Annotated in this window: 54 protein-coding genes (2 of these 54 only partly in view); 37 read left to right on the top strand and 17 right to left on the bottom strand. The window is 69.2% G+C overall.

The window, feature by feature from the left end:
- Positions 1–711 carry the 5' portion of a 1-aminocyclopropane-1-carboxylate deaminase gene (locus AC07O4_RS08325; RefSeq protein WP_062478293.1) on the bottom strand. Its footprint begins 306 nt before the window's first position, so 711 of the gene's 1,017 nt are visible here — the first part of the coding sequence; it begins with the start codon at positions 709–711; its stop codon lies beyond the left edge, outside the window.
- A 145-nt stretch (positions 712–856) separates the two neighbouring features.
- Here AC07O4_RS08325 and AC07O4_RS08320 point away from each other — a divergent pair, with 145 nt between their 5' ends.
- The 3 genes from AC07O4_RS08320 to AC07O4_RS08310 all read left to right on the top strand — a co-directional run bounded on the left by AC07O4_RS08320 (position 857) and on the right by AC07O4_RS08310 (position 3,570).
- Positions 857–1,342, top strand: a complete 486-nt coding sequence (locus AC07O4_RS08320) for an Lrp/AsnC family transcriptional regulator (protein WP_307695200.1) — start codon at positions 857–859, stop codon at positions 1,340–1,342.
- 154 nt (positions 1,343–1,496) lie between these two features.
- Positions 1,497–2,561 carry a class II fructose-bisphosphate aldolase gene (gene fba / locus AC07O4_RS08315; RefSeq protein WP_062478296.1) on the top strand — a complete coding sequence of 355 codons (1,065 nt, stop codon included), beginning with the start codon at positions 1,497–1,499 and terminating at the stop codon, positions 2,559–2,561.
- 100 nt (positions 2,562–2,661) lie between these two features.
- Complete coding sequence (locus AC07O4_RS08310) at positions 2,662–3,570, top strand: phosphoribosylaminoimidazolesuccinocarboxamide synthase (protein ID WP_062478299.1); 909 nt, start codon at positions 2,662–2,664, stop codon at positions 3,568–3,570.
- 15 nt (positions 3,571–3,585) lie between these two features.
- Here AC07O4_RS08310 and AC07O4_RS08305 read toward each other — a convergent pair whose 3' ends face one another.
- From AC07O4_RS08305 to AC07O4_RS08290, 4 genes are all read right to left on the bottom strand, one after another.
- On the bottom strand, positions 3,586–4,032 hold the full coding sequence (locus AC07O4_RS08305) for an META domain-containing protein (RefSeq protein ID WP_095950501.1): 447 nt from the start codon (positions 4,030–4,032) through the stop codon (positions 3,586–3,588).
- 102 nt (positions 4,033–4,134) lie between these two features.
- A complete protein-coding gene (locus tag AC07O4_RS08300; protein ID WP_495304466.1) occupies positions 4,135–5,424 on the bottom strand; it encodes a type II toxin-antitoxin system HipA family toxin in 1,290 nt (429 codons plus the stop codon).
- 49 nt (positions 5,425–5,473) lie between these two features.
- Positions 5,474–5,782, bottom strand: coding sequence for a helix-turn-helix domain-containing protein (locus AC07O4_RS08295; protein ID WP_495272719.1), 309 nt, complete (start codon positions 5,780–5,782; stop codon positions 5,474–5,476).
- A gap of 132 nt (positions 5,783–5,914) precedes the next feature.
- A complete protein-coding gene (locus AC07O4_RS08290) occupies positions 5,915–6,835 on the bottom strand; it encodes a tetratricopeptide repeat protein (protein WP_495265387.1) in 921 nt (306 codons plus the stop codon).
- Between the two features lie 36 nt (positions 6,836–6,871).
- Between AC07O4_RS08290 and purE the strand changes: the two genes are divergently transcribed.
- Genes purE through AC07O4_RS08275 form a run of 3 tightly spaced genes read left to right on the top strand, consistent with a single transcriptional unit; the run spans position 6,872 to position 9,605 of the window.
- Positions 6,872–7,417: a 5-(carboxyamino)imidazole ribonucleotide mutase gene (purE, locus tag AC07O4_RS08285; RefSeq protein ID WP_369645591.1), complete on the top strand. Its 546-nt coding sequence runs from the start codon at positions 6,872–6,874 to the stop codon at positions 7,415–7,417.
- Positions 7,414–8,607, top strand: a complete 1,194-nt coding sequence (locus tag AC07O4_RS08280) for a 5-(carboxyamino)imidazole ribonucleotide synthase (RefSeq protein ID WP_062481925.1) — start codon at positions 7,414–7,416, stop codon at positions 8,605–8,607. The genes purE and AC07O4_RS08280 overlap by 4 nt, the downstream gene beginning before the upstream one ends.
- Positions 8,604–9,605, top strand: a complete 1,002-nt coding sequence (locus tag AC07O4_RS08275; protein WP_495304270.1) for an L-threonylcarbamoyladenylate synthase — start codon at positions 8,604–8,606, stop codon at positions 9,603–9,605. Before AC07O4_RS08280 ends, AC07O4_RS08275 begins: the two co-directional genes overlap by 4 nt.
- 24 nt (positions 9,606–9,629) lie before the next feature.
- On the opposite strand, the gene AC07O4_RS08270 is transcribed toward AC07O4_RS08275, so the two are convergent.
- The 3 genes from AC07O4_RS08270 to AC07O4_RS08260 form a co-directional block, all read right to left on the bottom strand.
- On the bottom strand, positions 9,630–11,231 hold the full coding sequence (locus tag AC07O4_RS08270) for an alpha/beta hydrolase family protein (protein ID WP_495304465.1): 1,602 nt from the start codon (positions 11,229–11,231) through the stop codon (positions 9,630–9,632).
- Between the two features lie 133 nt (positions 11,232–11,364).
- Entirely contained in the window at positions 11,365–12,789 is a 1,425-nt protein-coding gene (dacB, locus tag AC07O4_RS08265; RefSeq protein WP_070063212.1) for a D-alanyl-D-alanine carboxypeptidase/D-alanyl-D-alanine endopeptidase, read from the bottom strand.
- Positions 12,790–12,796: 7 nt separating this feature from the next.
- Complete coding sequence (locus AC07O4_RS08260; RefSeq protein WP_495304269.1) at positions 12,797–13,384, bottom strand: GDP-mannose pyrophosphatase; 588 nt, start codon at positions 13,382–13,384, stop codon at positions 12,797–12,799.
- Positions 13,385–13,462: 78 nt separating this feature from the next.
- Between AC07O4_RS08260 and AC07O4_RS08255 the strand changes: the two genes are divergently transcribed.
- The 6 genes from AC07O4_RS08255 to pyrF are packed head-to-tail and all read left to right on the top strand — an operon-like array spanning position 13,463 to position 18,227.
- The gene (locus tag AC07O4_RS08255; protein WP_390347890.1) at positions 13,463–14,230 is read left to right on the top strand and encodes a DeoR/GlpR family DNA-binding transcription regulator; all 768 of its coding nucleotides are present in this window, start codon (positions 13,463–13,465) and stop codon (positions 14,228–14,230) included.
- 47 nt (positions 14,231–14,277) lie between these two features.
- Entirely contained in the window at positions 14,278–15,297 is a 1,020-nt protein-coding gene (locus tag AC07O4_RS08250; RefSeq protein ID WP_495304268.1) for a DMT family transporter, read from the top strand.
- Entirely contained in the window at positions 15,290–16,000 is a 711-nt protein-coding gene (gene tsaB, locus AC07O4_RS08245) for a tRNA (adenosine(37)-N6)-threonylcarbamoyltransferase complex dimerization subunit type 1 TsaB (RefSeq protein WP_495304267.1), read from the top strand. Before AC07O4_RS08250 ends, tsaB begins: the two co-directional genes overlap by 8 nt.
- On the top strand, positions 15,997–16,539 hold the full coding sequence (gene rimI / locus AC07O4_RS08240) for a ribosomal protein S18-alanine N-acetyltransferase (protein WP_062483095.1): 543 nt from the start codon (positions 15,997–15,999) through the stop codon (positions 16,537–16,539). The genes tsaB and rimI overlap by 4 nt, the downstream gene beginning before the upstream one ends.
- Positions 16,536–17,369 (top strand): uracil-DNA glycosylase family protein, encoded by an 834-nt coding sequence (locus AC07O4_RS08235; protein WP_495304266.1) that lies wholly within the window; start codon positions 16,536–16,538, stop codon positions 17,367–17,369. The genes rimI and AC07O4_RS08235 overlap by 4 nt, the downstream gene beginning before the upstream one ends.
- Before the next feature lie 33 nt (positions 17,370–17,402).
- Complete coding sequence (gene pyrF, locus AC07O4_RS08230) at positions 17,403–18,227, top strand: orotidine-5'-phosphate decarboxylase (protein WP_062477481.1); 825 nt, start codon at positions 17,403–17,405, stop codon at positions 18,225–18,227.
- A gap of 7 nt (positions 18,228–18,234) precedes the next feature.
- On the opposite strand, the gene AC07O4_RS08225 is transcribed toward pyrF, so the two are convergent.
- Complete coding sequence (locus AC07O4_RS08225) at positions 18,235–18,969, bottom strand: helix-turn-helix domain-containing protein (protein ID WP_070063207.1); 735 nt, start codon at positions 18,967–18,969, stop codon at positions 18,235–18,237.
- 138 nt (positions 18,970–19,107) lie between these two features.
- Between AC07O4_RS08225 and AC07O4_RS08220 the strand changes: the two genes are divergently transcribed.
- The 6 genes from AC07O4_RS08220 to AC07O4_RS08195 all read left to right on the top strand — a co-directional run bounded on the left by AC07O4_RS08220 (position 19,108) and on the right by AC07O4_RS08195 (position 25,060).
- On the top strand, positions 19,108–19,965 hold the full coding sequence (locus AC07O4_RS08220) for a hypothetical protein (RefSeq protein ID WP_062477475.1): 858 nt from the start codon (positions 19,108–19,110) through the stop codon (positions 19,963–19,965).
- A gap of 63 nt (positions 19,966–20,028) precedes the next feature.
- A complete protein-coding gene (locus tag AC07O4_RS08215; RefSeq protein WP_495304265.1) occupies positions 20,029–21,984 on the top strand; it encodes an MFS transporter in 1,956 nt (651 codons plus the stop codon).
- Between the two features lie 210 nt (positions 21,985–22,194).
- Positions 22,195–22,641 carry a hypothetical protein gene (locus tag AC07O4_RS08210; protein WP_062477469.1) on the top strand — a complete coding sequence of 149 codons (447 nt, stop codon included), beginning with the start codon at positions 22,195–22,197 and terminating at the stop codon, positions 22,639–22,641.
- Positions 22,638–23,438: a DUF2145 domain-containing protein gene (locus tag AC07O4_RS08205; RefSeq protein WP_495304263.1), complete on the top strand. Its 801-nt coding sequence runs from the start codon at positions 22,638–22,640 to the stop codon at positions 23,436–23,438. The genes AC07O4_RS08210 and AC07O4_RS08205 overlap by 4 nt, the downstream gene beginning before the upstream one ends.
- Positions 23,439–23,481: 43 nt before the next feature.
- Positions 23,482–24,591, top strand: a complete 1,110-nt coding sequence (locus AC07O4_RS08200; protein ID WP_095950346.1) for a serine endopeptidase — start codon at positions 23,482–23,484, stop codon at positions 24,589–24,591.
- Between the two features lie 91 nt (positions 24,592–24,682).
- Positions 24,683–25,060: a DUF3597 domain-containing protein gene (locus AC07O4_RS08195; RefSeq protein WP_070063202.1), complete on the top strand. Its 378-nt coding sequence runs from the start codon at positions 24,683–24,685 to the stop codon at positions 25,058–25,060.
- A 71-nt stretch (positions 25,061–25,131) separates the two neighbouring features.
- On the opposite strand, the gene AC07O4_RS08190 is transcribed toward AC07O4_RS08195, so the two are convergent.
- Complete coding sequence (locus tag AC07O4_RS08190) at positions 25,132–25,914, bottom strand: SDR family NAD(P)-dependent oxidoreductase (protein WP_495304261.1); 783 nt, start codon at positions 25,912–25,914, stop codon at positions 25,132–25,134.
- 135 nt (positions 25,915–26,049) lie between these two features.
- Here AC07O4_RS08190 and AC07O4_RS08185 point away from each other — a divergent pair, with 135 nt between their 5' ends.
- The gene (locus AC07O4_RS08185) at positions 26,050–26,430 is read left to right on the top strand and encodes a hypothetical protein (RefSeq protein WP_495304259.1); all 381 of its coding nucleotides are present in this window, start codon (positions 26,050–26,052) and stop codon (positions 26,428–26,430) included.
- Here the strand turns inward: AC07O4_RS08185 and tgt are convergent.
- Together tgt and queA are read right to left on the bottom strand one after the other, a co-directional pair.
- On the bottom strand, positions 26,427–27,599 hold the full coding sequence (gene tgt, locus AC07O4_RS08180) for a tRNA guanosine(34) transglycosylase Tgt (RefSeq protein ID WP_159274089.1): 1,173 nt from the start codon (positions 27,597–27,599) through the stop codon (positions 26,427–26,429). The genes AC07O4_RS08185 and tgt overlap by 4 nt on opposite strands.
- An 8-nt stretch (positions 27,600–27,607) precedes the next feature.
- Positions 27,608–28,651, bottom strand: a complete 1,044-nt coding sequence (gene queA / locus AC07O4_RS08175; protein WP_495304258.1) for a tRNA preQ1(34) S-adenosylmethionine ribosyltransferase-isomerase QueA — start codon at positions 28,649–28,651, stop codon at positions 27,608–27,610.
- A gap of 126 nt (positions 28,652–28,777) precedes the next feature.
- Here queA and AC07O4_RS08170 point away from each other — a divergent pair, with 126 nt between their 5' ends.
- The 3 genes from AC07O4_RS08170 to recG are packed head-to-tail and all read left to right on the top strand — an operon-like array spanning position 28,778 to position 33,068.
- Positions 28,778–29,461 (top strand): DUF4166 domain-containing protein, encoded by a 684-nt coding sequence (locus AC07O4_RS08170; protein ID WP_495304257.1) that lies wholly within the window; start codon positions 28,778–28,780, stop codon positions 29,459–29,461.
- Positions 29,458–30,948, top strand: coding sequence for a TIGR01777 family oxidoreductase (locus AC07O4_RS08165; RefSeq protein WP_495304256.1), 1,491 nt, complete (start codon positions 29,458–29,460; stop codon positions 30,946–30,948). Before AC07O4_RS08170 ends, AC07O4_RS08165 begins: the two co-directional genes overlap by 4 nt.
- 11 nt (positions 30,949–30,959) lie before the next feature.
- The gene (gene recG / locus AC07O4_RS08160; protein WP_495304254.1) at positions 30,960–33,068 is read left to right on the top strand and encodes an ATP-dependent DNA helicase RecG; all 2,109 of its coding nucleotides are present in this window, start codon (positions 30,960–30,962) and stop codon (positions 33,066–33,068) included.
- Here recG and serB read toward each other — a convergent pair.
- On the bottom strand, positions 33,058–33,744 hold the full coding sequence (gene serB / locus AC07O4_RS08155) for a phosphoserine phosphatase SerB (protein ID WP_495304253.1): 687 nt from the start codon (positions 33,742–33,744) through the stop codon (positions 33,058–33,060). The two genes, recG and serB, sit on opposite strands and share 11 nt — an antisense overlap.
- A complete protein-coding gene (locus AC07O4_RS08150) occupies positions 33,741–34,649 on the bottom strand; it encodes a LysR substrate-binding domain-containing protein (protein ID WP_223301447.1) in 909 nt (302 codons plus the stop codon). Before AC07O4_RS08150 ends, serB begins: the two co-directional genes overlap by 4 nt.
- 198 nt (positions 34,650–34,847) lie before the next feature.
- Between AC07O4_RS08150 and AC07O4_RS08145 the strand changes: the two genes are divergently transcribed.
- The 4 genes from AC07O4_RS08145 to AC07O4_RS08130 are packed head-to-tail and all read left to right on the top strand — an operon-like array spanning position 34,848 to position 40,008.
- Positions 34,848–35,918: an ABC transporter ATP-binding protein gene (locus tag AC07O4_RS08145; RefSeq protein ID WP_062477439.1), complete on the top strand. Its 1,071-nt coding sequence runs from the start codon at positions 34,848–34,850 to the stop codon at positions 35,916–35,918.
- Positions 35,919–35,933: 15 nt separating this feature from the next.
- A complete protein-coding gene (locus tag AC07O4_RS08140; protein ID WP_062477436.1) occupies positions 35,934–37,580 on the top strand; it encodes an ABC transporter permease in 1,647 nt (548 codons plus the stop codon).
- 32 nt (positions 37,581–37,612) lie between these two features.
- Positions 37,613–38,593, top strand: coding sequence for an ABC transporter substrate-binding protein (locus AC07O4_RS08135; RefSeq protein ID WP_095950356.1), 981 nt, complete (start codon positions 37,613–37,615; stop codon positions 38,591–38,593).
- Positions 38,590–40,008 carry an L-serine ammonia-lyase gene (locus tag AC07O4_RS08130; RefSeq protein ID WP_495304251.1) on the top strand — a complete coding sequence of 473 codons (1,419 nt, stop codon included), beginning with the start codon at positions 38,590–38,592 and terminating at the stop codon, positions 40,006–40,008. Before AC07O4_RS08135 ends, AC07O4_RS08130 begins: the two co-directional genes overlap by 4 nt.
- Positions 40,009–40,026: 18 nt before the next feature.
- Here the strand turns inward: AC07O4_RS08130 and AC07O4_RS08125 are convergent, their stop codons facing one another.
- Positions 40,027–40,656 carry a LysE family translocator gene (locus AC07O4_RS08125; protein ID WP_159274083.1) on the bottom strand — a complete coding sequence of 210 codons (630 nt, stop codon included), beginning with the start codon at positions 40,654–40,656 and terminating at the stop codon, positions 40,027–40,029.
- Positions 40,657–41,299: 643 nt separating this feature from the next.
- Here AC07O4_RS08125 and AC07O4_RS08120 point away from each other — a divergent pair.
- The 5 genes from AC07O4_RS08120 to AC07O4_RS08100 all read left to right on the top strand — a co-directional run bounded on the left by AC07O4_RS08120 (position 41,300) and on the right by AC07O4_RS08100 (position 45,866).
- Entirely contained in the window at positions 41,300–42,625 is a 1,326-nt protein-coding gene (locus AC07O4_RS08120) for a PA0049 C-terminal domain-containing protein (RefSeq protein WP_495304250.1), read from the top strand.
- Between the two features lie 28 nt (positions 42,626–42,653).
- Positions 42,654–42,914 carry a hypothetical protein gene (locus AC07O4_RS08115; protein ID WP_225616844.1) on the top strand — a complete coding sequence of 87 codons (261 nt, stop codon included), beginning with the start codon at positions 42,654–42,656 and terminating at the stop codon, positions 42,912–42,914.
- Between the two features lie 111 nt (positions 42,915–43,025).
- Positions 43,026–44,006 (top strand): TRAP transporter substrate-binding protein, encoded by a 981-nt coding sequence (locus AC07O4_RS08110; protein ID WP_495304249.1) that lies wholly within the window; start codon positions 43,026–43,028, stop codon positions 44,004–44,006.
- 3 nt (positions 44,007–44,009) lie between these two features.
- The gene (locus tag AC07O4_RS08105) at positions 44,010–44,543 is read left to right on the top strand and encodes a TRAP transporter small permease (RefSeq protein ID WP_095747225.1); all 534 of its coding nucleotides are present in this window, start codon (positions 44,010–44,012) and stop codon (positions 44,541–44,543) included.
- 9 nt (positions 44,544–44,552) lie between these two features.
- Positions 44,553–45,866, top strand: a complete 1,314-nt coding sequence (locus AC07O4_RS08100) for a TRAP transporter large permease (protein WP_495304247.1) — start codon at positions 44,553–44,555, stop codon at positions 45,864–45,866.
- A 32-nt stretch (positions 45,867–45,898) separates the two neighbouring features.
- On the opposite strand, the gene AC07O4_RS08095 is transcribed toward AC07O4_RS08100, so the two are convergent.
- Entirely contained in the window at positions 45,899–46,603 is a 705-nt protein-coding gene (locus AC07O4_RS08095; RefSeq protein ID WP_492683833.1) for a GntR family transcriptional regulator, read from the bottom strand.
- Positions 46,604–46,887: 284 nt separating this feature from the next.
- On the opposite strand from AC07O4_RS08095, the gene AC07O4_RS08090 reads away from it, so the two are divergent.
- Genes AC07O4_RS08090 through AC07O4_RS08065 form a run of 6 tightly spaced genes read left to right on the top strand, consistent with a single transcriptional unit; the run spans position 46,888 to position 53,435 of the window.
- Positions 46,888–47,628: a DUF969 domain-containing protein gene (locus AC07O4_RS08090; protein WP_062477421.1), complete on the top strand. Its 741-nt coding sequence runs from the start codon at positions 46,888–46,890 to the stop codon at positions 47,626–47,628.
- 5 nt (positions 47,629–47,633) lie between these two features.
- A complete protein-coding gene (locus AC07O4_RS08085; RefSeq protein ID WP_095950363.1) occupies positions 47,634–48,590 on the top strand; it encodes a DUF979 domain-containing protein in 957 nt (318 codons plus the stop codon).
- A 10-nt stretch (positions 48,591–48,600) separates the two neighbouring features.
- Positions 48,601–49,278, top strand: a complete 678-nt coding sequence (gene pcp, locus AC07O4_RS08080) for a pyroglutamyl-peptidase I (RefSeq protein ID WP_495304245.1) — start codon at positions 48,601–48,603, stop codon at positions 49,276–49,278.
- 35 nt (positions 49,279–49,313) lie between these two features.
- Positions 49,314–50,084: a LamB/YcsF family protein gene (locus AC07O4_RS08075; protein ID WP_495304244.1), complete on the top strand. Its 771-nt coding sequence runs from the start codon at positions 49,314–49,316 to the stop codon at positions 50,082–50,084.
- An 8-nt stretch (positions 50,085–50,092) separates the two neighbouring features.
- Positions 50,093–51,679: a 5-oxoprolinase subunit B/C family protein gene (locus AC07O4_RS08070; RefSeq protein WP_495304464.1), complete on the top strand. Its 1,587-nt coding sequence runs from the start codon at positions 50,093–50,095 to the stop codon at positions 51,677–51,679.
- A 16-nt stretch (positions 51,680–51,695) separates the two neighbouring features.
- Positions 51,696–53,435, top strand: a complete 1,740-nt coding sequence (locus AC07O4_RS08065) for an acetyl/propionyl/methylcrotonyl-CoA carboxylase subunit alpha (protein WP_495304243.1) — start codon at positions 51,696–51,698, stop codon at positions 53,433–53,435.
- A gap of 134 nt (positions 53,436–53,569) precedes the next feature.
- Here AC07O4_RS08065 and AC07O4_RS08060 read toward each other — a convergent pair whose 3' ends face one another.
- Positions 53,570–55,074, bottom strand: partial view of a T6SS phospholipase effector Tle1-like catalytic domain-containing protein gene (locus AC07O4_RS08060; RefSeq protein ID WP_495304242.1) — the 3' portion only. The gene runs 607 nt beyond the window's last position; only the last 1,505 of its 2,112 coding nucleotides appear in the window; the start codon falls outside the window, past its right edge — the gene reads right to left on this strand; it ends in the stop codon at positions 53,570–53,572.

Raw genomic sequence — 55,074 nt, 5'->3', positions numbered from 1 at the left:
GCGCAGGATCTGCTCGTAGGTCTGCTGCGGCTTGGCCGACGCGTCGATGCCGATCACGCGGTCGGCCCGGCCGTCGGCCGCGAAGCCCACCACCATGCCGGCCTGCGTGCTGCCCGTGACCGAGCAGACCACGATGTAATCGAACTTGAACCCGAGTTCGGCCTCCTGCTGGCGCACTTCCTCGGCAAAGCCCACGAAGCCCAGGCCGCCGCGCGGGTGCTCCGAGCAGCCCGCCGGGATCGGGAAGGGCTTGCCGCCGGCCGCGCGCACGTCGGCCATCGCCTGTTCCCAGCTCTGGCGGATGCCGATGTCGAAGCCAGCCGCGTCCAGCCGCACGTCGGCGCCGAGGATGCGCGACATCTCGATGTTGCCGACCCGGTCGTACACCGCGTCGGAGTAGTTGACCCAGTTCTCCTGCACCAGCACGCACTTCAGGCCCAGGTGCGCGGCCACGGCGGCCACCTGGCGTGTCTGGTTCGACTGGATGCCGCCGATCGACACCAGCGTGTCGTAGCCGCCTTCGAGCGCCTCGGGGATCAGGTACTCCAGCTTGCGCGTCTTGTTGCCGCCGAAGGCCAGGCCGCTGTTGCAGTCCTCGCGCTTGGCGTAGAGATCGACCTTGCCGCCCAGGTGGGCGCTCAGGCGCTTCAGCGGCTGGATCGGCGTGGGGCCGAAGGTCAGGGCGTGGCGGGGGAATTTCTTCAGGTTCATCGACGCAGCTCCAAAAGCGGTGAGGGGTTGAAGCTGTCGATCGTAGGAAGAAGGCTTTGCAATGTGCTTGCGAAGTTGGCTGGCTTCGTCGTTCAAAAGAAGGCAGGATGGCCATACAGAAGGCTTTTCATCCGGAAAGGAAGCCATGAGCACAACAAAGTTGCGCGTCCCGACGGAGCTCGACCGCACCGACCGCGCGATCCTGCGCGCCCTGCAGCGCGACGCCTCGGTGTCGAACGTGGCGCTGGCCGCCAAGGTGAACCTCAGCGCGCCGGCCTGCCTGCGGCGGGTCGAGCGGCTACGGGCCGCGGGCTTCATCAAGGGCGTGGTCGCCCTGCTGGACCCCGACGCGCTCGAGGTCGGCATGCTCGTGATGATCGGCGTGGTGCTCGACCGCTCCACGCCCGACTCCTTCGCTGATTTCGAGAAGGCGGCGCAGAAGGTGTCGGGCTGCCTCGAATGCCACGTCGTCACGGGCGAATTCGACTACTTCATGCTCGTGCGCACCCGCGACAACGACAGCTTCAACCGCCTGCATGCCGAGCAGCTGCTGTACCTGCCGGGCGTGCGGCAGATCCGGACTTTCGTGGTGCTCAAGCAGGTGCTGTCGACCACGCAGTTGCCGATCTGAAAAAGTTGAAAAAGAGCTGCGCGCCAGTACCCGTGGCGCCCGGGGTGGCGTCGGCCCTGTCCCACAAGGGGGCTCGGTAGAATCGGGGTAGTTTTCTCCCGACTTTCCGCCTTCTCTTTTTCCCGTCTTTTTCTATTCCCACGAGGTATTTCCCATGGCACTCGTCTCGATGCGCGAACTGCTGGACCACGCCGCCGCCAACGGCTACGGCATTCCGGCCTTCAACGTCAACAACCTCGAACAGGTCCAGGCCGTCATGGAGGCCGCCAAGGAAACCGGCGCGCCCGTCATTCTGCAGGCCAGCGCCGGCGCCCGCAAATACGCGGGTGAAGCCTTCATCAAGCACCTGATCCAGGCCGCCATCGAGCAGTACCCGAACATCCCGCTGGTGATGCACCAGGACCACGGCCAGAGCCCGGCCATCTGCCAGGGCGCGATCGACCTGGGCTTCTCGTCCGTGATGATGGACGGCTCGCTGCACGAAGACGGCAAGACGCCCGCCTCGTTCGACTACAACGTCGACGTGACACGCAAGGTGGTCGAACTGGCCCACAAGGTCGGCGTCACGGTCGAAGGCGAGCTGGGCTGCCTGGGCTCGCTCGAAACCGGCATGGCCGGTGAAGAAGACGGCATCGGCGCCGAAGGCGTGCTCGACCACGCGTCGCTGCTCACCGACCCCGAAGAAGCCGCCCAGTTCGTGAAGGCCACGCAGCTCGACGCACTGGCCATCGCCATCGGCACCAGCCACGGCGCCTACAAGTTCACGCGCAAGCCCACGGGCGACATCCTGTCGATCCAGCGCGTGAAGGAAATCCACGCCCGCCTGCCCAACACCCACCTGGTGATGCACGGCTCGTCGTCGGTGCCGCAGGACCTGCTGGAAATCATCCGCAAATACGGCGGCAACATGAAGGAAACCTACGGCGTGCCCGTCGAGGAAATCCAGGAAGCCATCAAGTACGGCGTGCGCAAGATCAACATCGACACCGACATCCGCCTGGCGATGACCGGCGCGGTGCGCAAGTTCCTGGCCGAGAACCCCGAGAAGTTCGACGCCCGCGAGTGGCTCAAGCCCGCGCGCGAAGCCGCCAAGCAGATCTGCAAGCAGCGCTACATCGAGTTCGGCTGCGAAGGCCAGGGCGCCAAGATCAAGGGCGACACGCTGCAGGTCGTCGCTGCCAAGTACGCCAAGGGCGACTTGGCGCAGCAAGTCATCTAACGAAGACAGACTGCGCGCCGCAGGCCACCGCTCGCGGTGGCTTTTTTCTGCGCGCACAATCCGCTTTTCCCGTCACCGTTTCCCAGCCGAGCATCCGTCCATGACCACCGTTCACACCTCTTCCATCCAGAGCCTGCCCCTGCTTGCGCGCGGCAAGGTGCGCGACAACTACGCCGTCGGCGAAGACCGCATCCTGATGGTCGCGAGCGACCGGCTCAGCGCCTTCGACGTGATCATGGGCGAGCCGATCCCCGGCAAGGGCGAGATCCTCACCAAGATGGCGCTGTGGTGGTTCGACCGCCTGGGCGCGCTGTGCCCCAACCACCTGACGGGCGAAGCGCCCGAGAGCGTGGTGCAGCCCGACGAGGTGGCGCAGGTCACGGGCCGCTCGATGCTGGTCAAGCGCCTGCGTCCGATCCCGGTCGAGGCCGTGGTGCGCGGCTACCTGGCCGGCAGCGGCTGGAAGGAGTACCAGGACAACCGCGCGGTCTGCGGCGTGCCGCTGCCCGAGGGCCTGACCAACGCGAGCAAGCTGCCGCGCCCGATCTTCACGCCCGCCGCCAAGGCCGCGGCCGGCGAGCACGACGAGAACATCAGCTACGAGCGCGTGGTCGAGGTCGTCGGCCCCAAGCTGGCCCAGCAGATCCGCGAGGTCAGCATCGCCATCTACGAGGCGGCGGCCCAGATCGCGCTCGCCAAGGGGATGATCATTGCCGACACCAAGTTCGAGTTCGGCCTGGACGAGAACGACACGCTGGTGCTGATGGACGAGGTGCTCACGCCCGACAGCTCGCGCTACTGGCCGGTCGAGGGCTACGAGGCCGCGCTGGCCGCCGGCACCAACCCGCCGAGCTACGACAAGCAGTTCGTGCGCGACTGGCTCGAAGCCACCAAGATCAACGGCAAGCCCTGGGACAAGACGCCCCCGGCGCCGCGCCTGCCGGCCGAAGTCATCGAGAAGACGGCCGCCAAGTACCGCGAGGCGCTGGACCGCCTCACCCACGGCTGATCCGGCTTTTCGTTTTTAGCGTGTCGTGCCGTTGCTGAGCAGCGCCACGGTGCGGCCGCTCGCATCGAGCAGCGCGAGCCGCCCCGGCGCCAGCCGGTAGCTGGCCGTGTTCTGCAGCGCCGACAGGAACTGCGCCTCGTTGGCGCCGCGCACCGGGTCGGCGCAGGCCATGCGCGTCGCGGCCATCTGGCCGAGCTTGAGCGACACGCCCGCGCGCGTGAACGATCCCGTGACGCGGTTGCAGCCGCCCGACCCGCTCACCCGTCCGCTGTTGCGATCGAACTGCAGCTGCGCATCGCCGCCCGGCGCGATGGGCTCGTCGCCCAGCTGCACCAGGCGCCACACCGGCCCTTCGATCGGCTCGTCGAGGCTGATGCCGCTGCCGCAACCGGTCAGGGCGGTCAGCAGCAGCGCGGCCGAGGCAATGGCGGGGAGCGCGGTACGGCGGGCGAAGGAACGCATGGCCAATTTTCCTTTTCAATCTGCAACAAGTTAAAACCGGCGCCATCGTATGCGACGCCGTGGCCGGTGCGAAGACAGGCCCGATGGCGCATCCGGGCTTCTTCAGGCCGCGAGGCTGGCGAGGGCCACGCCGCCCGCGAGGCGCGCCTCGACGCAGCGGCGCACGCTGGCCGGCGTGCCGTCCTGCGCCAGCAGCGCGGGCCACTCGGCCTGGGCCTGGCGCACGGTGTCGCGCGCGATGGCCATCAAGCGCGCCGGCCGAAGCAGCCCGGCCGCGCGCAGCAGCGCCTCCAGCGCCGCCCCGTCGAAGGCGCGCAGCGTGGCGTCGATGGCGCGGTTGACGCCGTAGTCGCGCGCCGGCACGTCCTCGAAGAAGGCGGCCACGCAGACCGGGTCGTACAGCGGCGCGAGCACCGGTGCCACGCCGTCGGGGTAGCGCAGCGCCCAGTTCTTCAGGTGCGCGTCGCTGTTGCCCAGCAGGATGAAGGCGACCAGGCGGCGCACGCACTCGCGCACGTCGGCCACTGGGTTCGGCGACAGGCGGTCGAGCACGCGCAGCATGGCGGGCCAGTCGGTGGCCAGGCCGCGGCCGTACTTCTGGCGCGGCTCGTACTGCAGCACCTGCGCGAACTCTTCCATGTGGATGCGCCCGCCCTCGGGCGTGCGGTCGAAGCGGCGCACCGCCAGGATCTGCGCGAAGGGCACCTGCTCGGGCAGGTCGGCGTCGGCACGGTCGATCACGTGGGCCTGCGCGCAGTCGAGGCCGAGCGCGCCGCACAGGCGGTAGCCGGTGTATTCGTTGGCGACCAGGTCGGGGTGGCGCGTGCTCGGCAGCTTGAGGATGAACGAGCCCGCCGCGCCGTGGCGCTTGACCACGTAGCGCCGCCCGTCCTGCACCGCCGAGAACTTGGTGACCACGCCGGGGATGGCGGCGGCGTCTTCCACCGGCATCTCGACGAAGCCGGGTTCGAGCACGTCGAGCCCCAGCGCCGTGTGCCAGTGGCGCACGGTGTCGGGAATGCCCTCGGACGTGGGCACGGGCTCGACCTCGAGCGCGCCCATGAGGTCGTGGCCGGCGGCGGCCAGCAGCTCGAACTCGTCGTCGGCTGTGCAACCGCGCTGCTGCGCCAGGCGCTCGCGGTTGTGGCCCTCGGGCAGCAGGTTCTGGAAGTAGCTGGGCCAGCGGCCGTCGCTGCGCGAGACGCGAGCGTCGCGCGCCGAGGCCAGGATCGCCCGCGTGGCCGCCTCGTCAGCGCCGCGGTAGGCCAGCGAGAGCGTGGGCCGGCCCGCATCGGCGATGTACGCCTCGTCGAAGGACACGCGCAGGATGTCGCCGTACTGCGAGAGGTACCCGATGGCGCGCCGCCTGCCACCGGGCAGGTGCAGCTGCATCCGCAGGTAGCGGATGCCCGTGTTGAAGGCGGCGCGCGTGCTCACCGCCTCACCGGTCCTCGTCGGCCAGGCTCTGCGCGATGGACGGCGGCGCGCCCACGCCCGCCGGCTGGCCGAGCAGGCGCCCGCCCGAGCGCACGAAGTCTTCGAGCTGCGGGCGCAGGCTGGCGGGCACGGGCATCAGCTCGAGCCCCAGCACGCGCGCCATTTCGAGCAGCGTCGACAGGCGCGGATCGATCTGCCCGCTTTCGATGCGCTGCACCGTCATGCGCGACAGCCCGGCGCGCGTGGCCAGCGCCTCCTGGCTCAGGCCGCCGGCCTTGCGGGCTTTTTCGAGTTCCTCGGTCAGTTGGAGCATTGCAATGCGCTTTTATCGGAAATTGAGTAGCAATGTTATCTATATGGGGCGGTGGCGGCAATAAAAAAGCGACCTACAGGTCGCTTTCTTGTTCGATTGCGCACTGAAAGGCGCAATGCGTCGTTCAGCCGTTCAGCTCAACACCACGCTGCTGAGGCGGCGGCGGTAAGTGGCCACCACCGGATCGTCCGGCGGAATCTGCCCGTCGGCGACCTTCACCTTCGGCGGCTCGATCACATCGAGGATCGCGATGTAGGTCTTGCGCGCGAGGTCTTCGCTCCAGGTCTTGTCGCGCATGAGGATGTCGAGCAGCTCGTCCATCGCGTCGGTCCAGCGCTGGGCGGCCATCAGCAGGCGGGCGCGGTTGAAGCGGGCGTCGAAGTCGCGCTTGTTGGCCGCGATCTTGTCGTCGAAGTCGCCCAGCGTCGGCGCCGAGCCGGTGACGGGTGCGGCGAAATCGATGGCGTCCATCCAGCGCTGCAGCGAATCGAAGCGGCGCACCAGCGTGGTCTTGGCGATCACCGGCGCAAAGGCGACCTTGGCGTCGTCGGTGCGGCCTTCCTGCAGCAGCAGCTTGATGTAGTCGAAGCGCGCATCGTCGTTGGCCGGGTCGGTGGCCACGGCGTGCTGCAGCTTCTCGAGCGCGCCCAGGGTGTCGCCCTCGGCCAGCGCTTCCTGCGCGGCGGCGCCTTCCGAAGCCGCCTCGGCTTCATCAGCGCCCGGTACGTGCTTGTCGAGGAATTCGCGGATCTTCTCGGCCGGAATGGCGCCCACGAAGCCGTCCACCGGCTGGCCGTCCTTGAACATCACGCAGAACGGGATGCTGCGCACGCCGAACATCTCGGACAGCTGCGACGAAATCTGCGGCACCTTGTCGGCGTCCAGCTTGGCCAGCGTGAAGCGGCCGGCGTACTCGGTTTCGAGCTTTTCGAGCACCGGGCCGAGCTGTTTGCAAGGGCCGCACCATTCGGCCCAGATGTCCAGCAGCACCGGCGTGGCGACCGAGCCTTCGATCAGCTCGGCCTGGAAATTTTCGAGAGTGATGTCGATCATCGGGAACAGCTGGGGGTGAAACGTAAAATTGAAACCATGAACGAAACCATTCAGGTCGGTGTAGTGATGGGCTCGAACTCCGATTGGGAGACGATGCGCCACGCGGTCGAGATTCTCCAGCAATTCGGAATCAGCCACGAAGCGAAGGTGGTCTCGGCCCACCGGATGCCCGATGCGCTGTTCGCGTACGCCGATAGCGCCGCCGGGCGCGGGCTCACGGCGATCATCGCCGGGGCGGGCGGCGCGGCCCACCTGCCGGGCATGCTGGCCTCCAAAACCACGGTGCCGGTGCTCGGCGTGCCGGTGGCCAGCCGCCACCTGCAGGGCGTCGATTCCCTCTACAGCATCGTGCAGATGCCCAAGGGCGTGCCCGTGGCCACCTTTGCCATCGGCACCGCCGGCGCGGCCAACGCGGCGCTGTTCGCCGTGGCCATGCTGGCGGTGAACAACCCGGCGCTGCGCGCCAAGCTCGACGCCTTCCGCACGGCCCAGACCGCCGCCGCGGAGGCCATGGTGCTGCCACCGCCCGAAGCGGGCGCGGCGGTGTCGCCCTTCTCGCCGCAAGGCGGGGGTGCGCTGTGAGCACCGGCCATTCGGGCGACCTGCCCATCCTCCCGGGCGCCACGCTCGGCGTGCTCGGCGGCGGCCAGCTCGGGCGCATGTTCGCGCACGCGGCCCAGCGCATGGGCTACTTCACCGCGGTGCTCGACCCCGATGCCGACAGCCCCGCCGGCCGCGTGAGCCACCACCACATCCACACCGACTACGCCGACGTCGACGGCCTGGCCCGCCTGGCCGGCCTGGCCGACGCGGTGACCACCGAGTTCGAGAACGTGCCCGCGCCCTCGCTGGAGCACCTGGCGGTGGCGCGGCCGGTGTCGCCCGCCGCCTCGGCCATCGCCATCGCGCAGGACCGCATCGCCGAGAAGGCGCACTTCACGCGCTGCGGCGTGCCCTGCGCGCCCTATGCCGTCATCGAGACCGCGGAGCAACTGGCCGCGGTTGATGACCAGCTGCTGCCCGGCATCCTCAAGACCGCCCGCCTGGGCTACGACGGCAAGGGCCAGCAGCGCGTGAAGACGCGCGCCGAGCTGGTCGAGGCCTGGCAGGCCGCCGGCTGCGTGCCCTGCGTGCTCGAGAAGATGCTGCCGCTCGAATTCGAGTGCTCGGTGATCCTGGCGCGCGGCCGCGACGGCCAGATCGTGCACTTCCCGCCGCAGCGCAACCTGCACCGCGACGGCATCCTCGCCGTGACCGAGGTGCACCCGCAGAACATGCCCAAAACCGTGGCGCAGGGCGCGGTCAATTCCGCCAAGAGCATCGCCAGCGGCCTCGATTACGTGGGCGTGCTGTGCGTCGAATTCTTCGCGCTGGCCGACGGCTCGCTGGTGGTCAACGAAATGGCGCCGCGCCCGCACAACAGCGGCCACTACACCATGGAAGCCTGCGACGTGTCGCAGTTCGAGCTGCAGGTGCGCACCCTCGCCGGCCTGCCGCTGACCGCGCCGCGCCAGCACAGCCCCGCCGTCATGCTCAACCTGCTGGGCGACCTGTGGTTCCCGGGCGGCGAGGGCGACGGCGCCAAGCCGGTCGCGCCGCGCTGGAGCGAGGTGCTCGCCCTGCCCGGCACCCACCTGCACCTGTACGGCAAGCTGGCGCCGCGCCGCGGCCGCAAGATGGGCCACCTGACCCTCACCGGCGCCACGCTCGAGAGCGTGCGCGCCAATGCCTCGCAGGCCGCGCTGCTGCTGGGCCTGCCGGCGCTCGCATGATTCTCGACGGCCACGCTCCCGACGCCATCGCCGAGGCCGCGCGCGTGCTGCGCGCGGGCGGACTGGTCGCCTTCCCGACCGAGACCGTCTACGGCCTGGGCGCCGACGCCAGCAGCGACACCGCCGTCGCCGGCATCTTCGTGGCCAAGGGCCGGCCGGCCGACCATCCGCTGATCGTCCACGTGGCGGCGGGCGCCAAGGGCGCGCAGGCGCTGTCGCGCTTCGCCCAGCCGCTGCCGCCTTTCGCGCAGAAACTCGTGCAGGCCTTCTGGCCCGGCCCACTCACGCTGATCGTCACGCGCCAGCCCGGCGTGGGCACGGCGGCGGCCGGCGGGCAGGACACCATCGGCCTGCGCTGCCCCGCGCACCCGGTGGCGCAGGCGCTGCTCGAAGCCTGCGCCGAGCAGGGCGTGCCCGGCCTGGCGGGGCCCAGCGCCAACCGCTTCGGCCGCGTCAGTCCGACCACGGCGCAGCACGTGCACGACGAGTTCGGCGACGCGCTGCTCGTCGTCGACGGCGGCGCCTGCGAAGTGGGCATCGAATCGACCATCGTCGACTGCAGCCGCGGCGCGCCCGTGCTGCTGCGCCCGGGCCTCATCACGCGCGACCAGATCGAGGCCGCCGTCGGCGAGCCGCTGCGCGACCGCGAGGTGCTCGACACGCCCGACCCGCGCGCCTCGGGCACGCTGGAGGCGCACTACGCGCCCGACGCCAAGGTGCGGCTGATGGACCCCAAGGCCATCCAGACCGGCCTCGATGTGCTCGGCGCCAACGCCGCGCACATTGCCGTGTGGACGCGCAGCGCGGTGCGCAGCCGCTCGCAGCGCGTGCTGCTGCGGCGCATGCCCGACGACGCGGCGGCCACCGCGCAGCAGCTGTTCGCGGTGCTGCGCGAGTTCGACGCGCAGGGCGTGAAGCTGATCTGGGTCGAGACGCCGCCCGACACGCCCGAGTGGGAAGGCGTGAAAGACCGCTTGCAGCGCGCTGCAGCGGCCTGATCAACGCCTTTTAGGCCGCGGGGCTCAGCCCCCGGCCGCCAGCACTCCCTGGAAGAACCCGCGCGCTGCCGCCAGGCAGAACGGTGGCGCCAGCGTGCCGTGGTAGGCCGCGGTCACGGCGCGCGCCTTGTCGGTGGCGCTGCCCGGCGTGCTCTGTGCCAGCAGGTCCTTGGCCTGCGCGAAGCCGGCGCGTGCGGCCGAATAGCTGTCGGTGGTGCCGCGGTCTTCCAGGTCGACCACCGCGAGCGCGGCGGCCGGCATGCCCTTGGCGCGGAAGTAGCCGGCCGTGGCGCGCGTGCTCAGGAAGTTCACGGTCGGGTCGTTCGCGCCGCTGCACAGCAGCATCGGCTTGGTCGGCACCCAGTTGCGCAGGTCGTTGGCGATGGCCGCCTTGCGGAAGCCCGTGGCGGGCTTGCAGTCCAGCGGCGTGGCCGAACTCAGCGACGCGGCCGTGGCCGGCAGCGCGTTGCCGGGGCAGGGGGCCGACTGGATGTCGGTGGCCGCCTGCGTGAGGAAGCTTTGCTTGATGAGGTTGTTGGCGCCGTAGAAGATCGCCAGCTCGGGGCTCACCGGGCCCGGCTTGCCGTCGGCCGGGAACAGCGCCAGCTGCGGCAGCTTGCCGCTGGAGAACAGCGTGCCCGGCGTGAGGGTGGGCAGCAGGGTGTCGATGCCGGTGGCGTACTGCGCTTCGTAGACGTCGCTGGTGCTGTTGTAGACGTTGCCGAACTGCTGCTGCCAGCTGGTCGACAGCAGCGGCACGAACAACGTGGCGCCCAGCGCCGGCCAGCCCAGGTAGGTGTAGTCGGTCAAGAGGCTGATGGCCGAGGGCGCGGCCAGCGGGGCCGAGGCCGTCACGGTCTTGCCGGTGGCCTGCATCTCGCGGTGCGCGGCCATCGCCACGTAGCCGCCCTGCGAATAGCCGGTGATGAACAGCGAGCCGGCGTCGTTCGCGCCGATGTCCGAGAAGGTCTTGCGCGCCGCGGTGAGCGCATCGACCATGTCCTTGCCCTGCTGCTCGCCGTTGAGGTAGGGGTGGTAGGGCAGCGTCGACTTGTCGTAGCCCGCGTAGTTGGGCGCCACCACGATGTAGCCCTGCGCCGCGAACATGGCCGCGACCATCAGGCCCTCGCCGGCGGCCGGCTGGGTGGTGTCGGTCCACTTGGCGAGGTTGTAGTTGCGCGCCGGCGTGGTGCCGTGCGCGTACAGCACCACGGGGCGCGCCCCGCTGCAGGCGACGTCGGAACCCGAGGGCACCATGATCGCGGCGGTGGCGTTGGTGGCTTCGTTCTTGCCGCCGACGGTGCGGTATTCGAGGTAGCGCATGTCGACGCCGCACTTGGGCGCGCCGGTGACCTGCAGCAGCGCCTTGCCCTGGTCGGAGGCCTGCAGGCTGGCTCGGAACTGGTCGGCCGTGAGCTTGGTGCCCTGCTCGGGCGGGCTGGTGACGACCGAGCCGCGCCCGGTGTCGCTGCCGCCGCCCGGCGGCGGAAAGCCGATGCCGATGCCGCCCCCACCGCTGCCCCCGCCGCAGGCGGCGAGCAGCAACGTGGCGCCGGCGAGCGTCGCCGCGGCGGTGACCCGGCGGGCCGGGAAGGACGAGGGCTGTGAATGCCGTGGGTGCTGCAAGGTCAAGGCGCGTCTCCTGGAGTTGTATCGAAAACGAACGAGCGTCCGATTCTGGGCAGCGCCATGGCCGCGCGCAAGCAGCGTTTGCGAGCAGAACCTATTCAGTAGCGGGGCGGCTCAGGCCCCGTCCGAATCACTGGTCCTGCGCGGTCCAGTCGATCAGCGCGTCGAAGGCGGCGCGCGCGGCGCCGGCGTTCTCGCCGTTGGCGATGGCCACCAGCACGTAGCGCCGGCCGCTCGCGCCGTGCACGTAGCCGGCCACGCCCGAGGCGTCGCGCAGCGTGCCGGTCTTCAGGTGCGCCGCGCCGCCCGAGCGCAGCGTGCGCCGCTTCAGCGTGCCGTCCACGCCCATCGCGGGCAGCGAGGCCACCAGCTCGGGCATCACGGGCGAGCGCCACGCCACCTGCAGCATCTTGCCGAGCGCGGCGGCGCTGATGCGCTCGTCGCGCGACAGGCCCGAGCCGTTCTCGAACACCGGCGACGCCTCGCCGGTGCCGATGCGCTCGCGCCACCACTGGCCCAGCGCGCTGCGCGAAGCCTCGAAGGTGCCGCGCTGCTTCTGCGTGAGGCCCAGCGTGAGGAACACCTGCTGCGCCATCACGTTGTTGCTGTACTTGTTAATGTCGCGCACCACCTCGGCCAGCGGCGGCGATTCGAAGTCGAAGGCCGGCTTCAGGCCCGCGGGCACGCGGCCCTCGCGCATCTGGCCGCCCACGCGCCCGCCCATCTCGGCCCACATGCCGCCGATGGCGCGCAGGCTGTAGGTGCGCGGGTCGGCGTAGGCCACGGCCCAGCTCTTCTCGCCGCAGCCCGTGGGAAAGCCGCCGTTGAAGCGGATGCGGTTCACGTCGCTGAAGTCGGGCTTGAGCGCACCGCGCCAGTCGCCGCATTCGCCGGGCGCCAGCGGCACCGTCGGCGGCATCGCCACGCTGGCCAGCGGGGGCTCGTAGCTCACGCGCGCGTACTGGCCCGCGCGGTCGGGCGCGAAGGTCATGTTCACCGACTTGAAGTTCACCAGCAGCGCATCGGGCGAGGCGTTGTAGGGGCGCAGCGGCTCGCCGTCGAAGGCGGCCGGGTCGTTCTCGACCGTGGTCTCGAAGGCGCTGCGGTCGATCACGATGTCGCCGCTCACGGTGGTGATGCCCAGGCCCTGCACGTGGCGCAGCAGCAGCCACACGCGCTCCAGCACCAGCTTGGGATCGCCCTGGCCCTTGATGTAGAGGTTGCCGTTGAGCACGCCGTTGGCCACCGTGCCCTCGACGTAGACCGGCGTGTTCCAGCTGTAGGCCGGGCCGAGCAGGTCGAGCGCCGCGTAGGTGGTCACCAGCTTCATGATCGAGGCCGGGTTCACCGGCACCTGCGAACGCCATGCCAGGCGCGGCGCGCGGCCCGCGTCGGCATCGGCCACGAGCAGGGTCACGGCCTCGCGCGACACCTTGGCGCGCGCGAGGGCGGCATCGACCTGGGGCGGAAGGGCTTGCTGGGCGAAGGCGCCGGCCGGGGCCAGCAGGGCGAGGGTCAGCGCGAAGGTCTGCGCACGGCGGGAGGCAAAAGGCATCCGCCGATTATCCCGGCGGGAAAACGTGCAACTTCGCGTGGTACAGCAGCATGATCGTCTTGGCGTCAGCGATGCGGCCGTCGGCCACCATGGCCAGCGCCTCGTCGATGCGCAGTTCGAGCACCTCGATGTCCTCGCCCTCCTCCGCCAGCCCGCCGCCCGCGCCGACGCGCATCGAGGCCTCGTAGGGCGCGACGAAGAAGTGCAGCTTCTCGGTCACCGAGCCCGGGCTCATGAAGCTCTCGAACACCTTCTGCACGGTGCCGAGCCGGTAGCCCAGTTCTTCTTCCACCTCGGCGCGGATGCGCGCCTCGGGCGCGGCGTTGTCCAGCAGGCCCGCGGCCGCCTCGATCAGCAGGTCGTCGTGGCCGTTGACGAAGGCCGGGTAGCGGAACTGCCGCGTGAGCAGCACCGTGCGCTGGCCCAGGTGATACGGCAGCAGCGTGGCGCCGTTGCCGCGGTCGTAGGTCTCGCGGTGCATGCGCTGCCACTCGCCGTCATTGCGCCGCCAGTCGAAGGCGGTGGTGCGCAGCGTGTACCAGTTGTCGGACAGGAGGGTGACTTCGTGCACCCGGACGCGGTCATGGAGGGTCATGGCGGCGAGCATAGAACCGAGTTCGTGCAATATCAAGAAGATTCGTGCAATAACGTGCAAACACGTTACCATCGGCCCATGCTCACCCGACCGCGCAAGCAACACATCCTCTCAGTCCTGCGGCGCGACGGCCAGGTCGTCGCCAAGGCGCTCAGCGAGGAACTGGCCCTGTCCGAAGACACCATCCGCCGCGACCTGCGCGAGCTCGCGGCCGAAGGGCTGCTGCAGCGCGTGCACGGCGGCGCGCTGCCGGTCGCGGCGGCCGAGGCCGACTTCAGCGGGCGCCAGCAGCTCGCGCCCGACGAAAAAGTGGCCATCGGCCGCGCCGCCGCGCGCCTCGTGAAGCCGGGGCAGGTGGTGTTCATCGACGGCGGCACCACGGCCGTGCAGCTGGCGCGCCACCTGCCGCTCGCGCTGCAGGCCACGGTGGTCACGCACAGCCCGTCGGTGGCGGTCGAGCTGGCGGCGCACGCCGGCATCGAGGTGGTGCTGATCGGCGGGCGCCTCTTCAGGCATTCGATGGTGGCGGTCGGCGCGGCGGCCATGGCGGCCATTTCACGCATCCATGCCGACACCTACTTCATGGGCGCCACCGGCGTGCACGCCGAGGCGGGCCTGACCACGGGCGACGCGGAAGAGGCCGAGATCAAGCGCGCCCTGATGGCCGCGGCGGCCGAGACCGTCGTGCTGGCTTCGTCCGAAAAGCTCGGGGCCGCGTCGGCGTGGGTGGTGAACCCGCTGGCGGACGCGACGCAGCTGCTGGTGGCGCCGCAGGCCTCCGAGCAGGTGCTGGCGCCGCTGCGCGCGGCCGGGCTGGCGATCCTGCGCGCCGACGAGGCCGGCTGATTCGCCCCGCCCCTGCGCGGCCGGGGCCTGCCCTCGATAATGGCGGGATGCCCGCCGCGCCCCCGCAGACCTCCCCGCCCCTCCTGTCTCCCCGCATGCTCGGCATCGGCGCGGCCGTGGTCACCGTCGTGGTCTGGACCGCCTTCATCCTCATCGCGCGCGCCTCGGCCGCGCGCTCGCTCACGCCCTTCGACCTGGCCTTTGCGCGCATGTGCGGCGCCAGCCTGGTGCTGGTGCCCTGGGGCGCGTGGCTGGCGACGAAGCACCGCGGCGCGGTGTCCTCGTTCTTCGGGTTGTCGCCGCTGTCGCTGCGCGTGACGGCCACCGCCGGCATCTTCGGCGGCGTGGCCTACGCGCTCATCGCCTACAGCGGCTTCTTCTTTGCGCCGGCCGGCCATGCCGCCGTGCTGATGCCCGGCAGCCTGCCGCTGTGGACCACGCTGCTGGCCGCGCTGGTGCTGCGCGACCGCATCACGCCCACGCGCGCCATCGGCCTGGCGATGATCGTCGCGGGCGACCTCGTGGTTGGCGGGCGCAGCCTGCTGCATGCCTTCGAGGGCGGCGAGGTCTGGAAGGGCGACCTGATGTTCATGGGCGCCGCCTTCTGCTGGGCCTGCTACAGCGTGGTGGCGCGCCGCCACGGCCTGGACGCGGTGCGCGCGACCATCGCCATCACCGTGTTCGCGCTCATGACCTATGTGCCGGTCTACACCTTGCTGGTGGCCTCGGGCGCGGTCGTGAGCCACATCGGCAGCGCGCCGTGGGGCGAGGTCGCATTCCAGATGGCCTTCCAGGGCATCGGCTCGGTGGTGATCTCGGGCATCACCTTCACCAAGATGATCCAGCACTTCGGCCCCGTGCGCACCACCATGATCACGGCGCTGGTACCGGGCCTGTCGGCCTTCGGCGCGGTGCTGTGGCTCGGCGAACCGATGCACTGGAGCCTGGTCGCCGGGCTCGCGCTGGTGACGGCCGGCATCCTGTTCGGCGTGCGCGCGGCGGTCGTGCGCGTGGCGCCGGTCTGCCCGACGCCGTGCCCGGCGGGAATGGGGCGTCCGAATGTCTGACAAGCTGCTGGCCTTCGACACGAGCACCGAGCACCTGTCGGTCGCGGTGCGCCACGGCGACCGCGTGCTGGCGCACAGCGGCGTGGGCGGCGCGCAGGCGTCGAGCACGCTGCTGCCGCTGATCCGCGAGCTGCTCGCCGACGCGGGGCTCGCGCTGGCCGAGCTCGACGCCATCGTCTTCGGGCGCGGCCCGGGCTCCTTCACCGGCCTGCGCACCGCCTGTTCGGTGGCGCAGGGCCTGGCCTTCGGCGCCAAGGTGCCGCTGTTGCCGGTCGACACCCTGCTGGCCGTGGCCGACGAGGCCCGCCATGCCTTCGGCGCACAGCGCGTGGTGGCCGTGCTCGACGCGCGCATGGACCAGCTCTACGCCGCGCACTACGACTTCGCCACCGCCGGCCCGTTCGGCGGCGACCCCGAGCCGCTGCTGCTCGCCCCCGAGGCGCTCGAGGTGCCGGCCGGCTGGGCGCTCGCCGGCAACGCCTTCACCGCCTACGGCCCGCGTCTGGCGAGCGCCACGGCCCGCCACGAAGTGCTGCCCACGGCCGCCGCCATGCTGCGGCTGGCGCCCGCGCTGCTCGCGGCCGGACGCACCGTGCCCGCCGCGCAGGCCTGGCCGCTGTATGTTCGCGATAAAGTGGCGCAAACCACCGAGGAACGCGCCGCCATCAAGGCGGCGGCCGCCGTTCCGCCGAACCCTGCATGAGCGCCGTCCTCCAGTCCGTCGAAGCCCGTCTTGAACCGCTCACCGTCGAGCGGATCGATGCCGTGTGCGCGGTCGAGCAGACGGCCTACACGCACCCCTGGACGCGCGCCAACTTCACCGATTCGATGGCCGTGGGCTACCACTGCCAGTGCCTGCTGGCGCCCGGCGTGGCGCCGGGTGTCGAATCGCCCTGCACCAGCCTGGGCGAAACGCTGATCGGCTACTTCGTCGCCATGAAGGGCGTGGACGAGGTGCACCTGCTCAACATCACCGTGGCGCCGGCCTTCCAGCGCCAGGGCTGGGCGCCGCTCATGCTCGAGGCGCTGGCCGGCTGGTCGCGCGGCGAGGGCGCGCTGTGGCTGTGGCTCGAGGTGCGCGAAAGCAACCGGCGCGCGCTCGACATCTACCTGCGACAAGGCTTTCGCAGCGTCGGCGTGCGCAAGGGCTACTACCCGGCGTTCGACGGCAAGCGCGAAGACGCGGTCGTCATGAGCATGCGCCTCAACGAAACAGGCTCCGCCTGGGGAGCTTTGCGATGACGGACACCGCGGTCCACACCCTGCGCCTGGACGCGCGCCAGCGCGCCATGCTCGACGAGATGGGCGTGAAGGTCTGGTGGCCCGTGCCGCCGGAACCCGAGATCGAAGTCGAAGCCGAGCCAGAAGCTCCCGTGGCCGCTGATTCCGGCATGCCCGACATGCCCGAAGGTCCGCCGCTGGAGCTCGACGATCGCGACCAGTCGTACGATGCGCCGCCTCCGCCACGCCCGGCCCCGGCGCCTGTCGCCCGCCCCGTGGCCGCGCCGGCGCCGCGTCCCGTGGCAGCGCCGCCCGTCGCGCAAGGCGCCGCCGTGCTGGTCGAAGCACCCTGCCGCCTGTACGCCGACAAGGCCGATGCCGCGGCGCCGGTGCAGGGCGGCTGGCTGGTCGTGGCCGACATGCCCCCCGAGGCCGACGGCCGCCACGGCGAGCCCTTCGCGGGCGACGCCGGCCGCCTGCTCGACAACATGCTGCGCGCGCTGAAGCTGCACGACGGCCGCACGCCCGTGCACCTGATGCGCACGCACCGCGGCGTGGCCGCTGGCCAGCCCGGCGCCCCGCAGCCGATCGACGCCGCCTTCGACGCCCACGCGGCGGCGCTGGCGCCCTGCGTCGTGCTGGCGATGGGCCCACTGGCCGCGCAGAGCCTGATGCAAAGCCGCGATCCGCTGGGCAAGCTGCGCGGTCGTGCCGTGCCGCTAGCGTCGGCCAACGGCGTGCCGGTGGTGGCCACCTACCACCCCGCCTACCTGCTGCGCAACCCGGCCGACAAGGCCCGCGCCTGGGCCGACCTGTGCCTGGCGGCAGAGCAGGCCACCCCTACGGCCTGAGAGCGGCGGGCGGGGTCCGTAAAATCGGGCCCCATGACTTTCCTCGACAAGCTGGCCGCTGCACAGCAAACCAACGGTTCGTTGCTCTGCGTGGGCCTCGACCCGGAGCCCGCCAAATTCCCGGGGGCGTACAAGGGCGACGCCAGCCGCATCTATGACTTCTGCGCGCGCATCGTCGACGCGACGGCCGACCTGGTCATCGCCTTCAAGCCCCAGATCGCCTACTTCGCGGCCCACCGCGCCGAAGACCAGCTCGAACGCCTGATGGAGCACATGCGCCGCAACGCGCCCCATGTGCCCACCATCCTGGACGCCAAGCGCGGCGACATCGGCTCCACCGCCGAGCAGTACGCGCTCGAAGCCTTCGAGCGCTACGGCGCCGACGCCGTGACCCTGTCGCCCTTCATGGGCTTCGACTCGGTCGCGCCGTATCTCCAGTACGAAGGCAAGGGCGCCTTCCTGCTGTGCCGCACCAGCAACCCCGGCGGTTCCGACCTGCAGGGCCAGCGGCTGGCCAGCGTCGAGGGCCAGCCCTTCCTGTACGAGCACGTCGCCCGCCTGGCGCAGGGCCCGTGGAACCTCAACGGCCAGCTCGGCCTCGTGGTGGGCGCGACCTACCCGGCCGAGATCGAGCGCGTGCGCGAACTCGCGCCGACGGTGCCGCTGCTAATCCCGGGCGTCGGTGCCCAGGGCGGCGACGCGGTCGCCACCGTGCGCGCCGGCTGGCGCGCCGACGCGCCGATCATCGTGAACTCGTCGCGGGCCATCATCTACGCCTCGTCGGGCGAAGACTTCGCCGATGCGGCGAAGAACGCCGCGCGCACCACGCGCGACGCATTGGAAGCAGCGAAGCCCTGACGGGCCTTCAGTTTCTGCGCAGGCGGGTGAAGAGCTCGAATTCCCAGTTGCGCATGCCAAGGAGCAGGGTGTAGCCCTCGCGGTCCTTGGCCGACAGCTTCTGGTCGGTCTGGTGCTGCTGCGCGAAGTCTTGTGCCACGCGCTGCAGCCGCTCCATGAAGGCGGGCGCCAGCGACCGGCTGATCGAGCCGTGCACCAGCAGCAGCCCTTCGGCCGGGCCGTCGAAACCGCCCTTGTAGTAGTCGAGCACCACGTTCTCGCGGAAGAACTCCATCACCGGGCCGTGCGGGCGCCAGCGGAAGGTCTTGGCGAGCTTCAGGCGGTACCGGTTGAGCGGGCGCAGCTCGATGATGCCGATGCGGTCCAGTTGCGCCAGGCAGCCGATGCACTCGGCCTCGGTGATCCGGTACGACGCCACGATCTGCTCCAGCGTCCACTGGCTCAGCACGCTGATCGCCACCAGCAGCAGCTTCTTGTCCTTGACCACGGCCTTTTCCTGCTCGTGGGTCAGCTCCTTCAGCAGCGGCTGGGCGTCGGCCACGCGCCGCGCCAGCTCCGCGAAATCGATCTTCAGGGCGCGGCAGATCGCATCGACGCGCGACAGCGGCATGTCGCTCTTGGCCAGCATGCGCTTGACGCTGGACTCCGCCATGTCCAGCGACCGGGCCAGGTCGGCATACGTCATGCGGGCGCTTTTGAGTTCGTTCTTGAGGGCCTGGACCAGATCGACGGTGGTGCTCATGAAGGGAGGGTACGGGTTGAAGGTATAGAAAAAGGATACCGAAGGGAGTGAAATAGTGCCTCGTATCGATTCTCGATGCCTGGGGAAGGGCTGGCAACTAGATTCCACCCGCCAGCCACCACCCCACCGAGGAACGCCATGCTTCTGCCCACCCTGACACGCCGCGAACGCGGACTGTTGTTCACCTTCGCGCTGCTCTTGCTGATCGCCTTCTTCGGCCCGGCGCTGCCGGCCGCCGACGTGGCGATCGCCTCCGTGTTCGCCGACAACCGGCCGCTGTTCCACCTGCCCAACGCGATGGACGTGCTGAGCAACCTGCCGTTCCTGGCGATCGGCTGCCTGGGGCTGTACCGGCTCAACCGCATCGACCGCTCTCACCAGGAGGCGCTGGCCGGGTTCCCGCTGGCGCCGCCCGCCAACGACCCGCCGGACAACACGCTGGACTGCGCCTGGCTGTTCTTCGCCGGCCTGATCGCCACCGCCGCCGGTTCGGCCTTCTATCACCTGCTGCCCGACGCGCCCCGCCTCGCCGCCGACCGCGCCGGCATGGCCGTGGCCTTCGCGGGCCTGATCGGCATCGCCGTCTGCGAACGCGTCAGCCAGCGCGCTGGCTGGCCGGCCGCCTGGTTCGTGCTCACGGCCGGCCTGCTGGCGGCCGAGGTCTGCCAGGAAACCGGCAATGTGCTGCCCTGGGCGCTGGTGCAGTTCGGCGGCATGGCGGTGGTGCTCACGCTGGCGCTGGCCACGCCGATGCGCGGCGCCGTCGGGCTCAAGCTGGGCTGGGTGATCGCGTTCTATGTGGTGGCCAAGGCCTTCGAACTGGGCGACCACGCCATCTACGAAGCCACCGGCCACCTCGTGTCGGGCCACACGCTCAAGCACCTGGTGGCGTCGCTGGCCGGCCTGCCTGTGCTGATGGCGCTGTACCGCCTCGAAAAGGGCTGGCGCGCCACCCTGCTGCGGCACAATCCCGACCCAGCCGCCATCGCGGCATGACGCGGCTTGGCCACTGGAACGCCCGTGGCGCAGCGGTAGAAGACAAAGAGGAGATTGCATCGCATGACAACCCCCGCCGCCGCCGCGACTGCGCCCGTGGTGCATGAGCCCAACGTCCACGCGAACCAGTTCGCCCTGCTCGGCCAGCGGCGCTTCGCGCCCTTCTTCTGGACCCAGTTCGCGGGGGCCGCGAACGACAACCTCTTCAAGTTCGCCTTCACCGTCATGGTGACCTACCAGCTGCAACTGAGCTGGATGCCGCCGGCCATGGCGGGGCTGGTGATCGGTGCGCTGTTCATCCTGCCTTTCCTGCTGTTCTCGGCCACGGCCGGGCAGCTGACCGACAAGTTCGACAAGACGAAGATGATCCGCTTCGTCAAGAACCTCGAGATCGCGATCATGCTGATCGCTGCCTGGGGTTTCGTGCGCGCCGACGCGGTGGTGCTGCTGGGCTGCGTGTTCCTCATGGGGCTGCACTCCACGCTGTTCGGGCCCGTCAAGTTCGCCTACCTGCCGCAGGTGCTCGACTCGCGCGAGCTCACGGGCGGCAACGGCATGGTCGAGATGGGCACTTTCGTCGCCATCCTGCTGGGCCAGGTGGCGGGCGGGCTGCTGGTGGCGATGCCGCAGATCGGCCACACCACGGTGGCCGTGGCCTGCCTGCTGCTGGCGCTGGTGGGGCGCGGCGTGGCGCAGGCCATTCCGCCCGCGCCGGCCACCGACCCGAGCCTGGTCATCAACTGGAACCCCTTCAGCGAAACCTGGCGCAACCTGATGCTGGCGCGCGAGAACATCGTGGTGTTCCGCTCGCTGCTGGGCATCTCGTGGATGTGGTTCTTCGGCGCGGTGTTCCTGAGCCAGTTCCCCAGCTTCGCAAAGGAAGTGCTGCACGGCGACGAGCAGGTGGCGTCGCTGCTGCTGGTGGTGTTCTCGGTGGGCATCGGCGTGGGCTCGCTGCTGTGCGAGACGCTGAGCCGCCGACAGGTGGAAATCGGCCTGGTGCCGCTGGGCGCTATCGGCATGAGCGTGTTCGCGATCGACCTGTACTTTGCCTCGCGGGCCTTGCCGCCTTCGGCCGGCATGGGCCTGGGCGCTTTCGTCCACCAGGCCGCGCACTGGCGCGTGATGGCCGACCTCGCGCTGCTGTCGCTCTTCGCGGGCCTGTACAGCGTGCCGATGTACGCGCTGATCCAGCTGCGCAGCCAGCCCACGCACCGCGCACGGATCATCGCGGCGAATAACATCCTCAACGCGCTCTTCATGATCGGCAGCTCGGTGCTGGCGGGCGCGCTGCTGGGCGCGGGCTTCACCATTCCGCAGATCTTCCTGTTCACCGGCATCGCCAACGCGGTGGTGGCGTTCTACATCTTCATGCTGGTGCCCGAGTACCTGCTGCGCTTCGTGGCCTGGGTGCTGTCGCGCTTCGTGTACCGCTTCGACATCAAGGACGATCAGCACATTCCCACCGAGGGCGCCGCCGTGCTGGTGTGCAACCACGTGAGCTTCATCGACGCGGTGCTGCTGATGGCCGCAAGCCCGCGCCCGATCCGCTTCATCATGGACCACCGCATCTTCAAGGTGCCGGTGCTCGGCTGGCTGTTCAAGCTGGCCAAGGCCATCCCGATCGCGCCGCAGAAGGAAGACCCGGCCGCGTACGAGGCGGCCTTTGCCAAGGCCATCGGCGTGCTGCGCGAGGGCGACCTGCTGGGCATCTTCCCCGAAGGCGCGATCACGCGCGACGGCGAGCTGCAGCCCTTCAAGGGCGGCGTGATGAAGATCCTCGAAGGCGCGCGCGCCGAAGGCATCGAGCCGCCCGTGGTCCCGATGGCGCTGACCAACCTCTGGGGCTCGTACTTCAGCCGCATCGAACTGCGCGGCGGCCAGCAGGTCGCCATGGCCAAGCCCTTCCGTCGCGGCGTCTTCAGCCGCGTGGGCCTGCGCGTCGGCCACCCCGTGGCGCCGCAGGAGGTGCAGCCCGAGACGCTGCGCCAGCGCGTGGCCGGCCTGCTGGCCTCCTGAGGCGTGCACCCCAAAGTATCTCTTCGGGATACTGCGGGACGCCAGGATCGCAACTGGTTGAAGTATTCGAGCCCCGCGGCATGAAGGCGAACCATCATTCGCTCACCTTCACTGCGCCGCGAGGCCTTCATGCAACCCCTCTCATCCTCCACCGTTTCGATCACCCAGCGCGGCCTGCCGGCTTCGCGCAAGACAGCCCTGGTGCGCTCGATGGCCGCCCTGGCCTTCGCCGCCTGCGCCGCGTTCGCGGGTGTCGCGACGCCACTGCCCGCACGGGCCCAGAGCGAGGCCTCGGCCGCGCTGTCGCTGCTGCCCGTGGCTTCGGTGGTCGGTGCTGCTTCGGTCGTCGGTGCCTCGGCCACCGCGGTGGTCGCCGTGCCCGCGGCGCTGTCGGTGGGCGGCTCGGTGCTCACCGTGATCGCGGTCGAGGCCTCGGTCGACGGTACCGTCTACCTGCTCGAACGCGCCTCGGACGGCGCCCGCGCCAGCGTCAAGGTGATGGGGCGCGCCACCCGTGGCGTGTCGGCGGCCGCCGGCACGGCCGTGGTCGTGAGCGTGATCGGCACCGGTGTCGTGCTCTCGGCCGCGGGCGAGGTGCTGGCCTTCGTGCCCAACGCGGTCGGCCGCGCACTGCTCCACAACGAAAGACTGTCGTGAAACCCGCCCTGCGCCCCGCGTTGCTGCTGGCGTTCGCCATCGCAGCGGTGCTGCCCTTGCAGGCGAACGCCGGCCGCTCGTGCGAACAGGTCAGGCCGACGCCGGCGCTGATCGTCAAGGGCATGCAGCTGGCCGAGCGCGCGTCACAGCAGCTCGATGCGAGCGGCGCGCGCGTGGTCATCCTGGCGCGCGCCGGACAGGACCTGAGCAAGTACGGTCTGCGCTATTCGCACCTGGGCATCGCGTACAAGACCGACGAGGGCCCGTGGCGCGTGGTGCACAAGCTCAACCACTGCGGCACGGCGGTGGCCGCGGTCTACCGGCAGGGGCTGGGCGAGTTCTTCCTCGACGACCTGTGGCGCTACGAGGCCGCCTGGTCCGTGCCCACGCCCGCGGTGCAGGCGCAGCTGATGGCCGCGCTGCGCGAGCCCGATGCGCGCCTCGTGCGCCTGAACGTGGCGCCCTACAGCATCGTGAGCTACGCCTGGGGCCAGAAGTACCAGCAGTCGAACCAGTGGGCCCTCGAGACCCTGGCCGCCGCGATGGAACCCGCCACCATCGGCACCCGCGCGCAGGCGCAGGCCTGGCTGCAGTTCAAGGGCTACGAGCCCACCACGCTGAACCTCGGCCCGCTGACCCGCCTGGGCGGGCGCGTGGGCTCGGCCAACATCGCGTTCGACGATCATCCGAACGAGAAACGGTTTTCGGACCGCATCGAGACCGTGACCGTCGACTCGGTGTTCGCCTGGCTGCCGCGCGCGGGCCTGGGCGCGGCGCCGGTCACACTCAAGCTCTGAGTGAAGAGAAGCAACGAAGAAAAGAAAGAACGAAGGAAAGACCATGAGCAAATCCCTGCGCCTGTCCGAGAAGTGGTTCCGCCGCGGCCTGTGGCTGGTGGCGTTCGTGTTCGCGAGCTTCCTGATCGGGCTGGGCAGCACGATCGTGGGCGACCTGCCGCAGGTCGAGCGCGTGCGCGTGCTCGACGACTTCATCGACAAGCCCGCCGCCGAACCGCTGCGCGCCACCATCAAGGCCTCGGAGGCCGCCGAGCTGCAGGCCGCGCGCGACCTCGACCAGGCGCAGCTGCAGCTCAACACGGCGCAGCAGGCCAGCGCCAACGCGCGCGAGACCTTCGGCAACTGGATCGCCACGCGCCGCGCCACCGCGCAGCCCGACCAGGACACCGAGCTCATCGCGCGCACCAAGGCGCTCGACGCCTTCAAGCAGAAGGAAGACGCGGCGCAGCGCAAGGCCGACGCGCAGCGCCAGATCGCGCTCGACGCGCGCCAGGCCGAGCAGCGTGCGCGCGCGGCATTGGGCGTGCTGGAGCACGACGCGCAGCAGCGCCTGGACGCCGAGTACCGCCGCGTCGAGCTGCGCGTGTTCGGCTACCGGCTCGCGCTGACCCTGCCGCTGCTGCTGGTGGCCGGCTGGCTGTTCGTGAAGAAGCGCAAGAGCACCTACTGGCCCTTCGTATGGGGCTTCATCTTCTTTGCGCTGTTTGCCTTCTTCGTCGAGCTGGTGCCCTACCTGCCGAGCTACGGCGGCTACGTGCGCTACGTGGTGGGCATCGTGCTCACGGTGCTGGTGGGGCGCTATGCCATCGTGGCGCTCAACCGCTACCTGGCGCGCCAGAAGCTCGCCGAGCAGCAGCCCGACCAGGTGCGCCGCGAAGAGCTCAGCTACGACGTCGCGCTGGCTCGCCTGGCCAAGAGCGTGTGCCCCGGCTGCGAGCGGCCGGTCGACCTGAAGAACAACGAGATCGACTTCTGCCCGCACTGCGGCATCGGCCTGTTCGACCACTGCGGCCACTGCAGCACGCGCAAGAGCGCGTTCTCCAAGTTCTGCCATGCCTGCGGTACCTCGGCCGCTGCACAGGCGCCGCATACACCTGTGACCGGCACTGCGCAATCGGTCACGCCGGGCGCGCCGGTTCAGCCGGCCACGTAGCGAAAGCGCCGCACGGTCGTGCTACAACCCCGGGCTGCGTCACGCAACGCCGTGCCGCGGGTTTTCCCATTCACATTGACGGAGCACACCCATGAGCATTTTCGGCAAGATTTTTTCCAAGATTTTTCCGTCGGCCAACGCCGCTGAAGTCGTCGCCGCACCGCCGGCGGCTGCACCCGGCGCGCCGGCCGTTGCCGCGCCGCCGCCTGCGATCCCGCTGGGCGACGTGCCCGCCGTCCTGGACGCGATGCCCGGTGCCGCCGGCCTGAACTGGCGCACCTCGATCGTCGACCTGCTCAAGTTGCTGGGCCTGGACAGCAGCCTCGCCGCGCGCAAGGAACTGGCCAGCGAAATCCTCTACAGCAACGGCGAACCGGGTTCGGCCGAATGGAACATCGGCCTGCACAAGCAGGTGATGAGCCGCATCGCCGCCAATGGCGGCACGCTGCCGGCCGAACTGCGCGACTGATCGTCCCGCCACCCACGCAGCAAAAAGCCCGGCATGCCGGGCTTTTTCTTTGGGGCGAGCGTTGAAGCGCTTCAGGTCCAGCCTGCGTCCACCACGTAGTCCTGCGCGGTGCACATGCGCGAATCGTCGGCCGCGAGGAACAGCGCCATCGCGGCGATGTCTTCCGCCATCACGCGCCCCGGCAGGCACTGCGCCGCATCGATCTCCGCGCCCGACTCGGGCTTCACCCACAGCTTGATCTGCCGCTCGGTCATCACCCAGCCCGGCATGATCGTGTTGACCCGGATGTTCTGCTTGCCCAGGTCGCGCGCCAGCGAGCGCGTGAGGCCGATCACGCCCGCCTTGCAGGCCTGGTAGACCGGGTAGCCGCGGCCCTTCATGAGCCAACTGATCGAGCCGAAGTTGACGATCGAGCCGCCGCCCAACGCGCGCATGTCCTCGGCCACGGCCTGCGCGGCAAAGAACTGGTGCTTGATGTTCACGGCCACGAGGCGGTCGAAGTCGTCGCTGGTCACGTCGGCCATCTCGTGGCGCCGGTCGTTGGCCGCGTTGTTCAGCAGCACCGACACCGGCCCGAAGCGTTGGCGCACCGCGTCGATGGCGGCGGCGAGGGCGGCCGTGTCGGTCACGTCGCAGGGCACGAACAGCGCGGGGTGAGCGCCCTGCAGCTGCGCGGCGAGCGCATCGCCGGCGGCGGTGTCGAGGTCGCAGAAGCCGACCTTCGCGCCTTGGGCATGAAAGGCCCGCACCAGCGATTCGCCGATGCCGCTGGCGCCGCCCGAGATGAACACGGTGCGGTCGGCCAGCGAGGGGTAGCGGGCGGTATAGGCCGTGGGTGGGGAGGCGTTGGTCATGAGGGTGAGGACAACCGCAGTGAAGACAGGCCAAGCGTACCGGATGACGGCGTCTCTGGTGCCGGCCGGGCCTCCACCCGGCGTATGGCTTCCGGCCTGTGGGCAGGGCGCCGTGGCAGGCATACGCTTCGGCCCATGAGCTCCTTCAACCGCCGCTTCGTCTTCTGTCTCGCGCTTCTTCCGGCCGCCTTCGCGGCGCGGCACGTCCGCGCACAGGCGCAGGCACCGGCGCCCGTGCTGCTCTTCAAGGTGGTCTCGCCGCGAGACGACATCGTGGTGGGCATCGAGGCGGCCCAGCTGGGCGCCGGCGCGGCGCCGCCCGTGCAGCGGCTGGCCGCCATGCTGGCCGAGAAGGGTCAGCTCACGCTCTGGCAATACGCCTCGCACAAGGACGCGAGCGGGGCCTTGGTGCAGGCGCCGCTCAAGCAGGTCGTGGTCTTCAGGAACGAGCTGCTGCGCATCGAACCCTACGCGACGCCGCTGACCATCCAGCCGCCGGGCGCCGTGAAGCCCTAGACGCCGCGTGCGCGGTCGGCCTTGAACTGCGCGCGGAACGCCGTGAAGGTGCCCGCGTCGAGCGCCGCGCGGATTTCCGTCATCAGGTTCAGGTAGTAGTGCAGGTTGTGGATGGTGCACAGCATCGGACCGAGCATTTCGCCGCAGCGGTCCAGGTGGTGCAGGTAGGCGCGGCTGAAGCCTTCGCGTCCGCCGTCGTTCCAGCTCACGCCCGAGGTGCCCGCGCAGGCGTGGCAGGTGCAGCTCGGGTCGACCGGCTGCGGGTCGCTCTTGTGGCGCGCGTTGCGCATCTTCAGGTCGCCGAAGCGCGTGAACATCGTGCCGTTGCGCGCATTGCGCGTGGGCATCACGCAGTCGAACATGTCCACGCCGTCGGCCACGCCCTGCACCAGGTCCTCGGGCGTGCCCACGCCCATCAGGTAGCGCGGCTTGTTCGCGGGCAGCCGGTGCGGCGTGTGGCCCATGATGTGCAGCATCTCTTCCTTGGGCTCGCCCACGCTCACGCCGCCGATGGCGTAGCCGGGAAAGTCCATGTCGACCAACGCCGCGAGCGACTCTTCGCGCAGGTTCTCGAACATGCCGCCCTGCACGATGCCGAACAGCGCGTTGGGGTTCTGCAGGCGCGTGAACTCCGCCTGGCAGCGCTTGGCCCAGCGCAGGCTCAGTTCCATCGAGACGCGCGCCTCGGCCTCGGTCGTGATGTGGCCCTTGGTGTCGTAAGGCGTGCACTCGTCGAACTGCATCACGATGTCGCTGTTCAGGATGGTCTGGATCTGCATCGAGACCTCGGGCGTGAGGAACAGCTTGTCGCCGTTGACGGGCGACGCGAACTTCACGCCCTCTTCGCTGATCTTGCGCATCGCGCCCAGCGACCACACCTGGAAACCGCCCGAGTCGGTGAGGATGGGCTTGTCCCATTTCTCGAACTGGTGCAGCCCGCCGAAGCTCGCCATGACGTCCAGCCCCGGGCGCATCCACAGGTGGAAGGTGTTGCCCAGGATGATCTGCGCGCCCATCTCTTCGAGGCTGCGCGGCATCACGCCCTTGACGGTGCCGTACGTGCCCACCGGCATGAAGATCGGCGTCTGGACCTTGCCGTGGTTGAGCGTGAGCGTCGCGCGGCGCGCGTGGCTGTCGGGGTCGGTCTTGAGGAGTTCGAAGTTCAGCATGATGTCGTTCAGTCCTGGGTGCGTGCGAGCAGCATGGCATCGCCGTAGCTGAAGAAGCGGTAGCCGTTGGCGATGGCGTGGACGTACAGCGCCATCACGCGCTCGTAGCCCGCGAAGGCCGAGACCAGCATCATCAGCGTGCTCTTGGGCAAATGGAAGTTGGTCACCAGCACGTCGACGTGTGCGAAGGCGAAGCCCGGTGTGATGAAGATGCGCGTGTCGCCCGTGGCCTCGCCGCTCTTGGCCCACGACTCGAGCGTGCGCACGGTGGTCGTGCCCACCGCGACCACGCGCCCGCCGCGTGCCTTGCATTCGGCAATGGCGCGCTGCGTGGCCTCGGGCACCTCGTAGCGTTCGGCGTGCATCGTGTGTTCGGCGATGTTCTCGGTCTTCACCGGCTGGAAGGTGCCGGCGCCTACGTGCAGCGTGACGTTGGCGCGCTGCACGCCGCGCGCTTCGAGTTCGGCCAGCAGGCCTTCGTCGAAATGCAATGCGGCCGTGGGCGCGGCCACCGCGCCGGGCACGCGTGCGAACACGGTCTGGTAGCGGCTCTCGTCGTCGGCCGAGTCGGTGTGCGTGATGTAGGGCGGCAGCGGCACGTGGCCGCAGCGCTGCATCAGCGCATACGGGTCTTCGCCGGCATCGCTCTCGAAGCCGAAGCGGAACAGCGCGCCGTCTTCCTCGGGCCAGCGGCCCAGCAGCGTGGCGCGAAAGCCGCCCACCATCTCGAGCGTGGTGCCCACGGGCGGCTTCTTGCTGACCTTCATGTGCGCGACCACCTCGTGGCCCTGCAGCACGCGCTCGACCAGCAGTTCGAGCTTGCCGCCGGTCGGCTTCTCGCCGAACAGGCGCGCCTTGACCACGCGCGTGTCGTTGAAGACCAGCAGGTCGCCCGCGCGCAGCAGCGAGGGCAACTCTTTGAAGATGCGGTCGGCCGGGGCGGGGCCGGTGCCGTCGAGCAGGCGGGAGGCGGTGCGTTCGGTGGCCGGGTGTTGTGCCACCAGCTCGGGCGGCAGATGGAAATCGAAATCGGAAAGCGTGAAGGCGCGCATGGTGCTTGAGGGCCGGACGGGCCCGTGCCAAGGAGGCATGGGAAAGAGAAAAAGGCGGAGAGCGGCGATTGTCCCATGGCCCGGAATCACGGGCGCCGCTCGGGGTTGCCGAGGCAGAATCGACGCATGGTCGATTCTTCCGTCGCGCGTGTCACGCCGTCCCCCGCCCCACCTTCCGAAGGCGAGCTCTTCAAGAAGATCCTGGGCGGCGCCTGGATGGGGCTGCATCCCGACATCCGCCGGCGCTTCGACAAGAACCCCCTGCCGGGCAAGGCGCTGCACTACCTGGGCGCGCTCAGCGAGCTGCGCTGCTCGCGCTTCGGCAAGCTCTTGGGGCACCTCACGCAGCCGATGATCCAAGGCGCGCTCATCCCCTACAGCGACAGCCACTTCCCGGTCGAGATCCAGGTCTACGCCCGGCCCGAGGACCCGGCCATCTACAAGCAGCGCATCTACCGCCTGCACGACCGCAAGCCCATCCAGTTCACCAGCTTCATGCGCGAGAGCGAGCGCGGCGAGGTGCTGGAGTACGTCGGCATGGGGCTGGGCATGAAGCTGGTGCTGAGCGTGGAGCCCAACGGCAGCCTGCATTTCCAGAGCGACGGCTATTTCTGGGAGGTGTTCGGTTGGCGCATTCCGCTGCCGGGCCTGTTCACGCCGGGCAAGACCTTTCTCTGGCACCACAACGAGACGCCCGAGCGCTTCAACATCCGCATCGAGATTCGCCACTGCCTCATGGGCACCACCTTCACGCAGGTCGGCGTGTTCGAGGAAGTGCCGGAGCCGGGGCCGCAGGCGGTGTCCGCATGATCGACACGCACCTGCTGGCCCTGCAGCTCATGGCGGCGCAAGGCGCGCTGGGCGCCTTCGACACGCTCTACCACCACGAAGGCACCGAGGCGCTGCCGCGCCGCGGCACGGCGGGGCGCGAGCTGGCGATCCATGCCACGCGCTCGTCGATCTATTGCGCGCTGTTCCTCGGCCTGTCGGCGTGGGCCTGGCACGGCGCGTGGGCGTGGGTGCTGCTCGTGGTGTTCGGCGTCGAGATCGTGCTCACGCTGTGGGACTTCGTGGTCGAAGACGGCAGCCGCCTGCTGCCGCCCACCGAGCGCGTGACGCACACGGTGCTGGCCATCAACGCCGGCGCGTTCATCGCGCTGCTGGCGATGAGCGCGGTCGGCTGGGCAGCGCAACCGACGGCGATGGTGTGGCAGCCACACGGCTGGCTCAGCGCCTTCCTGGCGCTGTGCGGCGTGGGTGTCGGTATCTCGGGCCTGCGCGACGGCTTCGCAGCGCGCGCCCTGTTCAAGCAGCAGAAGCAGGCGCAGGTACGCGCTGTCGAGGCCCCGGTGCGGTTCGGCACGACACCGCAGCAGGTGCTGGTGACGGGCGGCACCGGCTTCATCGGCCAGATCCTCGTGCGCCACTTGCTGGCCGACGGCCATGCGGTGACGGTGTGGACGCGCGACGCGCGCGGCGCCGCCTGGGGCTTTGGCGGCGCGGTGCGCTGCGTGCAGTCGCTCGACCAGATTCCCGCTGCGGACGCCATCGACGTGGTCGTCAACCTCGCGGGCGCACGCATCCTCGGCCAGCGCTGGAGCGCAAGGCGCCAGCAGCAACTGCTGCGAAGCCGCGAAGGCTTGACGCAGCAGCTCGTCGCATGGATGGGCACACGCCCGCGCAAGCCGTGGCTGCTGCTCTCGGGCTCGGCCATCGGCTACTACGGCGTGCAGCCGCAGGGCGATGCCACCGAGCTCACCGAAGACGCGCCGCCGCAGAGCATCTTCATGTCGACGCTGTGCCAGCGCTGGGAGCAGGCCGCGCACGCGGCCGTGGCGCACGGCGTTCGCGTGGCCTGCCTGCGCTTCGGCTTCGTGCTGGGTCACCAGGGCTCGCTGCCGCAGCTGCTGATGCCCGTGCAGCTGGGCATGAGCGGTCGCCTGGGCAGCGGGCGGCAGTGGCTGTCGTGGGTGCATGTGCATGACCTGATCCGCGCCATCGCGCATGTGTGGACGGTGACGGAGTCCGCCACCGACCCTGTCGCCACGCAGGCCTTCAACGTCACCGCACCGGGTGCAGTGAGCCAGGAGGCCTTCACCCGCGTCGCCGCCGGCGTGCTGCACCGCCCCTGCTGGATGCCCACGCCCGCCGCGCCCGTGAAGCTGCTGCTCGGCGAGCAGGCCGACCTGCTGCTCGAAGGCCAGCGCGTGGTGCCGACGCAGCTGCTGCGCAGCGGCTTCCAGTTCATGTTCCCCGATGCCCGCAGCGCCTTGACGGACCTTTGCCGTCCACGCTAGAAGCCTTGTCCGTGCCCGCCAAGAAAGAACCGACTCCCCCCGCCGCGCCGGCGTCACCGCCCGGCACCGGCCTGAGCCTCGTGCAGCGCGCGCTGCGCAAGCTCGGCCTCGTGCGCGACATCGACTTCGCGCTCTACCTGCCGATGCGCTACGAGGACGAGACCCGCATCGTGCGCCTGGCCGACACGCGCGACGGTGACATGGCGCAGGTCGAGGGCGTGGTCACCGAATGCGAGGTGGTGTTCCGCCCGCGCCGCCAGCTCATCGCCACCATCGACGACGGCTCCGACACCTGCCAGCTGCGCTTCTTCAACTTCTATCCGTCGCAGCAGAAGCAGCTCGCGGTGGGCGCCAAGGTGCGCGTGCGCGGCGAGATGCGTGGCGGCTTCGTGGGGCGGCAGATCATGCACCCGACCGTCAAGGCGGCCGGCACCGCGCTGCCCAACGCGCTCACGCCGGTGTACTCGACCGTGGCCGGGCTCGCGCAGCCGGTGCTGCGGCGCGAGGTGCGCTCGGGCCTGGCGCGCGCGCTGCTCGACGAGACCATCCCGGTGCAGATCGGCCTGCGCGGCGCGTGGGACCTGCGCAGCGCGCTGAGCTTCCTGCACTACCCGACGCCCGATGTGTCGATCGCCGCGCTCGAAGACCACAGCCACCCGGCGTGGCAGCGCATCAAGGCCGAGGAGCTGCTGGCACAGCAGCTCTCGCAGCTGCAGGCGCGGCTGGAGCGCGCGGCGCAGCGTGCGCCGGTGCTGCCTGCGGCCACCGACGCGGCGGCGAGTTCGCTGCATGCGCAGTTGCTCGCCGTGCTGCCCTTCGGCCTCACCGGCGCGCAGCAGCGCGTGGGCGAAGAGATCACGGCCGACCTGCACCGCCAGATCCCGATGCACCGCCTGCTGCAAGGCGACGTGGGCTCGGGCAAGACCGTGGTCGCGGCGCTGGCCGCGGCGCGCTGCATCGACGCGGGCTTCCAGTGCGCGCTGATGGCGCCCACCGAAATCCTCGCGGCCCAGCACTTCGGCAAGCTGGTCGGCTGGCTCGATCCGCTGCTGGCCGAGCGCGGCCTGCGCGTGGCCTGGCTCACGGGCAGCCAGAAGAAGAAGGAACGCGACGAGATGTCGGCCGCCGTCGAGAGCGGCGAGGCCGCGCTGGTCATCGGCACGCACGCGGTCATCTCGGAGAAGGTGCGCTTCAAGAACCTGGCGCTGGCCATCATCGACGAGCAGCACCGCTTCGGCGTCGCGCAGCGCCTGGCCCTGCGTGGCAAGGCGGGCGGCGACCTCGAACCGCACCTGCTGATGATGAGCGCCACGCCCATCCCGCGCACGCTCGCGATGAGCTACTACGCCGACCTCGATGTGTCGACGCTCGACGAGCTGCCGCCGGGTCGCACGCCCATCGTCACCAAGCTGGTGGCCGACCACCGACGCGACGAGGTCATCGACCGCATCCAGGCGCAGATTTCGCAGGGCCGGCAGGTCTACTGGGTCTGCCCGCTGATCGAGGAGAGCGAGGCGGTCGACCTGCGCAACGCCACCGAGACGCGCGACGAACTCGCCGGCACGCTGGGCGATCACATCCAGGTCGGCCTGCTGCATTCGCGCATGCCCACGGCGGAGAAGCAGGCGGTGATGGCCGCCTTCACCGCCAACGAGATCCAGGTGCTGGTGAGCACCACGGTGATCGAAGTGGGCGTGGACGTGCCCAACGCCTCGCTGATGGTGATCGAGCATGCCGAGCGCTTCGGCCTCTCGCAGCTGCACCAGCTGCGCGGGCGCGTCGGGCGCGGCGCGGCGGCCTCGGCTTGCGTGCTGCTCTATGCGCCGGGCGACAGCGGCCGCGTGGGCGAGGCGGCGCGCGCGCGCCTCAAGGCCATGGCCGAGACCGGCGACGGTTTCGAGATCGCGCGGCGCGACCTCGAGATCCGCGGGCCTGGCGAGTTCCTGGGCGCGCGCCAGTCGGGCGCGCCGCTGCTGCGCTTTGCCGACCTCGCGACCGACACGCTGCTGCTCGACTGGGCGCGCGAACTCGCGCCGGTGATGCTGCAGAAGCACCCCGAGCTGGCGCAGCGCCACATCGACCGCTGGCTCGGCACCAAGGCCGAGTACCTCAAGGCCTGAGGAGGCCCAGCAGCCGATCGAGCCCGCCCTCGTCGATCGCCAGCGTGGCGGCCTCGCGCACCAGGGGCTTGGCGTGGTAGGCCACCGACAGCCCGGCCACGCGCATCATCGGCAGGTCGTTCGCGCCGTCGCCCACGGCGATGGCCCGGGCCGGCGATATGCCCATCGCGCGGCAGCATTCGAGCAGCTTGTCCTTCTTGGCCTCGCCGTCGCAGATGTCGCCCCAGGGCTGGGGCAGCATGCGCCCGGTCAGCCGGCCGTCTTCGATCTCCAGCACGTTGGAGCGCGTGTCATCCAGCTGCAGCCGGTCGCGCAGGCGGTCGGTGAAGAAGGTGAAGCCGCCGCTCAGCAGCACGACGCGCAGGCCGGCCTGCTTGCACGCGGCGATCAGCGTCTCGGCGCCGGGGTTCAGGTGCAGGCGCTGGTCGTACACGGCCTGCAGCGCCGACAACGGCACGCCGCGCAGCAGGGCCACGCGCCGGCGCAGGCTGTCCTTGTAGTCGGTGATCTCGCCGCGCATCGTGGCTTCGGTGATGGCCGCGACCTCGGGGCCGCAGCCCGCGATGTCGGCGATCTCGTCGACGGTCTCGATGTCGATCAGCGTCGAGTCCATGTCGAAGGCGATCAGCTTGAAGTCCGACAGCCGCAGGGGAGGAAGAGTGAGCGTGGTGGTCATGGGGTGGGGCTTCCCGCGTTCCAGTGCTGCGTGCCGAGCCAGTCGACGAACTGCCGTGCCAGCGCGGCCACCGGCCCTTCGGTGCGGTACAGCGCGTAGACGCCCGACGCCGGCAGGCGGGGTTCGGGAAACACCAGGCGCAGCCGGTCGGCGCGGATGTCTTCCTCGAGCAGGCACCAGGGCGCCAGCGCGAGCCCCAGGTCGTTCATGGCGGCCTGCATGCAAAGAAACTGATGGTCGAACACGGGGCCCGGCAGCTGGGGCGGCACGCGCACGCCGGCCAGCTCGAACCAGCGCGGCCAGTTCTCCACTTCGCCGGCGGCCTGCAGCAGCGGGTGGCCCAGGCAGTCGGCCATGCTGGCGATGCGGTGCCGCTCGATGAAGCGCGGCGACGCCACGGCCACGAGGTGGTCGTCCAGGCAGCGCACGCAAGTGTGGTCGGGGCGCTGCATGGGAATGCGGCGGATCAGCACGTCGCTGCCGGCCTCGGCCTGGTCGAAGAACTGCCGGCCCAGGGTCGACAGCTGCACGTCGGTCTGCGGCGCCAGGGCCTGGAAGCCGGCCAGCCGCGGGATGAGCCACTTCATCGCCAGCGAGGGCGTGGTGCACACGCGCAGGCTGGCGCGCTGGTGGGGTGACTTCAGCGCGGCCGTGGCGCTGGCGATGCGGTCCAGGCTGGCCTGCACCTCGGCGAAGTAGTCGCGCGCATGGGGCAGCAGCGTCGCGCCGCGGGCCTCGCGCGCGAACAGCGGCTGGCCCAGGTAGTCCTCCAGCAGGCGGATCTGCTGGCTGACGGCGCTGTGCGTGATGCTGAGTTCGTCGGCGGCCGCGGTGAAGTTGGCATGGCGCGCCGCCGCTTCGAAGGCGCGCAGCGCCTTCAAAGGGGGGAGGCGTCGGGTCACCACATGCGTACCTTGGCGAGCGGGCTTGTCTTCCTCATGTTCTTTTCGTGTTCGGTTGCGTGCCGCCCGGGGTTGGAGGCCGGCGCGCATCGTAGACCGGGAAGCCTGCAGAAAAACTAACCGGCCGCCTTAAAAAATACGGCTGGTGGCGTGCAGGGGGCGCACCTAGCATCGCGCTTCCTTCCACCCTGAACAAGAGACATGGCTTCCATCACCATCGACAACGTCGTGAAGCAGTTCGCCAACCAGACGGTGCTGCAGAACCTGTCGCTGCATGTGCCCGATGGCGCCTTCTACACCCTGCTGGGCCCCAGCGGCTGCGGCAAGACGACCCTGCTGCGCTGCATCGCGGGCTTCAACGAACCCGACGGCGGGCGCATCCTGTTCGACAAGGACGACGTGACGCGCGTGTCCACCCACCACCGCGACATCGGCATGGTGTTCCAGGACTACGCGCTGTTCCCCGACAAGACGGCCTTCGACAACGTGGCCTACGGCCTGCGCGCGCGCAAGGTGCCCAAGGCCGAGATCGCCCGGCGCGTCAACGAGGCGCTCGACAAGGTAAGCCTGCTCGCGCTGGCCGACCGCTACCCGGCGCAGATGAGCGGCGGCCAGCGCCAGCGCGTGGCGCTGGCGCGCGCGCTGGTGATCCGCCCGCGCGTGCTGCTGATGGACGAGCCGCTGTCCAACCTCGACGCCAAGATGCGCCTGCAGATGCGCGACGTGATCCTGGACCTCGTGCGCGAGGCCGGCATCACCACCGTGTTCGTCACGCACGACCAGGAAGAGGCGCTGGCCATGTCCGACCGCATCGCCATCATGGACCGCGGCAGCATCGCGCAGCTGGGCACGCCCGAAGAGCTGTACGGCACGCCGGTGAACGCCTACGTGGCGGACTTCATCGGCTCGGCCAACGTGATCCCGGTGCCGGCCGAGTCCGCCGGCGGGGCCGCGTCGCACGTGCGCTACCAGCTGTGCGGCCAGCAACTCGACGGCAAGCAGGGCGGCGCCGCGCTGGGCGCGCAGGGCATCCTCATCGCGCGCCCCGAGGCGCTGTCGCTGATGGCGCCCGCGCCCCACGTGCCCAACGCCATCGCGGGCGAGGTGCTGCGCCGCCAGTACCTGGGCTTCAAGACCGCCTACCGCATCCGGCTGCACGACCAGTCGGAGATCCGCGTCGAGCTGCATGCCGGCAACATGGTGGCCGACTTCCAGGCCGGCGATGCGGTGCAGGTGCTGGTGCCGGCCGACAGCCGCGTCGTCGCCGCCTGAACGGACACGCACGCCATGAAAATCAACTGGTGGCCCTGGGGTTTCCTGACCCTGCTCAGCCTCGTGCTGCTGCTGTTCTTCGTGTTCTACCCGCTGGGCACGCTGTTCGTGAACAGCGTGCGCGACGAGTCGGGCGCGTTCTCGCTGTCCGGCTTCATCACCTTGCTGCAGGACAGCGAATACCTGCTCGCGTTCCGCAACACGCTGGTGCTCGGCGTGTCGGTCACGGCCTGCACCGTGGCCGTGGGCGTGCCCTTCGCGTACATGGTGGCGCGCTACGACTTCCCGCTGAAGAACCTGGTGGCGGTGCTGCCGATCATGACCATCGTGATCCCCGAGATCATCGTCGGCCAGTCGTGGCTGCTGCTGCTGGGCAACAACGGGCTGGTGACCAACCTGCTCGCGGGTGCGGGCATCACGCTGCCGACCTTCTACGGCTGGACCGGCATGGTGTTCTCCATGACGCTGGTCTACTACACCTACATCTACCTGGGCGTGCTGGCTGCGCTGCGCGGCTTCGACGGCCAGCTCGAAGAAGCCGGGCTGAGCCTGGGCACCTCGCCGCTGGTGACCAAGCTGCGCGTGCTGGTGCCGGTGATCCTGCCGGCGGTGCTGGTCAACGCGCTGGTGGTGTTCACGCTGGTGGTGGGCAACTTTGCGCTGTCGGTGGTGCTGGGCAGCAGCGTGCCGCTGCTGTCGGTCATGACGTACAACGCCTTCGTCGGCGAGATGGGCGGCAGCCCCACGCTGCAAAGCGCGATGTCGGTGGTGTCCATCGGCATCGTGGCCATCGTGCTGTTCTTCCAGAAGCGCGTGGTCGAACGCAAGATCTACACGATGACGCAGGGCCGCGCGCCCGCCGTGGTGCGCGTGCGCTCGGGCGCGGCGGTGTTCTACACGCTCAGCGTGGGCGTGATCATCGTGCTGTCGATGCTGCCGCTGCTCATCGTCTTCGTGGGCGCCTTCACCGAGACCAGCGGGCCCGTGATGCGCTGGGGCCAGTGGTCGCTGTCGAGCCTGGAACGCGCGCTGCGCGGTGCACCCGAGCCGATCATCAACTCGCTGAAGTTCGCCTCGATGGCCACCGTGGTGGGCGTGGCCTTCGCGGTGCTCGTGAGCTACCTGACGATCAAGAAGCGCAACCCCTTCACGCAGCTGCTGGACTACATCGTGGTGCTGCCGCTGACCATCTCGGGCACGGTGCTGGGCATTGCGCTGGTGCAGACCTTCAACACCGGCTGGCTGGTGCTGGCGGGCACCTCGGGGATCATGGTGCTGTGCTACACGGTGCGCCGCCTGCCCTTCGCGGTGCGCAACGCGTCGTCGACGCTGTTCAACATCTCGGACTCCATCGAGGAGGCCTCGATCAGCCTGGGCGTGTCGCCGCTGAAGACCTTCTTCAAGGTGCTGCTGCCGGCCATGAAGGCCTCGATCATCTCGGCCGCCATCCTGATGTGGGTGACCACGATCTCGGAGCTGTCGGCCTCCATCGTGGTCTACACGGGCGGCCTGGAGACCATGCCGATCGCCATCTTCCGCCAGGTCGACGGCGGGCGCCTGGGCCTGGCCTCGGCCTACGGCGCGGCGCTGGTCAGCGTGATCCTGCTGCCCATCGTGGTGGCGATCAAGGTGTTCCGCATCAACCTCTTCTCCAGCAAATGACCCACCCATTCACTTCAACCTGCGAGGTTTTCATGTCCTTCAAGTCCCTGGCGAAATGCGCGTTCGCGACCCTGGCCCTCACGGCGGGCGTCGCGGGTGCGCAGACGGTGGTGCTCTATTCGTCCAACAACACCGAGACCGTCGAGACCGCGCTGGCCGTGGTCAAGAAGAAGACGCCCGGGCTCACGGTGCAGCAGGTCACGGGCGGCACCGGCACGCTGATGAAGCGCATCCAGGCCGAGGCCAAGAACCCGCGCGGCGACGTGCTGTGGAGCGGCGGCTTCGGCACGCTGGGCGCCTACAAGGACCAGATGGCGCCCTACAAGTCGCCCGACCTCGCGGCCGTGCCCGCGGCCTTCCGCGGCCCGAACGACCTGTGGGTCGGCACCAACGTGCACGTGATGGTGATGATGGTCAACGAGCGCCAGCTCAAGGGCATGCCCGCGCCCAAGACCTGGTCGGACCTGATGCGCCCCGAGTGGAAGGGCAAGTTCGCCATCACCGACCCGAGCAAGAGCGCCACGGCCTACATGCTGGTGTACGGCCTGCTCAAGCAGTTCGGCCGCGACGGCCTGGGCAAGCTGGCGGCCAACGCGGTCGTCACCGCGTCGTCGGGCAGCACCTACAAGGGCGTGGCCGCCGGCGAGTACCCGGTGGGCCTGACCATCGAGTACGCGGCGCAGGAGTATGTGGCGGGCGGCCAGAAGGAGATCAAGCTGGTCTATCCCACCGAGGGCAGCTACCTGGCGCCCGAAGGCATGTTCATCGTGAAGGGCGCGAAGAACATGGACGCCGCCGTCGCGCTCTACAACGGCCTGCTGAGCAAGGAGACGCAGCAGGAGCTGCTGGTGAAGAACTTCCGCCGTCCGGTGCGCAGCGACATCGCGGTGTCCAAGCTCACCTCGCTGCCCGACCTGAGCGCCATCAAGGTCTTCCCGCTCGACCAGGAAGCGGCCTCGGCGGAGTACGAGCAGCTCGTGGCGCTGTGGAACCTGGCGGTGAAGGCGCGGTGACGAGTACGGCGAAGGCGCCTTCGACGCCGGTCAGCGCCTTCGATCTGTTCAAGATCGGCATCGGCCCCTCGAGCTCGCACACGGTCGGGCCGATGATCGCGGCGCGGCAGTTCGCCTGCCTGCTGCAAGCGCGGGGCCTGCTGCCGCAGGTGGCCGCGCTGGTGACGCAGCTGTACGGCTCGCTGAGCGCCACCGGCCGCGGCCACGGCACCGACCGCGCCGTGCTGCTCGGGCTCGCAGGCCACCGGCCGGACCGGATCGACCCCGACACCATCGAGCCCGCCATCGCCGCCATCCGGCGCGAGCGGCGGCTGCACCTGCTCGGCACGCACGCCGTGGCGTTCGACGAGAAGGAGCACCTGCTCTTCCTGCGCAAGAGCCTGCCTCGGCACCCGAACGGCCTGCGCTTCATCGCGCTGGATGCGCAGGGGCAGACCTTGGCTGAGGCGGACTACTTCTCGGTCGGCGGCGGCTTCGTCGTCGATGCACAGGGCGAGGGCGTGCGCAACGAAGCCGGCGTGCAGCGCCCGGCGCCGGCCGCCTTGCCCTTCGCCTTCGACACCGGCGCGGAGCTGCTCGCGCAGTGCCGCGCGCAGGGCCTGTCGATCGCCGCGCTGATGATGGCCAACGAAACGCAGTGGCGACCGCAGGCCGAGGTGCGATCGGAGCTGCTGCAGGTGTGGGACGCGATGGCCGGCGCCGTGCGCCGCGGCTGCGCGAGCACCGGCACCCTGCCCGGGCGCATGCAGGTGCGGCGGCGCGCGGCCGACCTGTTCGCTCAGCTGCAGGGCAATGGCACCGCGCAGGCCGCGCCCGACCCGCTCGCGGCGATGGACTGGGTCAACCTGTACGCCATGGCCGTCAACGAGGAGAACGCCGCCGGCGGGCGCGTGGTCACCGCGCCCACCAACGGCGCGGCGGGCGTGATTCCGGCGGTGCTGCACTACCACCAGCGCTTCTTTCCCGGTGCGGGCGACGAGGCGGTGATCGAGTTCTTGCTCACCGCGGCCGCCATCGGCATCCTCTACAAGAAGAACGGCTCGCTCTCGGGCGCCGAGGTCGGCTGCCAGGGCGAGGTCGGCGTGGCCTGCTCGATGGCGGCCGGCGCGCTCGCCGCGGTGATGGGCGGCACGCCGGGCCAGGTCGAGAACGCGGCCGAGATCGGCATGGAGCACAACCTGGGCATGACCTGCGACCCGGTCAGCGGGCTGGTTCAGATCCCGTGCATTGAGCGCAACGCGATGGGCGCGGTGAAGGCCATCAACGCGGCGCGCATGGCCCTGCGCGGCGACGGCTCGCACTTCGTGTCGCTGGACAAGGTCATCCAGACCATGATGCAGACCGGCGCGGACATGAAGACCAAGTACAAGGAAACCTCGCGCGGCGGCCTCGCCGTGAACATCGTCGAGTGCTGACCGCCGCGCGGTCGCGGCTCAGCCCGCAGGCCGACGCGTGAACGCGAGGATCAGCCCGAAGCCGACCATCATGCTGCCGCTCACGCGGTTGAACCAGCGCATCGCGCGGCTGCCGTTGGCCAGCCGACGCATGCGCGCGCCGAGCAGCGCATACAGCGCGATCGCGACCAGCTCGAACACCAGGAAGGTCACGCCCAGCAGTACGTAGCTCGACGCGTATGCGCCGGGCACCACGAACTGCGGGAAGAAGGCGGTGAACACGAGGATCGCTTTCGGGTTGCCAGCCGCCACCGTGAACTCCTGGCGCACCAGCGCGCGCATCGACGGCGGCGCGGCCTCGTGCGCCTGCACCTGCGCGGTCGGCGCCGGCGCGCGCAGCAGCCGGACGCCGATCCACACGAGGTACGCGGCACCGATGTACTTGATGACATCGAAGGCCAGCTCCGAGGCCACCAGCACCGCGCCCATGCCCAGGCCCGCGATGGCGATCATGACCGCGAAGGCCACGAGCCGGCCGCTCGCCGCGATCACCGCGGGAGACACGCCGTGCTTGGCGCCGTTGGTGACCGACAGCAGGTTGTTGGGGCCGAACGCCATGTTGATGGCGAAGCAGGCGGGCAGGAACAGCAGGTAGGCGGACAGGGTCATGGCGCATCCGGCGGTGGGTGTGGCGGGGTGGTCATTATTTCAGCAGTCCGGGGCGGCGCGTCGCTCTGCCTGCGGTGCTCGTTTGCCCTCGCGCACAACCCACGAATCACGGAGGCACCGCTGTGCGGCGTTGGCTGGCGCGTCCTTCATCTCGCGGGTTTGCACCAATTTCATGACGAATATGGTGGGGCATCATTAGATTAATTGTTCAACAAAACATCAATTCAAGCTCAACCAAGATCGATCGGTTGAGACCTGGATGCGTGGTGGTGTTGACCAATTGCCGAGGCTCACGGCAACCGGCCGCGAGGCTTTCCTGGTTTGCACATCACATTCATGGGAGCGATTCGTCATGGCAAGCGACTTTCATCCAAGCCCTTCTGCGGGGGACGACTGCAAAGCGAAGGACGCCACAGGCGCCCCGCAGGGCGGCATCTCCTGGCGTCGGAATGCACTGGGGCTGGGCATCTGCGCGGCGGTACTGGCGGGATGCGGTGGTGGCAGCGGAGGGGGCGGGGCTGACCCGGCCACCGTTGCGGCCATTGCGGCAGCGATCGCCGCTGCCAACGCACCGCCGCCCGCACCGCCACCCACGACGAATCCCCCACCACCCGCGCCGCCGGCGATCCAGGCCAGGTGCGCGATGGACACCGGCGTCGCGGCCTCGTACGAAGAGCAGCGCCTGCCCAACAAGCTCAGCGCCAGCGATGCGGCGAGCTTCTCGCAGCAGGTGCTGCAGGCCAGCGGCTTCGACAAGTTCGGGCCGGCGTTCGCACTCAAGCTGTGCAAGGACGGCCTGGCCGGCGCGTCGAGCTACGACGCGGCCGTCACCCTGCTGAAGGCCGAGGGCCAGCAGCTGTGGCAGGCCGCGGTGGACCGGGTGCAGGGCCGCAAGGTCGAGGGCAGCCTGCCGCAGAGCGACGACCGCATGCTGTACTGGGCGCGCCTGACCATGACGTTCGCGCTGCGCCAGTGGAAGCCCGACTTCCCGCTCGACGACGCACAGCGCGCCGCGCTGGAGAACGAATTCGAGCGCGCGTCGCGCGGCCAGTACGCGATCGACTTCCCGGAAGGCGCGGGCCACAAGCGCATCCTGGTCAGCGGCTTCGATCCCTTCACGCTGGGCACGCCGGGCGTTCACGACAACCCGAACATCCGCATCGGCAATCCCTCGGGCGCGACCATCCTCTCGCTGGACGGCAACACCGTGGCGCTGGGCGACGGCACCACGGCCATCATCCGCACCTTCATCCTGCCCGTGAACTACCCGCCCTTCCTGCAGGGCATGCAGGAAGACACGCTGGGGCCGTGGTTCAAGCCCGGGCCCAAGCGCGTGGACGCGTCCATCTCCATGAGCCAGGGCGGCGGGGCCTTCCACCTGGAGCACTTCAACGGCCGCTACCACCTGGCCAGCATCCCGGGCAACGACAACGTCTGGCCCGCCTGCATGGACGGCGACAGGTTCCCATCGGTGCTGGACTGCGACATCTATCCGCCGGAGCGCTGGCTCGGCTTCCTGCCGCGGCCCTGGGCCAAGGAGACGCCGCCGCAGTTCACGGTGTCGACGCTGCCGTTCCAGGCCATGATCGACGCGAAGACCGGCGAGGGCGTCATCAACCGCGACACCGGCACGCCCGGCGGCTGGGACGTGCTGCGGCGTGACACCTACTCCGTGCAGCCGTGCAAGAAAGACGCGCTGGGCCCGCTGGACAACAACTGCGCCAGCCGGGGCGGCGGCGGCAACTACCTCTCCAATGCGAGCGCGTACCGCAACACGCTGCTGCGCGACACCTTCAAGCTGAACATTCCCGCCGGACACATCCACACGCCGGTCATGACGCGTTTCGGTGCAGGCAGCGACGGCAAGATCACGGATGCAACCTTCGAGGGCTTCCGCGATTCCATCGTGGCCCAGGGCCGCAACCTGGTGATCGCGATGGCGAAGACCCTGTCGGCGCCGGCACCCTGACAACGTTGCATCACAAGAAGGCATGGACATGAAACACCAACTCTTCATCGGCATCGTCGGCCTGGCGTTGTCGGGCGCGGCCCTGGCGCAACCCACCGAGAGCTTCTACCTGATGCGCAACAAGGTCAGCGGCAAGGCCGTCTGCGCGCAGCATCCGATCAGCCCCGACTGGGTGCGCGAGGCCGGCCCCTTCAAGGACCAGGACTGCAAGGTCGCGGACAAGCCCGAGCCCCGGCGCTCTGACCTGCCGGCCAGCCCGCTCGAGCTGGCCCCCAAGAAGAAGGAATAGCCGGCTTGGCCGTCGGCGCCACGGCGTGCATGGATTGCACGCCGCGGCTTCGCCTTGTTCATTCGTTTTCTCTCCCTCCCTTTTCCCTCTTTGCACTCCTGGAGCGTTTCCATGCGAAATCCCTACGCGCACACCGTTGCCGCTGCCTTCGCGGGCCTGGCCTTCTCCCTCGGCGCCCACGCACAGACCAAGTGGGATCTGGCCAATGCCTACCCCGCGACCAACTACCACACCGAGAACATCACGCAGTTCGCCAAAGACGTGGACGCGGCCACCGGCGGCAAGCTGAAGATCACGGTGCACGCCAACGCGTCGCTGTTCAAGGCGCCCGAAATCAAGCGCGCCGTGCAAAGCGGCCAGGCCCAGGCCGGCGAGATCCTGCTGGCCAACTACGCCAACGAGAACCCGATCTACGCGCTGGACGGCGTGCCCTTCCTGGCCACCACGTACCCCGAGGCCCGCAAACTCTACGACGCCTCCAAGCCCGCGATGGACAAGCTGCTGGCCGCGCAAGGCATCAAGGTGCTGTTCGTGGTGCCATGGGCACCGCAGGGCATCTATTCCAAGAAAGAGGTCAGCTCGGTGGCCGACCTGCGCGGCATCAAGTGGCGCGCCTACAGCCCGGCCACGGCCAAGATCGCCGAACTCATCGGCGCACAGCCGGTGCAGATCCAGCAGGCCGAACTGAGCGCAGCGATGGCCACCGGCGTGATCGAGAGCTACATGAGCTCGGGCTCCACCGGCTACGACACCAAGACCTTCGAGCACATCAAGAACTTCTACGACACGCAGGCGTGGATTCCGAAGAACGCGATCCTCGTGAACGCCAAGGCCTTCGATGCGTTAGATGCGACCACCAAAGCAGCGGTGACCAAGGCCGCAGCCGACGCCGAGGCGCGCGGCTGGAAGGTCGCTCAGGAGAAGAACGATGAGTACAAGCGCCTGCTCGCCGAGCGCGGCATGAAGGTGCACAAGCCTTCGCCCAAGCTGGACACCGACATGCGCCAGGTCGGCGGCATCATGCAGGCCGACTGGCTCAAGGCCGCTGGTGCAGACGGTGCTTCCATCGTCGACACCTACAAGAAGAAGTAAGCCGTGCGCCGCTTCCTCGATCGCCTGTACGACGGTGCAGGCGCGCTGGGCGCTTTCTGCGTGTTCCTGATCTTCGTGCTGATGATCGTGGCCGGCGTGGGCCGACAGATGAACTGGCACGTGAGCGGGCTCAACGACATCGTCTCCTGGCTGTGCGCCGCAGCGGCCTTCTTTGCGATGGCGCATGCGTTCCGGCATGGTGACTTCGTTCGCGTGACACTGCTGCTGGACGCGGTGCCGCTGAAAGTGCGACGTGTGCTGGACGTGATGTGCCTGCTGATCGCGGCAGTGTCGGTGGCCTACCTCACCTACTGGGCCACCAGCTTCACGTACGAAAGCTACGAGTTCGCGGAGATGGCCACGGGGTTGGTGGTCATTCCGATCTGGATTCCGCAGTCCGCCTTCGTGATCGGCTGTTGGCTGCTCTTGATCGCCATGCTCGATGAGCTGGTGGGCGTGGTGCGCGGCGAAAAGCCCAGCTACCAGCGCGCCATCGAAGAACGGCACGCAGCCGGCGATTTTTCCTCCGACGTCTGAACGCACGCCATGCTCGAAACACTGCTCATGGGCGCGCTCTTGCTCGCCATCATGCTTCTCTTGCTCGCTGGCGGCGTGTGGATCGCCATGACCCTGGCCATCGTCGGCTGGGTCGGCCAGGCCTTCTTCACCAACACGCTGCCCGGCAAGAACCTGTTCTCGGCCTTCTGGGAAAGCAATGCGAGCTGGGAGCTGGCGGCGCTGCCGCTGTTCATCTGGATGGGCGAGATCCTCTTCAGAACCAAGCTCAGCGAGGAGATGTTCGAAGGCCTGCGGCCGTGGCTCAACCGCGTGCCCGGCCGGCTCATGCACACCACCATCCTCGGCTGCGGCGTGTTCGGCTCGGTCTCGGGCTCGTCGGCCGCCACCTGCGCCACCATCGCCAAGGTGGCGCTGCCCGAGCTCAAGCGCCGCGGCTACAACGAGAAGCTGGCCATCGGCTCGCTGGCCACGGCTGGCACGCTGGGCATCCTGATCCCGCCCTCGATCACCATGGTGGTGTACGCCGTGGCAGCCGATGCTTCCATCATCCGCATCTTCCTGGCGGGCTTCCTGCCGGGCTTTTTGCTGATGCTGCTGTTCTCGGGCTACATCGGTTGGTGGAGCCTGCGCCACCCCGACCAGGTGCCGCCGGCCGATCCGCCCACCACCTTCATGGAGAAGATCAGGCTCTCAGGCAACCTCATTCCCTGCGCGCTGCTGATCGTGTTCATCGTCTGGGTGCTGGTGGCCGGCTGGGCCACGGCCACCGAGTGCGCGGCCTTCGGCGTGCTGGGCTCGTTGGCGATTGCGGCCTACGGCAAGAGCCTGACCTGGCAGAACTTCAAGGACGGGATCATGGGCGCCACGCGCACCAGCTGCATGATCATGTTCATCCTGGCCGGGGCTGCGTTCCTGACCAAGACCATGGCCTTCACCGGCATCCCGCGCGAGCTGGCCGAGTGGGTCGACAGCATGCACCTGTCGCCCTACGCGCTCATCGGTGCGCTGGTGGTGGTGTACCTGGTGCTGGGCACGGCGCTGGACGGCATCTCGATGATCGTGCTGACCAGCGCCGTGGTGCTGCCGATGATCCAGAAGGCGGGCTTCGACCTCGTGTGGTTCGGCATCTTCGTGGTGCTGCTGGTCGAGATCGCCGAGGTCACGCCGCCGGTGGGCTTCAACCTGTTCGTGCTGCAGAACATGACCGGAAAAGACAGCAACGTGATCGCCAGGGCGGCCATTCCGTTCTTCTTCTGCCTCGTGCTGTGCATCGCGCTGATCACGCTGTTCCCGTCGATCGTGACGATCCTGCCTGACCTGGTGATGGGCAAGGAGCGCTAGCGCAGCAGCCCGCGCGGCGCGGGCGGACTCAACTAGTTGTCGAGTCCGCCGTCCGGCATCTGCCGCGCGTAGACGGCCAGCACGATGCGCTCGGAGTGGATGAGGTAGTCGTTCAGCGCCGCCGAGCCCTCGGCGAACTTGCCGGCCTCGATGAGCTCGAGCAGCTTCGTGTTCATGTCCACGTAGGGTGCGTGCAGGAACTCCGGGTCTTTCAGCAGCCCGAAGGCCAGCCGCAGCTCGACCAGGATGTGGGCGAACAGCACGTTCAGCCGCTCGCTGTCGGCCAGCTCGACGATGCCCTTGTGGAACTCCATGTTGGCCGTGCCCACGCCCAGCCAGTCGCCGGCGTCGCGGCACTTCAGCGCCATCTCGACCGCCTCGCGCATGTGCTTCTTGGCGGGGTGGCGCGGGTAGGCCTGCGCCAGCGCCTGGCACTCGATGAGCCGGCGCACGCGGTAGATGTCGATGATCGACGCGATGCTCGGCACCGCCACGAACACGCCGCGGTTGGGCGCGTGCTTGAGCAGGCCTTCCTTGGTCAGCGTGCGGAACACCTCGCGCAGGGTGTTGCGCGAAATCTCCAGGCTGTCGGCCAGCGCGGCCTCCGACAGCCGCTGCCCTGGCGAGAACTCGCCCTTCACGATCTTCTGGCGGATCAGCTCGGCCACGCGGTCGTTGAGCGTGAGCGCGCCGGCGGCCGGCGAGGCGGGGGAAGCGGGGGAATCCAGTCGGGTCATGCCGGTCGGTCGGAGGGGAAAAGGGAGGGGCGCAGCGAGCCTGCGTTGTAACAGACGGCTCCCTTGCCACGCCGCGCCCGTGCACCGAAACGCACCCGTTTCAGGGTTTTCATGGGGGTATTCAGGCACTGTTGTTGGGCACACTACATGAAATTGTTCAACAACTTGTTTGAAATGAGTGATTCATAAGAAATGAATTGCTCATTCATTGGCATGAGGTTTGCATCAATCGACCGCACCGGTGCCCCTGCGCCGGTGTTTTGCATTGCAACGAAAGACCAACCATGACACCTGAAGTCCCCCTGTGGCCGCTGATCGGCGTGGCCGTGATCATTGCGGGGTTCATCCTGCGCTTCAATCCGATGCTGGTCGTGATCGTCACGGCCATCGTCACGGCGTTCGCCGCCGGCTTCGGCCCGATGGCGATCCTCACGGCCATCGGCACCGGCTTCATCAAGACGCGCAACCTGCCGCTGATCATTCTTCTGCCGCTGGCGGTGATCGGCCTGCTGGAGCGCCACGGCCTGCGCCAGCACGCGCAGAACTGGATCAGCCGCATCAAGTCGGCCACCGCCGGCCGTCTGCTGATCGTCTACCTCGCGGCGCGTGAACTCACGGCGGCCATGGGCCTGACCAGCCTGGGCGGCCATCCGCAGATGGTGCGTCCGCTGCTCGCGCCGATGGCCGAAGGCGCCACCGAAACGCGCTACGGCAAGCTGCCCGACCGCATCCGTCACAAGCTGCGCGCCTATGCCGCGGCCACCGACAACGTGGGCCTGTTCTTCGGCGAAGACATCTTCGTGGCCTTCGGCGCCATCGTGCTCATGACCACCTTCCTGCACGAAGCGGGCATCGACGTGGAGCCGCTGCACATCGCGATGTGGGGCATCCCGACGGCCATTGCCGCTTTCATCATCCACGCCTGGCGCCTGCGCCGGCTCGACCAGGCACTGGCCCGTGAACTGGGCGGTGCCGCAGAAGCCGACGTGCCCGCCACCGCCGTGCCCGCCAAGGAAGGACGCTGAGCATCATGATCCTCTCGATCCAGCACCTGTACCTCCTGGTCGGCTTCATCCTTGCCGTCACGGCCGTGATGACGCTGGCCGACCGCCAGCACCCCAAGCGCTACACCAGCGCGCTCTTCTGGGGCATCTATGCGCTGGTCTTCCTGATCGGCGACAAGCTGCCGCCCGCGCTCGTGGGCGCCGGTGCGATCGGCATGGCCGTCATTGCCGGCCTGCGCGGCGTCGGCGCGGGCAAGCACCGCGAACCCACGCCCGAGCAGTACCAGGCCAGCGCCACGCGCCTGGGCAACAAGCTGTTCATTCCGGCGCTGGCGATCCCGCTGGTCACCGTGATCGGCACCGTGGGCATGAGCCACATCAAGCTCGGCGGCACGCTGCTGCTCGACCCCAAGAACACCACGCTGGTGAGCCTGGGCATCGGCTGCGTGGTGGCGCTGGCGCTGGCCTGCTGGCTGACGCGCGAGACGCCCGTGCAGGGCATGCGCGAGTCGCGCCGTCTGACCGACGCGCTCGGCTGGGCCGTGGTGCTGCCGCAGATGCTCGGCATGCTGGGCCTGGTGTTCTCCGACGCCGGCGTGGGCAAGGCGGTGGCGCACATCACCACCAGCTACATCAACATGGACATCCGCTTTGTCGCCGTGGCCGTGTACGTGCTGGGCATGGCCCTGTTCACCATCATCATGGGCAACGGCTTCGCGGCCTTCCCGGTGATGACGGGCGGCGTCGGCGTGCCGGTGCTGGTGGGCGTGTACCACGGCGACCCGGCCGTGATGGCGGCCATCGGCATGTTCTCGGGCTACTGCGGCACGCTCATGACGCCGATGGCGGCCAACTTCAACATCGTGCCCGCAGCGCTGCTGGAGCTGCCCGACAAGAACGCGGTGATCAAGGTGCAGATACCCACCGCGGCCGCGCTGCTGGTGGTCAACATCTTCCTGCTGTACTTCCTGATGTTCCGCTGAGGCACCGCGCATGACCACCGCCATCGATGCCAAGGCACGCCGCGTGCTGCTCGCGGGCTTCGAGCCCTTCGAGAACGACCCGGTCAACCCCGCGTGGGAGATCGCCCGCGCGCTCGACGGCTGGACCTGCGAAGGCGCCGTGGTGCAGGCGGTGCAGCTGCCCTGCGTGTTCGGCCGCGCCATCGACACGCTCGACGCTGCATTGATCGGCCCGCCGCTGCAGCTGGTGCTGTGCATCGGCGCGGCGGGCGGGCGCACCGAGATCTCGATGGAGCGCGCCGCGCTGAACATCGACGACGCGCGCATTCCCGACAACGCCGGCCAGCAGCCCATCGACCTGCCCGTGGTCAGGGACGGCCCGGCGGCCTATTTCTCGACGCTGCCGATCAAGGCCATGGTGCGCGACATGCGCGCGGCGGGCCTGCCCGCGGCCGTGTCCAACAGCGCCGGCACCTTCGTGTGCAACCACATCTTCTACGCGCTCATGCACCGGCTCGCGACGCGCCCGGCGCTGGCGCACACGCGCGGCGGCTTCGTCCACGTGCCCTACCTGCCCGAGCAGGCCGCCTCGAAGCCCGGCGTGGCGAGCATGGCGCTGGACGCGCAGGTGGAGGCCTTCCGCGTGGCGATCCGCACCGCGCTGACCTTGCGCCACGACGTGCGCGAAACCGCCGGCCGGCTGCATTGATTCCTGAGGCGTGCGGTGCACGCCGGAGACCCCCGATGAACATCGACTTGAACAGTGATCTCGGCGAAAGCCTCGGCGTCTGGCGCATGGGCGACGACGCCGCCATGCTCGACATCGTCAGCAGCGCCAACGTGGCCTGCGGCTTCCACGCCGGTGACCCGGCGGGCATCCTGCGCACGCTGCGCCAGGCGAAGGAACGCGGCGTGGCCGTGGGCGCCCACGTGGCCTACCGCGACCTCGTCGGCTTCGGCCGCCGCAACATGGACGTGGACAGCGCCGACCTGCGCGCCGACGTCATCTACCAGATCGGCGCCCTGAAGGGCCTGGCTGCCGCGGCCGGCACCGAGGTGCGCTACGTGAAGCCGCACGGCGCGCTGTACAACACCATCGCGCACGACGAGCGCCAGGCGCGCGACGTGATCGCAGCCATCCGCGAAATCGATTCGAACCTCGTGCTCGTCGCGCTCGCAGGCTCGCCGCTCGTCGGCTGGGCCGAGGCCCAGGGCCTGCGCGTGGTGGCCGAAGCCTTTGCCGACCGCGCCTACACACCGCAAGGCACGCTGGTGTCGCGCCGCGAACCCGGCGCCGTGCTGCACGACGCCCACGACGTGGCCGAGCGCATGCTGCGGCTGGCCAACGAAGGCACCGTCACCGCCATCGACGGCAGCGTGGTGCGCATCCGCGCCGATTCGATCTGCGTGCACGGCGACAGCCCCGGCGCGGTCGAGATGGCGCGCCGCGTGCGTGAGCGGCTCGTGCAGGCCGGCGTGACGATCCGCCCCTTCGCCGAGGCAGCGACCGCATGACGACCTCGATGCGCTTTCTTCGCGTCAACCTGAATGCCGTGCTGGTCGAGCTCGACGACCTGGCGCAGACCCTCGCGCTGCTGGCCTCGCTGCGCGCCGAGCCCCTCGCTGGCATCGACGAGCTGGTGCCCGCTGCGCGCACCATCCTCATCACCTTTCGCCCCGCCGTGCTGTCGGCCGCCGCATTGGCACACGCCGTGCGCCAGCGAAAGCTCGACGCCCGCGAGACACGCATCGACAAGCGCATCGAGATTCCCGTGCGCTACGACGGCGAAGACATCGCCGAAGTGGCCGGCCTGCTCGGCATCACGCCCGACGAACTGGTGCGCCGCCACACCGGCAGCGACTACACCGTCGCCTTCACCGGCTTCGCGCCCGGCTTCGCCTACCTGAGCGGCGGCCACCCCAGCCTGAACGTGCCGCGCCGCGCGGTGCCGCGCACCCGCATTCCCGCAGGCGCGGTCGGCCTCGCGGGCAGCTTCAGCGGCGTGTACCCGCAGGCCAGCCCCGGCGGCTGGCAGATCATCGGCGTGACCGACACGCCCATGTGGGACCTGTCGCGCGAAACGCCGGCGCTGTTGCAGCCCGGCGATGCGGTGCGCTTTGTCGATGCCTCGTCGTTGAAGGTGGCGTTGCCGGTGGTCGCGCAAGCTGTCGCGGCGCCCGCACCTGCAACCGTTGAAGGCGGCAGTGCCTTCGAGGTCCGCACCGCCGGCCTGCAAGCGCTGTGGCAGGACGGTGGCCGTCATTGTCAGGCGCGGCAGGGCGTGTCCGCCTCCGGCGCGATGGACCAGCGCTCGCTGCAAGCTGCGAATCGATTGGTCGGCAATGCTTCGGATGCCGCGTGCCTCGAGCTGGCCTACGGCGGCTTCCAGTTCGTCTGCCGCGGCAACGCAGTGATCGCTGTCACCGGCGCCGACGGCCCGCTCACGCTGACCCGCGCCGACGGCGCGCAATGGCCGCTGCCGCGATACCAGCCCGTCGCGCTGGCCGACGGCGACACCGTCACTGTCGGCGAGCCCACCACCGGCATCCGCAGCTACCTAGCCGTGCGCGGCGGCTTTGCCGTGGCGCCCGTGCTCGGCAGCTGCGCGACCGACACGCTGGCCCGCATCGGCCCGCCCGCCGTGGCGGCAGGCGATGTGCTGCCCGTGCGCAGCGTTGCCACCGGCGCCGTCGTCGGCGCCACCGAAGTGCCACCGATCGATCTGCCCACCGTGCAGGAAGAAGTCGTGCTCGACATCGTGCTCGGCCCGCGCACCGACTGGTTCACCGCCGACGCCGTCGAGCGCCTGTGCAGCCAGCCGTGGGTGGTGACGCCGCAGTCGAACCGCGTCGGCATCCGCCTGAACGGCGAGCAGCCGCTCGTGCGTGCCAACACCGCCGAGCTGCCCAGCGAGGGCACGGCGCACGGTTCGATCCAGGTGCCGCCCAGCGGCCAGCCCGTGCTGTTCCTGGCCGACCATCCGCTCACCGGCGGCTACCCCGTGATCGCGTCGGTCGCCACCCACCACCTGGACCGTGCGGGGCAGATCCCCGTGAACGCCCGCGTCCGCTTCCAACCGATGGCCGGCCACGGCCCCATCGAACTTTGAGATCGAGAGTCCCGCGATGAAAAAAGTCCTGATCGCCAACCGCGGCGAAATCGCCGTGCGCATCGCGCGCGCCTGCGCCGACCACGGCGTGCAGTCGGTCGCCGTCTACGCCGATCCCGACCTCAATGCGTTGCACGTGCGCCGCGCCGACGAGGCCTACGGCCTGGACGGCCACCGCCCGGCCGACACCTACCTCAACATTCCCAAGCTGCTGGCCATCGCCAAGCGCAGCGGCGCTGACGCCGTGCATCCCGGCTACGGTTTCCTCTCGGAAAGCGCAGCCTTCGCGCAGGCGGTGATTGACGCCGGCCTCACGTGGATCGGCCCCTCGCCTTCGGCCATCGCCACGCTGGGCGACAAGGTGCAGGCCCGCAAGCTCGCCCTGAAGGTCGGCGCACCGCTCGTCGCGGGCACGGCCGACCCGGTCAGCAACGCGGGCGAGGTGCTCGCCTTCGCCGAACAGCACGGCCTGCCGATCGCCATCAAGGCGGCCTTCGGCGGCGGCGGGCGCGGCATCAAGGTCGCGTGGCGGCTGGACGAAGTCGAAGGCCTCTACGAATCGGCCGTGCGCGAAGCCATCACCGCTTTCGGCCGTGGCGAGTGCTACGTCGAGCAGTTTCTCGACCGCCCGCGGCACGTCGAGGCGCAGGTGATCGCCGACACGCACGGCAACGTCGTCGTGCTTGGCACGCGCGACTGCTCGCTGCAGCGGCGCAACCAGAAGCTGGTCGAAGAAGCGCCCGCGCCCTTCCTGAGCGACGCACAGCGCGAGCGCATCCACCAGTCAGCGCGCGACATCTGCGCGGCCGCCGGCTACACCGGCGCCGGCACCGTCGAATTCATGTTGAGCGCGAGTGGCGCCATCTCCTTCCTCGAAGTCAACACGCGCCTGCAGGTCGAGCACCCCGTGACCGAAGAGACCACCGGCATCGACCTCGTCATCGAACAGCTGCGCATCGCCGAAGGCCTGCCGCTGTCCGTCAAGGAAACGCCCGCACCGCGCGGCCACTCCTTCGAATTCCGCATCAACGCCGAAGACGTGGGCCGCGGCTTCCTGCCGACACCCGGCCCCGTCCACGTGTTCGACGCCCCCTCGGGCCCGGGCGTGCGCGTGGACACCGGCGTGGACGCCGGCTCGCAGGTGCCCGGCACTTTCGACTCGCTGATGGCCAAGCTCATCGTCACCGGCGCCACGCGCGCCCAGGCGATCGCGCGCGCACGCCGCGCCCTCAAGGAATTCCGTATCGAAGGCCTGGCCACGGTGCTGCCGTTTCACCGCGCGGTGATGGCGCACCCCGACTTCGTTTCGGAAGACGCCTTCAAGGTCCACACGCGCTGGATCGAGACCGACTTTTCGAACGACGAGACGGCAGGCATGCGGCCCGATCCGCTGCCGGACGCCTCGCTGCACCGCACGGCCATCGAGATCGACGGGCGGCGCATGTCGCTGGGGCTGCCGACGGAGTTGCTGCGCGGGTTGGCGGCGGCGGGTGGTGGTGGTGCTGCTGCCGCGCCTGGCGTTGTGGCGAACGCACCGGCGGCCGATGCCGCTGCTGTGGCTGCGCCGGTGTCGGGCACGCTGCAAGGCTGGAAAGTCGCGGACGGCGATGAGGTCGCCGAAGGTACGGTGATCGCGGTGATGGAGGCGATGAAGATGGAGATGCAGGTGGTTGCGCACCGCGCGGGGCGCATCGTGTTCGCTGCGGCGGCGGGGGGCTATGTGGCGGCTGGGACGGCGATTGCGCGCATTGGGTGAGTGAGGGCGGCCGTCAAGGCTTGAGGAAGAGAGCGACCGGATTCATCTTGATCCGGCCTCACCGAGCGGCGATGGCCGGACAACTGGCAGCTGCAGGTTCTGCGAGGTGATGACGGAACCTGCAATGGGCTTCTTCAACTCTTGTCGAACACGCGCCGGTAACGCCCGTGGCCGCGGGGTTCGCGGCGGCTGGCGGTGCCCAGGAGCTTCAATGCGAGCGTCGCCATCGTGCCTGCGTTGTCTCGCAGATCTTCCGCATCTGCATCCGTCATCAGAGGCAGTGTTCCCGGTTCTTTTGCATCCTGTGCGATCACGCGGCGTTCGAAGTTGTTGAGTTCATAGCCGCGGGCATAGTTGCGCAGGTTCGTCGCCCGAGAGGGGAGGGTCTCCTCTTCTGCCGCCTTCAGCAACCGGTCGTGCGTGGCTTTTTTCTGCTTGATGGCGGCCACGAAGTCCTCGCGGTTCTCCTTCGTGATGGGGCCGAGCATCCAGAACCCACCGTGCGAGTCGTGGACATACTTGTCGAAGAAGTCGTTGGCGGTTTGCGGAACATCCTTGGCGGCAGCGACGGCGCGCAGCAGGCGCTTTTCCACCTCGTTGGCGCGAGGCGGCTGGTCAACGTAGACGCCCGCTCTGGGAACGAACACCCGTCGGGGCTGGTTGGCCGCCTGAGCGGCCTTGACGTCTTCACGCCAGTCGAGTTCTGACTCCCAGAGATCCTGTCGGTCCTGCTTGTTGGAGGCTTCGTAACTCGCCATGGCCTTGAAGGTGGCTTCGTCGCTCTTGGACGCACGCCAGCGCCAATACAACTCCATGTGATAGCGCATGCGGTTCTGCACGGGCTCGCCGCCATTGGCGACGTTCTGCTTTTCCTCTGTCGCGGTCCAGGCTGCGTAATCGCTGAAGGCTTTGTCGAGTGCTGGGTTGACCTCGAAATCACCACTGACCTGGCCGGGCATTTCAGTCTTGCTGCGCAAGCGAACGCCTGCAGTCAGTGCCTCGAAATACATGTCCATCAGGGGAATCTGCGAGAGCAATGCGGTTCGCCCCTCGACACCCTTGCCTTGGGACTTCGACGGATAGCCTCCGCCCAGGTCAGAGTGAGCCCCCGGATAGACGAACTCCTTGGTGTTCGGCGGGTAGTTCGTGGCTCTGATGCGTGCCGTAGACAGCGGAAACGACTGACGTATTTCATGTGCCGCCACGTAGTGAACGGTCTGGTTGACGCCGTGGATGTCCATGGTGCCGTCGGCCCAGTCCTGAAAGCCTTCGCCGACGGGCGACGAATCGGCCAGGCCGACAGACGCCACGGTGTCGAAGATACCCAGGAAATGAAGCTCCAGTGTTGCTTCGCCGATCGTCATGTTCTCGGCGACCAGCTGGATCCACTGGCAAAAGGCGCGCGCTTCGGCCGCACCACGCGAAAATCCGAAGACCGACAGATGCATCTTGGTCACCCGCGGCCGTTGGTCCTTGATGGCTTTCAGCAGGCGCTTTTGAATGCCCCCGAAGATGCTGATCATCTTGGCATCGCCCAGGCGCCACCAAGTCTTCAGCTCATCGACACAAAGTGTCTTCGCCTCTTCAGGCTGGATCAACAGAACACCGTGATAGGCCATGTGCAGGGCGTTGTAGATCT

It is taken from the genome of Variovorax sp. GW821-FHT09D04 (assembly GCF_059416405.1).
This window is presented reverse-complemented; position numbering and strand designations above follow the sequence as displayed.

What these genes read in the sequence shown, in the direction of transcription:
- AC07O4_RS08320 (WP_307695200.1), top strand. Translation starts at nt 857, where the DNA reads ATGAGCACAACAAAGTTGCGCGTCCCGACGGAGCTCGACCGCACCGAC.
- AC07O4_RS08070 (WP_495304464.1), top strand. Translation starts at nt 50,093, where the DNA reads ATGCGCTTTCTTCGCGTCAACCTGAATGCCGTGCTGGTCGAGCTCGAC.
- AC07O4_RS08235 (WP_495304266.1), top strand. Translation starts at nt 16,536, where the DNA reads ATGACGGACACCGCGGTCCACACCCTGCGCCTGGACGCGCGCCAGCGC.
- purE (WP_369645591.1), top strand. Translation starts at nt 6,872, where the DNA reads ATGAACGAAACCATTCAGGTCGGTGTAGTGATGGGCTCGAACTCCGAT.
- AC07O4_RS08295 (WP_495272719.1), bottom strand. Translation starts at nt 5,782, where the DNA reads ATGCTCCAACTGACCGAGGAACTCGAAAAAGCCCGCAAGGCCGGCGGC.
- AC07O4_RS08290 (WP_495265387.1), bottom strand. Translation starts at nt 6,835, where the DNA reads ATGATCGACATCACTCTCGAAAATTTCCAGGCCGAGCTGATCGAAGGC.
- AC07O4_RS08250 (WP_495304268.1), top strand. Translation starts at nt 14,278, where the DNA reads ATGCCCGCCGCGCCCCCGCAGACCTCCCCGCCCCTCCTGTCTCCCCGC.
- serB (WP_495304253.1), bottom strand. Translation starts at nt 33,744, where the DNA reads ATGACCACCACGCTCACTCTTCCTCCCCTGCGGCTGTCGGACTTCAAG.
- AC07O4_RS08220 (WP_062477475.1), top strand. Translation starts at nt 19,108, where the DNA reads ATGCTTCTGCCCACCCTGACACGCCGCGAACGCGGACTGTTGTTCACC.
- AC07O4_RS08120 (WP_495304250.1), top strand. Translation starts at nt 41,300, where the DNA reads ATGGACACCGGCGTCGCGGCCTCGTACGAAGAGCAGCGCCTGCCCAAC.
- AC07O4_RS08255 (WP_390347890.1), top strand. Translation starts at nt 13,463, where the DNA reads ATGCTCACCCGACCGCGCAAGCAACACATCCTCTCAGTCCTGCGGCGC.
- rimI (WP_062483095.1), top strand. Translation starts at nt 15,997, where the DNA reads ATGAGCGCCGTCCTCCAGTCCGTCGAAGCCCGTCTTGAACCGCTCACC.
- AC07O4_RS08125 (WP_159274083.1), bottom strand. Translation starts at nt 40,656, where the DNA reads ATGACCCTGTCCGCCTACCTGCTGTTCCTGCCCGCCTGCTTCGCCATC.
- AC07O4_RS08085 (WP_095950363.1), top strand. Translation starts at nt 47,634, where the DNA reads ATGATCCTCTCGATCCAGCACCTGTACCTCCTGGTCGGCTTCATCCTT.
- AC07O4_RS08110 (WP_495304249.1), top strand. Translation starts at nt 43,026, where the DNA reads ATGCGAAATCCCTACGCGCACACCGTTGCCGCTGCCTTCGCGGGCCTG.
- AC07O4_RS08095 (WP_492683833.1), bottom strand. Translation starts at nt 46,603, where the DNA reads ATGACCCGACTGGATTCCCCCGCTTCCCCCGCCTCGCCGGCCGCCGGC.
- AC07O4_RS08310 (WP_062478299.1), top strand. Translation starts at nt 2,662, where the DNA reads ATGACCACCGTTCACACCTCTTCCATCCAGAGCCTGCCCCTGCTTGCG.
- tsaB (WP_495304267.1), top strand. Translation starts at nt 15,290, where the DNA reads ATGTCTGACAAGCTGCTGGCCTTCGACACGAGCACCGAGCACCTGTCG.
- AC07O4_RS08145 (WP_062477439.1), top strand. Translation starts at nt 34,848, where the DNA reads ATGGCTTCCATCACCATCGACAACGTCGTGAAGCAGTTCGCCAACCAG.
- AC07O4_RS08210 (WP_062477469.1), top strand. Translation starts at nt 22,195, where the DNA reads ATGGCCGCCCTGGCCTTCGCCGCCTGCGCCGCGTTCGCGGGTGTCGCG.
- AC07O4_RS08135 (WP_095950356.1), top strand. Translation starts at nt 37,613, where the DNA reads ATGTCCTTCAAGTCCCTGGCGAAATGCGCGTTCGCGACCCTGGCCCTC.
- AC07O4_RS08225 (WP_070063207.1), bottom strand. Translation starts at nt 18,969, where the DNA reads ATGAGCACCACCGTCGATCTGGTCCAGGCCCTCAAGAACGAACTCAAA.
- tgt (WP_159274089.1), bottom strand. Translation starts at nt 27,599, where the DNA reads ATGCTGAACTTCGAACTCCTCAAGACCGACCCCGACAGCCACGCGCGC.
- AC07O4_RS08200 (WP_095950346.1), top strand. Translation starts at nt 23,482, where the DNA reads ATGAGCAAATCCCTGCGCCTGTCCGAGAAGTGGTTCCGCCGCGGCCTG.
- AC07O4_RS08090 (WP_062477421.1), top strand. Translation starts at nt 46,888, where the DNA reads ATGACACCTGAAGTCCCCCTGTGGCCGCTGATCGGCGTGGCCGTGATC.
- queA (WP_495304258.1), bottom strand. Translation starts at nt 28,651, where the DNA reads ATGCGCGCCTTCACGCTTTCCGATTTCGATTTCCATCTGCCGCCCGAG.
- AC07O4_RS08100 (WP_495304247.1), top strand. Translation starts at nt 44,553, where the DNA reads ATGCTCGAAACACTGCTCATGGGCGCGCTCTTGCTCGCCATCATGCTT.
- AC07O4_RS08140 (WP_062477436.1), top strand. Translation starts at nt 35,934, where the DNA reads ATGAAAATCAACTGGTGGCCCTGGGGTTTCCTGACCCTGCTCAGCCTC.
- pyrF (WP_062477481.1), top strand. Translation starts at nt 17,403, where the DNA reads ATGACTTTCCTCGACAAGCTGGCCGCTGCACAGCAAACCAACGGTTCG.
- AC07O4_RS08185 (WP_495304259.1), top strand. Translation starts at nt 26,050, where the DNA reads ATGAGCTCCTTCAACCGCCGCTTCGTCTTCTGTCTCGCGCTTCTTCCG.
- AC07O4_RS08190 (WP_495304261.1), bottom strand. Translation starts at nt 25,914, where the DNA reads ATGACCAACGCCTCCCCACCCACGGCCTATACCGCCCGCTACCCCTCG.
- AC07O4_RS08115 (WP_225616844.1), top strand. Translation starts at nt 42,654, where the DNA reads ATGAAACACCAACTCTTCATCGGCATCGTCGGCCTGGCGTTGTCGGGC.
- AC07O4_RS08300 (WP_495304466.1), bottom strand. Translation starts at nt 5,424, where the DNA reads ATGCAGCTGCACCTGCCCGGTGGCAGGCGGCGCGCCATCGGGTACCTC.
- AC07O4_RS08260 (WP_495304269.1), bottom strand. Translation starts at nt 13,384, where the DNA reads ATGACCCTCCATGACCGCGTCCGGGTGCACGAAGTCACCCTCCTGTCC.
- AC07O4_RS08065 (WP_495304243.1), top strand. Translation starts at nt 51,696, where the DNA reads ATGAAAAAAGTCCTGATCGCCAACCGCGGCGAAATCGCCGTGCGCATC.
- fba (WP_062478296.1), top strand. Translation starts at nt 1,497, where the DNA reads ATGGCACTCGTCTCGATGCGCGAACTGCTGGACCACGCCGCCGCCAAC.
- AC07O4_RS08305 (WP_095950501.1), bottom strand. Translation starts at nt 4,032, where the DNA reads ATGCGTTCCTTCGCCCGCCGTACCGCGCTCCCCGCCATTGCCTCGGCC.
- AC07O4_RS08075 (WP_495304244.1), top strand. Translation starts at nt 49,314, where the DNA reads ATGAACATCGACTTGAACAGTGATCTCGGCGAAAGCCTCGGCGTCTGG.
- AC07O4_RS08215 (WP_495304265.1), top strand. Translation starts at nt 20,029, where the DNA reads ATGACAACCCCCGCCGCCGCCGCGACTGCGCCCGTGGTGCATGAGCCC.
- AC07O4_RS08195 (WP_070063202.1), top strand. Translation starts at nt 24,683, where the DNA reads ATGAGCATTTTCGGCAAGATTTTTTCCAAGATTTTTCCGTCGGCCAAC.
- AC07O4_RS08165 (WP_495304256.1), top strand. Translation starts at nt 29,458, where the DNA reads ATGATCGACACGCACCTGCTGGCCCTGCAGCTCATGGCGGCGCAAGGC.
- pcp (WP_495304245.1), top strand. Translation starts at nt 48,601, where the DNA reads ATGACCACCGCCATCGATGCCAAGGCACGCCGCGTGCTGCTCGCGGGC.
- dacB (WP_070063212.1), bottom strand. Translation starts at nt 12,789, where the DNA reads ATGCCTTTTGCCTCCCGCCGTGCGCAGACCTTCGCGCTGACCCTCGCC.
- AC07O4_RS08275 (WP_495304270.1), top strand. Translation starts at nt 8,604, where the DNA reads ATGATTCTCGACGGCCACGCTCCCGACGCCATCGCCGAGGCCGCGCGC.
- AC07O4_RS08170 (WP_495304257.1), top strand. Translation starts at nt 28,778, where the DNA reads ATGGTCGATTCTTCCGTCGCGCGTGTCACGCCGTCCCCCGCCCCACCT.